Genomic DNA, 57671 nt, shown 5'->3' on the forward strand with positions numbered 1-57671 from the left:
AGCTACAGCAAAGCTTACTACCAAAGAGAAGGTTTGTATAGAAACGGTTACTATCCTACCAATTCATTCGGTAAAAGCGAGAAAATTTCATTTGACAACTTTGGTTTCAAAGGTGGTATGACTTATAAAATTTCAGGACGTCATTTTATCGATTTAAACGGATATTATGCTACGAAAGCTCCGAACTTGAGAAACACTTTCCCGAATGCTAGAGCGAACAACAACGTTTATGACAATTTAGAAAGCGAAGTGATTTCAAGTACCGATGCAAGCTATATCATCAAAACGCCAAAGATGAAAATGAGATTGACTGGATTCTATTCTTACATCAAAGGATCGACGGAAACTTCGTTCTTCTTTGCTGATGCTATTGATGATGGAAGTGACGATAATGGCGATAGCGCTTTCGTTGCAGAAACCATCAACGGTTTGAATAAAAAGAATGTTGGAGTCGAGTTTGGTTTGGAGTATCAACTCTCTAAAACAATCAAAATGACTCTTGCTGGAACCTATGGTGAATTTACCTATGATAGCAATCCAACCGTACAATTAAATATTGACGATCAGGCGACGGCTACTAATACCTTCCCAATCAGAGATTACGGAAAAGCCAATATGAAAAACTATAGACAACCGGGAATGCCACAAACTGCAGCTTCTTTTGGGTTGGAATATAGAGCCCCTAAATTTTGGTGGATTGGCGCCAATGCCAACTATCTAGCCAACAATTACATTGATGTGGCTCCAATTTTAAGAACTGACGCTTTTTTACAAGACCCTACATTTGGTAACAGCGGCACTCCATTCTACGAAGCTACTCAAGAAAGAGTGGATCAGTTGTTAGAACAGGAAAAGTTCAAAGATTTCACTTTAGTAAATTTAACAGGTGGTAAATCATGGAAAGTAGGTAATCAAACTTTTGGTTTCTTTGCCAGCATCAACAATGTTTTTGATATTACCTATAAAACCGGTGGCTTTGAACAAGCCAGAAACTCAAGTTTCAGACAATTGAACCAAGATGTTTCGCATCTGGACACTAATGGAGCTTATGTAGCGCATACGCCTTCTTTCGGGCCAAAGTATTTCTACGGATTTGGCAGAACTTACTTTGTGAACCTTTACATTAATTTTTAATTTAGTATCATGAAAAAAATATCTTTATATGCAATTGCTGCCATGTGTGCTTTGGCATTTACAGGTTGTACCTCAGAAAGCGATATAGAAAACAAGCAAACCAAAAGAACCTTGTTTATAGAGAACTTTTCAGATAATACGGACAATACAAATTTGGATACCCCAGGATGGATTAATTATGCCCAGATTGGCACCTACAAATTTACAGAGGAAATCTTTGAAGGCAACGGCTATGCTCAGTTCACTTCATTTCAATCTCAAGCTAGCAACAGACAGCCTTTGAATGTGGCTTGGTTGATTTCACCTGCCTTTGACATGGACCAACAAGAAGGTGAAAAATTAGTTTTTCAAGCCGCTCATGCTTTCTTGTCTTCTGCTGATAATACATTAGAATTAATGGTTTCAACTGATTTTGATGGAAATATTGCTAACTTTAATCAAGCTAGTTGGGTTAATATTCCTGTGAAAACCCCAACTGTATTTAATGATTTCTACGAATATGTAAATTCTGGAGAGGTGGATTTATCAAGGTTTCAAGGAACTTTACATTTCGCTTTTAAAGTAAAAGGATCTGGAACCAATCAGAATCTAGACGCAACATACCAAATTGATAACATTCGTTTATACTACTAAGAAATATGAAAACAAGATTGATTAAATCGCTGACCGTTTTTTCGATGCTACTTGTGCTAAGCACTAGTTGTGTGAAAGACGATTCAAACATGGACAATTCTGAAACAGGAATTGTAACATACGAACTTACCGCAAACAAAACTGTTCAGGACATCATTACGTTCAACAACACGGCGAATCCGGTACAATATACCGCTGATGATATTATTGAAGCTTATGTAACTTCTACTGACGAAACCGGCACTTTTTACAACACGATTTGTTTGCAAAACATTGCCACCAACTCCAGCCAACCGATTGGTTTAAGTGTAACAGCTAACTTTTCATCTTACGTAAAAGGATTTACTCCTGGAAGAAAAATTTACATCAAAATGCAAGGTTTGTATACCGCTGTTGTTGATGGTTCATTGAAAATCGGAGCTTTGTTCGAAGGTGAAATCGGAAGAATCTCAGAAAATGAATGGCAAAATTTCTTATTCCCATCAGCTACGATAGTTGACGAAGACAATATGGTTAGAACCATGTCATTGGCTACTGCTGCAAATAATACCAATTTGAATACTTTGATTGAAATTGATAATGTTCAGTTTGCCGATAGCTCTTTAGGAAGAACACTATTTGATATTGATTCGGGCGGAAGTGCAACTAACCATGATATTACAGATGTAAATGGTGGAACTACACGTTTTTTCAGAGTGAGTTCATTTGCGCTTTTTGCGTATCAACCTGTTCCTTCTGGGAGAGGAAAATTAAGAGGTGTGATGACAAAATACGGCTCTGATTTTCAGTTTTTGGTTCGTCATCAAAACGACATCAAACTTACCAATCCAAGAACATATACTTTCAACAGTACCTTGAATGAAAACTTTGAAAGCTATGACACCAACCTAAAAAGTTTTGTAAAGTATTTGAATTTTGACATCTCTGGAGCTAAAAATTGGATTGTTAAAAGTGTCAACAGTACTAAATGTATACAAATGAGTTCATTTGGTGGCGATTTACAGTCAAATAAAACTTATTTTGTAGTTCCTGTAGATTTCACTGCAGCCAATACTTTTACATTTTCAATTGATACTGATTTCTTCTCTACAGGTTTAGGTTTAAAAGTATATCGTTCGACTGATTATGTCCCTGGTGAGAAAATAACCAATGCCACTTTGAATGACATTACTTCTAATTTCACTTTGCCAACAGAAACCACTTCAGCTTTTGTTTCAGCTGGAATCTATAATTTCCCGACCAATTTAACCGGTAATGGCTATGTTATTTTCGAATACACCGGAAGTAATATTTCTGGACCAACTCTGCTAACCACAAACGTAAACATTGACAATATTGTAATCAATTAATTTTTTTTACAGATTCAAACATAAAAAGCGCCTCAAAATAGGCGCTTTTTTGTTTCTGTCTAAAGGCTGTATAGAAAAGTAGTCTTTAAAATCCCTCTAGCCGCTTAACTGACGCTTTTGCAGATTCATTTATGCTTTCATAATAGTACAACTTTGTTAGTGTGGTTTCTGGGTATTGATTCGAATAAATGCTGCATAAGGAAATGGTTGTATCAATCTAATCTCAAGGCAAAAGTTATGTTCACATCGCTACTCCTTGAGACTTACCAATACAAACATTAATCAAATTACTTGTATAATAAAACCCTATGAAACTTTTTAATCAAATCGGTTAACAATAGTGATAAACTAAAATTAGTCTATTGGTTTCTTGGTATTATTATTGTAGAAAAACTATTCTAGGGCATCAATCAAGGTTGCCTTTTTACTTTAAAACAAACGCAAAACAGGAACTCAACTGCCAGTAATTAAAACTTGTTGGGTTAATATTCGTCCTTGGGATTACCTAATACTGATGATACGCTGAAAATAATAGCTGGCAATTGGTATTAGTTTAAGAATCCATCGAAATATTAGTAAAAAAAACCAGACCTTTAACAGTCTGGTTATTCCTAATATAGTTGTTGCTTTTTTACTTTACAATCAAGAACTCTGAACGTCTGTTTTGAGCGTGTTGCTCTTCAGTACAGTTTTCTTTACAATCGGCTTTAGGTTCAGTTTCACCCATTCCTTTTGCAGAAATTCTAGAGGCGTCGATTCCTTTAGAAATGATATACTGTCTAGTAGATTTGGCTCTTCGATCTGACAAATTAAGGTTGTAAACGTCACTTCCCCTGTTGTCTGTATGCGATTTAGCCATAATTACTAACTTGTCATTGCTCTTCATGACTTGAACTAACTTATCGAGTTCGAAAGCACCTTCTTGTGTAATATTGCTTTTATTGTACTCAAAGAAAATCGGGTTCAGTACAATCTCGGTTTCGGTCACAATCACATCGATAGGCTGAATCGCTGCGTCTACTTTGGTTTGACCACCTTTGGTATTGCTCACGATGAAAGTGTTGCTCTCAAATCCTTCTTTAGAAGCTTGAATGCTGTAGGATTTGTTACATTCCACCTCATAAGAAACTTCTCCTTTCTCATTGGTAGTTTTGGTAGCAATGACGTTCTTTTTGTCATCAACAATAGAAACACTAGCATTGGTTAACAGTTCTCCGGTTTTCGCGTTGGTCACAATCGTGAGCACTTCGACTCCACAAACTGGTGTAGCTGAGAAAATATCATCGTTCCCGTTTCGGTTACTAGAGAAGAAACCTAAATTTTTAGCTTTGTTGAAAGTAAAAGCGAAATCATCTTTTTCCGTGTTGACGGGTTTACCAATGTTTACCGCTTCAGTTCCTTTGGCCAAATCAATCTGGAATACATCCAAACCGCCAAGCCCTGGCTTTCCGCTTGATGAATAGAACAATGTGGTGTTGTCATCGGCGATGAATGGGAAACTCTCGTTGCCTTCTGTGTTTACCTTATTTCCTAGATTCTCTGGAGTACCAAAGGTTCCGTCTTGGTTAACTGCAACTTTCCAGATATCTACACCACCAATACTCCCCGGCATATTAGAGGAAAAGTAAAGTGTTTTTCCATCACGACTCAAACAAGGGTTGCTTGTTGAGTATTCGCTGCTGTTGAATGGTAAGGAAATTACTTTACCCCACTTTCCGTTGTCTTTGGTCGATACAAATAAATTGTTCTTTCCCAATTTTAGTTTATTCTTCTTGTCTTTTTCAAATGATGCTTCGCGGAAACTGTCGCTGGCAAAATAAGCAGTTGTTCCGTCTGTGCTAATAGTGATTGGTCCATCGTGGTATTTAGAATTCAATTCACTAACCGTAGTAGCATTGGTAATGGTACCGTCAATGTTGTAATCGGCCCTGTAAATATCCAAATAAGGCTCTTCGTTCCAGCCATACTCTTTTCTAGATCCATTTCTAGCGCTAGTAAAATATAACTGATTGTCATACAATACTGCTCCGAAATCTGATTTATCACTAGAGATTTCTAATGATTTTACGTCGTATGCCTTTAATTTATCTAGCAATTTTGGAACGTAATTCGGATTGGCTTTGAAGGTTTTTGCTCTTTGATCGTTGGGTGCTAAAGAGGCAAACTTTTGCATTTGCTTGTTCGCATCTTCATACTTCCCGTTGGCCTTGAGCATTTGTGCATAACGATAATATGTTTCTGCATCTTGTTCATTCTCAGTTGCCCTAGCATACCATTTGGTTGCTTCAGTCGTATTGAACATATTGTAGTAAGTGTCGGCCAATTGCTTATAAACGTAGTTGTCTGATTTACCGTTCTCGACCAATTTTAGATATTCTGCAGCGGCATCCACATATTCGTAGCGACTGTATAATTTATCTGCTTTCTTTGTGGCTGCATTCTGTGCGCTTAGCGATCCAAAGGCTATCACAAAACTAAATGCTATATAAATTCCTTTACTCATGTTTTTATATTCTTTTCGATATTCGTGAATCTTAGATTTCATGTTAAATTGCTTTTGATTTTAGAAATATCTAGGTGATTGTGATACTTTTTTCGGGAAGTTCAGATCGAATAACAAAATAACTTCGTGTGAAGATGGTGTGGTAACTTTCAAATCCGAGATGATGTGGTCATAGGCATAACCAATTCTCAAATTCGGGCTGATGGCATAATTGACCATGGCACCAAAGCTGTCTTCCTTGCGATAAGTAGCACCGACTTCAAATTTCTGGTTGAATAAAAAATTCGTCGAAATATCATAAGAAACCGGCGCGCCAAAAGCAGATTTGACCATCGCAAAAGGCTTGAATTTGGTGTTCTCGCTCAAATCGAAAACGTAACCTCCGGTCAAGAAATAGTGTGAGGTTTCATCTCCGAATTTTCTTCCGTTATAATCCAAATGCGTCGATTTGAGAATATTTGGCACCGAGAACGCCACATAGTATTTCTGGGTGTAATAGAAAACCCCAGAGCCGATGTTCAAAAACGTATTGCTGGTGTTTTCCTGAAAAGCCGGGTCATTCAAATCGGGAACATTTCCGTCTCCGATTTCGCTGAACAAACCTACTTTATGGAAAGTCGCACCTGCCTTCAAACCGAAAGCCAAACGGTGTTCGCCGCCCAAATTCAACGTGTAAGAGAAATCGCCATACACATTATTTTCTTCCACCGGCCCAATCTTATCGGAAATCACCGAAAGACCGATTCCGACATTTTTACCCACCGGAGTCGATCCTGAAAACGAGAACGTCGCCGGAGCATCTTCGATATCTACCCATTGCTTGCGATAAAGCAATCCAAAAGAAAGATTCTCTTTAGAGCCCGCATAGGCCGGGTTAATCACGTTCATGTTGTACATATATTGCGTATAGTGTGGATCTTGCTGGGCTTGGGCGTCGAATAATGCGAGAACCAATACTATTGTCGTATAAAATATTTTCTTCATTTTTCTATGTTTTGAAATTGTTGATTGTTGTCTTTAATTGAGCCGATTCATATTACAATTCGTGGTTAATATAAATCCAGCCGGTTTTTGATTTTTCGCCATTTCTTTCAATAACATAAAAATAGGTTCCGTCCGGTAATTCATCGCCGTCATCAGATTGTCCATACCATTCTTTTGAGTAGTTGGATTTGCTATACACTTTTGAGCCGTATCTGTTGAAGATTTCAAGTTTAGTTACGTTTTGTCCTTCTAGGTCAAAATAGTCATTCAAACCATCTCCTGCTCCGGTTCCTTTAGGCGATATACCTTTTTGAATCGTACAAGAAATTGTAGTAACATTTATTGGCTGAGTTGCAGAACAACCTTGATAAGTGACCTCTACGGTATAATCTCCTGTTTGAGTAACGACCAAAGTACTGGTGTTGCCTCCAAGCACATTTCCGCTAGCGTCTTTCCAAACAAATGTGGCAGTTTCGAAATTAGAATCTGAAGTAATGGTTAGCGTATAGTTACCGTTAATACAACCCGGAACAATTACAAACTCAGGATTATCCGCGATGGTTACTTCTAAAGTATGGCTTGTATAACAACCTACATTGGGCGTTGGTGTGAAGACGTAATCAGCACCCTGTGTAACATCAATAGTACTCGGAGACCAAGTTCCGCTGATACCATTCGGTGAAGTCGTTTGTAAAGCTGGTGCTGCTGCTCCTGAACAAAGCGTTAAAGCGGCATCAAAGTCTGGAGCTAAAATAGAATTTACAGTAACGGTAATCGTCTCTGATAACGCACATTGCCCTGGGTTTGGTGTAAACACATAGTTAGCCGTTTGTGTGTTATCGATAGTAGCTGGTAACCAAGTTCCTGAAATTCCATTGTTGGAAATACCTTGTAACGAACCTACCGCATCACCTGCACATATAGCAGCTATAGCATTGAATGTTGGAACAATAGTCGGGTTGTCAATAGTAATATTATAAGTTCTAACCGAAGCACATTGATTGGCATCAGGTGTAAAAGTATACCCTTGTGTGCCTACAGCTTGATTGTCAATCGTTGCTGGAGACCAAGTTCCTTGAATACCATTAGGTGAAAAGTTGGGCAATGTTGGAACTGTTGCCCCAGGACAATACGTTGGGAACTCGGCGAAATCGGGAACACGAACTGCAGTAATTGTAATTGGGAATTCGGTGAATCCTCCAGAAATACAATTGGCCAAATCAGGCTGTACTTCATATCGAATAGTAAAATCTCCGGCTGGTGAACCCGCTACATTGATTTCCCCTGTATTTGGATCAATAACCAAAGTATTCGGGTTAGAAGTATATGCTCCTCCTGTTACAAAACCAGCTGCACTTGTATCTGGATTGATGTTCGCATCTGAATTACAAACCGGTGTCGTGTAAGTAAATGCAGTAACTGGTGTTTGTGCGAATTGAGGAACAATATTCACCTGTACTGAATTGGTACAACCTGTAGCAATTTCTCTAACGGTAATGGTATGTGTTCCAAGGGCAACATTCGAGAATGTTGTAGTAAACTGCCAAGCACCACCGTCAATATTGTAATCATACAAATTAGAAGATGTTAATGGGTGTAAACCAACACTGTCATATATATCGTCATCATTGATGGTCCAATCAACTGGATTCCAAGTCATGCTTGGTGCTGTGGCACTAGTATTTCTTCTGTAATCATAGCCTGTTTCTCCATTAGGAGTAAAAGCAGATCCATCAGTAGCGCCCCAAAGATCGATTTCAACATCAGAAAGCGAGGTCAAACGAATGTTGTCATTCTCGTTAATTCCTGCGGCGCAAGTAGTTTGCTGATAAGTTGAAACACCTCCTTCATCAGGGCTGTTGCTTACTTTGAATACTTGAGTTGTATTGTTGGCAATGGTTCCTGACAAAGTATATTCACAAGAAGTAAAACTATTACCGTTGTTGTATATTTTCAACTTGTAGTTGCTTAGATCTTTTGTGACTCCAGTTCCGTTGAACAGTTCTACATAAGTTAATGAGGAACCGCTGGTATCAGAATCCGTTACTTCAGAAATAAACAAATCAGAAGCATTGGCTCCGGCCGGAGAAACCGGTGAAGTTACGACCACCGTTCCGGTAGTATTCTGACAATCTGGTTGTGTAATATTAACTGTCGGTGGATCAATTCCGAAAATATTCACAGTAAAGTTACCTTCTCTGATACACTCGCCCGATTGAGCGTAAATATAAATGGTTTGAGTTTCGGTAATATTAAAATCGGTTACTACTGTTCCGGTTCCTGTAGGTCCACCTGGAGCGGTATAATAAGTATTATTTACAGGTAAACCAGGAAGCGTAACATTGTTACAATCTGAAAGACTCGGTTGCACAAACAAATCAACAGTATCAATGGTAATATCAAACGTACTTTCATCACTACATAAGCCTGAAACTCCGTAAACATACAATGTTTGAGAAGAGGAAATAGTATCTCCTCCTGCTCCTGAATACATCGTTCCAGTTCCTGCTGGGCCTGTATAATAATTAAATGGTGAAGGCAAGCTTTCCAAAACAAGATTACTACATGCTCTGGCAGGTGCTAAATCTGGTGCATCTAAATCTTCTACAATATTAACTGTAAAGCTAATTTCAGCCGTACATGGAGGTGTTGAAGTAGTTGAAGCATATACATAAATCGTATTGGCTCCTGGAGTTGTGATTGGTAATGAAGCATCTATCGGCCCTACTCCACCTGGTTGAGAGAAATAATTACCTACAGTTAATGTGGGTAATTGATAACTTTGACAAGCTTGGGCGTCAGCAATTGGAGGAATCACCAACTCTTGGATATTAAGCAATACGTCTTCAGTTTTAGTGGTAACTTGACCACCACAACCCGTGTAAACTGCTTTCGCGGTCATATTAGTTGTTTCGGTAACACATACATTGATAGTTGGGTTGCTGCTGTAGAATTCGCCATCTTTCAACCAAGAAAATTCAACGTTTGAGTTTCCGTTAGGGGTAAATCTCCATGCTTCGTTATGTGCTTCCCACGCCCCTAAGTTCCTGTTTGGCGGGAAGTGTGCTAAAGTACCTGAATCATTCTGAATACCAATAACACCAAGACCTTCGTTCCAATCTTCGCAAACGGTTCTGTCTTGCACATATACTTCAATGATGTTTGAAGTTTCGTAAAGCACAATTTGACTGGTTTGTAAACCTACAGAAGTACCGCAATCGAATTGTCCTACATTATAGTAGTTAACTACAAACGCTCTACAAGGAGCAGCTCCTAAAACTTGATAGTTGATACTCCGTTGTATTGGAGAAGTATCTACCGCAGGGTTGATATCCTGATAAACACCATAAATAGCATTGAGAATCGGGAAAGTCGGATCAGGTATCAATTGATCGGCATCGGTATTCCAAGCACAGTTAGCGCCTTGAGCATATTCATCGAAAGTGATCACACCATTCGAACCTACATTAACTTTAGGGTAATTTACCCCAAAGAAACAGAAGTTAAACGGAAGCGTAAACGGAGCAGACCAAACGTCGTCGGTGGTTACTGGCAATTGCGTTCCGCCGGTAAATGGGAAAGGCGGAGCAAAATTCAATGGTAAAACCGTATAAGTTGTTGTATCTTTTGAATCAGTATAGGCTGCAGATAAGTCTACACAGTTTTCGCCAGGGCATAGATCAATTACACCTGGACTTGTAGTTTCTACTGAAATATCTACACTCGCACAAATAGCAGGCGGTACAGAAATAAAGAACGTAATTGGCCCAGTCCAACGACTCTTGTCAGTGTCAGAACAATGGCTTCTCACGAAAAACTCATAAAACCCAGGCTCTAATTCTGGCGTAGTAAACGTCGTTACTGTAAGTGGGATTCCAACAGTACTTCCATTCGGAACACTTGCTCCCGGAGTTTGATAAACTAAATCCCAATTGGTAGCAGTTCCAACTTCTGTCCATGACAAAGTAGCCGTTTGGTCTGAATTGTTAGCCGATAAAGGATTTATAGGCTGCGGACAGGTAGGAATCGTACAGAAGTTAAACGGTCCGGCCCAAGTACTGTTGCCGTTCACGCCGCCGCAAACACTTCTAACATAATACTCATAACAAGTATCCGGTGTCAAACCTGGTGCGGTGTATGGGTTACTTGTTACTGTGGTGCCCTGTTGGCTCGTTGGCGGTGCCGGAGAACCTGGTGGTACAATAACAATTTGCCATTCTGTTACCGGGCTATTCACGTTATTGGTCCAGCCTAATTTAGCTGTAAACGCAGTAATCTCTGTAGCGGTAAGTGCCGATGGTTTATAACATGATGGTGGTGTAGTTACGTTTCTCGGCACACTCCAAGTACTCACATCGCCAGGGCCACAATTTCCTCTGATATAAAAAGTATAAGCGGTCTCAGGAGTCAATCCTGTGTATACATAAGTATAATTGTTGGCTGGTGTTGGTAATGCGGTAACATCTGCCATAGTAATAGCTACCCATCCTGTTGTACTAATGTTTGGTGCTGGCGAACCTTGTGGCAAGGCCAAAACATGCCATGCCGTAGTACTCGGAACATTCGTAAATTGAAGCGTCACAGAAAATGCTGTTAAACCAGCAGCCACTGAAGTTAGGGTTGTTGGCTTGAAACAAGTAGGCGTCGTCGTAAACGCGCGTGGGCCAGCCCATGTACTTACTCCGTTAGCGCCACCACAATTCGTGCGCACATAATAAACATAATTGGTTTCTGGAGTTAATGGTGTACCATTATATACCCATGACCAAGTTGGGCCAGGTCCGGCTTCTCCAGGATTTACACTTATCCAACCTGTTGAATCTGCCGTTGGTGCTGGTGAACCGGCAGGCAATACTAAAACTTGCCAAGCAGTTTGCCCTGGGTTGGTCCAAGTGAAAGTACCTCCGAAAGGAGTTGGTGTAGAACCTAAAGCAGTTGGCTTAGGACAAGCAATTCCGGTGGTGAAAGCTCTCGGCCCAGCCGGAAGGCTAATAATTCCAGTCCCGCAATCAGTTCTGATGTAAAATTCATATTGGGTTTCAGGAATTAAACCTGTTGCTACATAAGAAAAAGTTGGTCCTGCGCCACCGCCGCCATTGGTGGTTACCCAGTTTGGATTATCCGGCAATGGATCTGGCAAACTTGCCAATTGCACAAGAATCTGCCAGTTAGTCTGTCCGGCATTGGTCCATTGTAATGTCGCTCCAAAAGGAGTAATCGTAGCTGCCGGTACTGTCAAAGCAGTTGGTTTCGGGCATTGCTCTTTGGTTCTGAAGTTGGTTCCACCTTTCCAATCACTAGGGCCATTAACCGAGCAGATGGCACGGATATAAACGGTGTAATTGGTATCAGGTAGTAAATCACCTACTGGGATTGTAAAAGTAGTAGCGGGTGCTGGCACAGTATAACAAAGACCTCCGGTACAAGCAGCTCCGTTAACTGGCACAGGAGAACCTTGAGTGACTACCAACAATTCGAAGGCGGTTGTCGTGGGTGCGGTTCCAGTTGCGTTCCAATTTACAACGGCATTGTTGAAAGTGATTGTAGCTGCCGGAACGGTTGGGTTTGCTGTAGGCGGTAAACACAATGGATCGGTGCAATCTACTGTTCCTGTATATAAATCAGTTCCAATCGATGCCTGACTGTTGGTAGTCATGGCATAAATCGTCTGGTTGAAACTGTTTTTGATATTGATTCTGATTTCATCCGGTGCATCACCTCCAACGCTCCAGAATAAAGTAAAGGGTTGGTCATCACACAAAGGCACTGTAACAACAGTTGGTCCTCCGTTAGTGATTGTAGCTCCGAGAGTAGCCACTACCAAACCGCCTTGTTTTACTTGCATTCTTCCGTTGTTCCAACCATCGCCTCCGGTATCGGTTAAGGTGAAGGTATGGGTACATTGGTTAGCCACTTCACAACCCGAAGTGTTGAATAAAAATGGGCCTGACCATGGACTGTAAACTCCAGCGCCACAATTTGCTCTTACCCAATATTGGTAGGCTGTTGAAGGAGTTAGTGCCGCTCCAGCTAATGTTGTTGTAAAAGTTAGGGTCGGATCTGGTGTTGGTACTCCTGCTGTAGTAGGAATCGATGATCCAGCAGTTTGAACGGCCACTTCCCAATCGGTCTCAGTTCCTGCCGCCCAAGTTGCTTCGGCGCTAGTTGGTCCAATTGGAGTGGTCACTGTAAGTCCTGTTGGTTGCGGACATTCTGTAGCCAACTGAATGTTCAAATTGTATTGATAGCTGGTTACCGCAGATGTACCTGACAATACAATATATATAGTCTGCCCGGCGGTTAAAGTCAAAGACGGGATAACCCTAACGTTAGAGTTTGTATTTCCCACACCCGCAATACAGTTGTTTCCGACAGTAACGCAACTGGCATATACAAACATACCTGTATTGTTGGTTCCGTTCGGGTTCATGCTGATGTAGATATTTTGTGCTTCGGGAGCAGTATAAGAATAGATGACATCATTGCTGGCCATAAAACCGTTGGCTGAAGCACCACAAGAAGCTGCTCCTGTAGTTCCGGTGATATTGTTTCCGTAAATAGAGGTGTTGCTAGTATCTGAATAAGGTAATGGTGTTACCACAAGTGGTTCGGCGCAGGTTCTTCCTAAAGGTTTAGTATTCCAGTTGAAAGGCCCCACCCATTCGCTGTTCGAAGTAGGGCAAATTCCCCTTACATAATATTGGTACGCAGTATTCGGTATCAATCCTGTTGCGGTGTAGCCTCGCTGTGGAGTAGTTGTTGAGGTAAATATTGGTGTTGTCACAACGTCAGGAGCAGGCACATCAACTGTAAAACCCGCAGGCCCATATTGTACCTGGAACTGTGTCGTGTTTGGTGCAGTCCATCTTAATTCGGTAGTTGTGGCTTGAATTGTTGCCGTAACTACAGCAAGGACTGACGGATTCAAACACTTCTCCACCACTTTTACATCATCGACTAACCAACGGTCGCCGCTGATTTGAAGACCTGGTTGCGTCACCGTTCTAACAAAAGCAATATAGCGAAGTCCGGTAAAGTTTAAGTCTAGTGTTTTTTCTTCATAATCCAACTGATCTGCTGTGATGGTGCTGAGTTCGGTTTCGGTATATTCTGCAAAAACAGTATAAGCAGCCAAATCCGAAGGGTCAGCAGAAGCGGACACCCGAATTTGGTATCGGGCACTATTGTCATCCCCGGTTAAAGTCTGTCTGGTAAAAAACCGCAACTGGCTATTGGCTGTAATGTTCAGTTGTGGCGTGATCAGCCATTCTTCCGCATTTTCTACACCAGGTAAATTCTGGCGATCAATATAAGCGGCTTTAGCACCACTATTGGCTGGGAACGGATTGACTCTGTTACGCCAGTTGGGCGCGGTAAAAGTTCGGTTGTCTTTCACTAACCAGTTTCCAGAATTCATCGCCCACACGCCTGCCCCATCTGGAGTATCCGGTGCGCTTTCAAAGTCTTCGTTGAGTATTTGGGAATATCCAAGCACCGATGAAAACGATAGTAAAAGGATGAAAATAATTTTTTTCATAATGAAAGTTTAGTTGGTTTATTATAGCGTTCTAATTTTAGAAGCTCCAAATTTAACAAAATTTATGAAAGCATTAATATAAATTTACTTTTTAACGATTTTCTGCAAAGAATGCCCGATTTAATGCACCAAATGCGCAATTGAATTGAAGCTTTTTAATTAGCTTTGCCACACATTTTTTACCATGCTCGAGAAAGAAAACATCAATTTTGAAAAAACTGTCATCGTCGGGATTGTCACCCAAAACCAATCGGAAGACAAACTCACCGAATACCTTGACGAACTTGAATTTTTGACCTTTACTGCCGGCGGTGAAGTCGTCAAGCGCTTCTTCCAAAAAATGGATCGCCCGAACCCGAAAACCTTTTTAGGCACCGGTAAAATGGACGAAATTCACCACTATGTAAAAGAGCATCAAATCTCGACTGTGATTTTCGACGACGAGCTATCACCTTCGCAACAAAAAAATATCACACGCCTGCTGAACTGCAAAGTTCTAGATCGCACCAACCTCATCTTGGATATTTTCGCGCAAAGGGCAGAAACTTCTTACGCCCGTACGCAAGTAGAATTGGCGCAATGTCAATATTTGTTGCCAAGATTATCCGGAATGTGGACACACCTCGAACGCCAAAAAGGAGGAATCGGACTGCGTGGACCGGGTGAAACCGAAATCGAAACCGACCGCCGTATAGTACGTGATCGCATTTCGTTACTGAAAGAAAAAATCAAAACTATCGACAAACAAATGTCGGTGCAGCGAAGTAACCGCGGGGCAATGGTAAGAGTGGCTTTGGTGGGTTATACCAATGTAGGGAAATCGACCTTAATGAATGTGATTAGTAAAAGTGAAGTCTTTGTCGAGAATAAACTCTTTGCCACCTTAGATACTACTGTTCGCAAAGTAGTCATAAAAAACCTGCCGTTCCTACTTTCTGATACGGTAGGGTTTATCCGAAAATTGCCGACACAACTCGTTGAATCCTTCAAAAGTACACTCGATGAAGTACGCGAAGCCGATTTGCTCTTGCACGTGGTCGATATTTCGCATCCAGATTTTGAAGATCATATCAGCTCAGTCAACCAAATTTTGCTCGACATTAAAAGCAACAACAAACCCACATTGATGGTTTTCAACAAGATAGATGCCTACCAACATTTAACTATTGAGGAAGACGACCTGATTACCGAGAAAACCAAAAGGCACTACACTTTACAAGAATGGAAACAGACTTGGATGAACGATGTGGGCGAGAAAAACGCGTTGTTCATTTCGGCTGTGAATAAAGAAAATCTCGAAGAATTCCGCAAAAGGGTTTATGAAGCGGTTCGGGAAATCCACATTACTCGTTTTCCTTACAATAAATTTCTCTATCCGGATTATGAGGATGCCGTCGAGAAAGAAGAATAAAAAAAAGACCTTTAAGAGCAATTCCTAAAGGTCTTTATTGTTTTTGGTTTCAGTTAGAATCCGTAATTCAAGCCAAGTCCGAAAATCTGTCTGGTCTGAAATCCGCGGAAAGCATTGTCGTCATAAATCGCTTGGAATACCAAGTTGGTCGTTAAATAACGATTGATGCGCATCACCATATTCATGGTATAATCCATGTCTACGTTTTGCGGATCTTCTAGATAGTTGGTGTATAAGTTCAACGTGTTTTCCATAGATACGTTGGTCATCAAATCGAGCTTGTAATAACCTGAAGCGTAGAAACCGAGTTCGTAACGGGTGCTTTTTCCTTCTTCGACACCGAAATATGCTTTTTCAGGCAGTGTAAAATCAGCATCTACAAAAGTAACTTTGGAGGTTAGTGGAGCCAAATTCACTTTGAGATTATCACTCTTCTTCCAGAACATACCCGGACCGAAAGTGAGATAAGCTGGCGAGAAGAGGTTGGTGTTTTCAGTTCGAATCTCTTTTCCGTTGGCATCTTTACCATAGATATATCCTTTGGTGAATTGGGTGCGGAAATTCAAAAAGAACGAGTAGTACCAATAGCCTACCGCTTTTTTTCCGAATACTGAATTGTATTCAAAACGGTCGTCGGTTTTCTTTTCAAAATCGGAATTCTTGGTCTGGATCAAACCGTATGAGGCAATGATTTTATTGTCCCAAGTGATGTCGTTTCTTTTGTAATTGAAATCGTAGTTGATGCCCAAATTCCCGGAAAGGTTATTCTCGCCTCCGGCCAACCAGTTATTGAAGTTGGATTGGTTGAAAAGAAAAATCAGGTTTCCTTTTTTGGTCCAGCCGGCTCCGGTAGTATCAACGATTTTTTTTACTGCTTTCTCAGTATTGGTGATGATTTCTTTCTCAGCGTCCTGGGCATTCATGATTCCCACGCCGCAGAAAAGCACTGTTAAGAATAGGATTTTTTTCATTTCTAAGGGTTTTTGTTTTTCGCGGTAAAGATACTAAAACCATCAGAATGACTAGAAAACTAACGCTGATTTATAGCCGTTTTAAATAAAGGAACCGCCGAACAGGCCTCGCCATACATGATGCTTTTGGCATAGGGCTGGAGCATTTGCACCGCCAGAATGTAAGCACTCATCGGCACAGGCTTTTTGGAACACCCTTTTAAAATGATTGGTTTGTCTTTGTATATGGTATAATCGAGCGAAGGAAGTTTTTCTTGATACAACACTGTTTCCAAATCCTCTAACGAACCCGCGACAATTTTTGCCGCATAAGGCTTTAAATGAATCGCAACCAAAATCATCGCCCAAGCCGGAACAATTGCGTCGGTACTGCAATGTACTGCTACGAATTGATTTTGATATATCGCCCAATCGTGATTTTTCAAAGCCTCACGAAAGTCTTTTTCGCGCAAGACCAAGCCTTCGAGCAACCATTGTGAAATATCAAGTAGGCAACGTTGGCCCGCAGCATAATAATCTTCGAGATCAAAAACTTCCAGTGCGCTGTTGGCGACTCTATTGATGATTTCTTCTTCCATGGTTACAACATGCCGAGTTCCAACTTGGCTTCTTCGCTCATAAGGTCTTTGCTCCACGGCGGATCAAAAGTGATTTCGACTTCGGTACCTTTGACATTTTCAATCGCGGAAACTTTCTCTTCGACTTCTTTGGGCAACGTTTCGGCCACCGGACAGTTCGGTGAGGTCAGCGTCATCAGGATTTTAACTTGGTAATCTTCGTTGACCATGACATCGTAAATTAACCCAAGTTCGTAAATATCAACAGGGATTTCCGGGTCGTAAATGGTCTTGAGTTTTTTGACAATTTGTTCGCCGAGTAATTGGGTGTCTATTTCTTGTTCCATAGCTTATTTTTTTGAATCGTACGCGAGCGCATACATTTTAATTTGTTTGATCATCGACACGAGACCGTTGGCGCGTGTGGGTGATAACTGTTCTTTAAGGCCGATTTCGTCGATAAAAGCGGTGTCAGCAGCTAAAATTTCTTGAGGCGTTCTATTGGAAAACACCCTAATCAGAATCGCAATAATACCTTTAGTTATAATCGCATCACTATCGGCGGTGAAAACGATTTTCTCGTCAACTTCTTCGGCGTGCAACCATACTTTTGACTGACAACCTTTGATGGTATTCTCGTCAGTTTTATATTGCGCGTCAATCAGCGGCAAGGTTTTCCCCAAATCAATCACGTATTGAAAACGTTCTTCCCAATCTTCGAACATCGAAAATTCATCGACAATTTCGTGTTGTATTTCTTTTATAGTCATTATTGCGGTAAAGCTAAAAGCGTGATTCGATTGATTAGTTTCTCAATTTCCACCGGCGGATTGTTGTGGTCAAAAGCCTGCGAATTATAGGTTTTTCCTTGATAAGTAATTTTTACGTTGGCAATGGCTGCCCCGTCGTAAAACCGTTTTTCAGTCGGACCTTTGTAAGTAGGCAATCCTTCAAGGTCTACTTCTTGAAAGGCTTCGATGATTTTCTTCCAGTCTGCAGTGGAGATTTTCTGGTCTACTGTAGGATTTTCGTTACTGCGGTCTTTGGAAATCCCGAATTTTTGGTTCTGCACCACAATTTTCTGGAAAAAACCGCGCGTGTTGGCCGTGTACTCAATTACTGCAGTTTCAATGTCTTGCTTTTGTTCGGAATTACAGCTTTTGGCTAGAAAAAACGTCAAAAAGAATAGCGAAAATAGTTTCATGTTTGTGGGTTTTAAAGCAACATGGCTTTGGCTTTTTTGACAGCCTCGACCAAAATGTCTATTTCTTCTTTGGTATTGTAAAAGGCAAACGAGGCGCGAATGGTTCCCGGAATACAAAAGAAATCCATGATCGGTTGGGCGCAATGATGGCCCGTTCTTACTGCAATTCCTTTTTTGTCGATAATGGTTCCGATGTCGTACGGATGAATGCCCTGAATGTTAAACGAAATTACGGAAGTTTTTTCTTTCGCTGTACCTACAATGTTCAATCCTTCTATTTCGGATAACTTTTCGGTCGCATAGTCGAGCAGTTCGTGTTCGTAAGCCGCAATGTGCTCAAAACCGATGCTGTTGAGATAATCTACCGCAGTTCCTAGTACAATTCCTCCTTCGATATTCGGCGTTCCGGCCTCGAACTTATGGGGCAAATCGGCGTAAGTGGTTTTCTCGAAACTCACTGTAGCGATCATTTCCCCGCCGCCTTGGTAAGGTGGTAATTGATTGAGCCATGCTTCCTTTCCATACAAAATTCCGATTCCTGTCGGGCCGCACATCTTGTGGCCGGAGAAAACATAAAAATCACAATCAAGTGCTTGCACATCGGGTTTGAGGTGCGGTACGGCCTGCGCGCCATCGATTAGAACAGCAGCTCCGACGGTGTGTGCTTTGCGAATCATTTCGGCAATCGGGTTGATGGTGCCCAATGCATTCGAGATGTGGTTGACCGCAACGATTTTGGTGTTAGCCGAGAGTAATTTATCGTATTCGGTTTGGATTAATTCACCGTTCTGGTTGATCGGAATGACTTTTAAAACCGCTCCGGTTCTCTCGCAGAGCATTTGCCAAGGAACGATATTGCTGTGGTGTTCGAGCGCGGAAACCAGAACTTCATCGCCTTTTTGGAGTAATGAAGCAAAACCGTTAGCAATGGCGTTGATGCCGTGCGTCGTTCCCGAAGTAAAAATGACTTCATGACTGTGTTGGGCGTTGATGTGCTGCTGGATTTTCTTTCTCGAAAGTTCGTAGGCATCGGTGGCTTTCTGGCTCAAACTGTGTACGCCGCGGTGGATGTTGGCGTTGGTTTGGCTGTAATATTCCGAAATCGCATCGAGCACGACTTGCGGTTTTTGAGAAGTCGCGCCATTATCGAAATAGACCAGCGGATGACCGTTGACCTTTTGGGAAAGAATCGGAAAATCGGCGCGTATTTTTTGGATGTCTAACATGCTTGTTTAAATGCTACACAAAAGTAGTGTAAAACGTTAAAAATAGTACCCTAAAGGTTTTTATGTCGGGTTCGCGCAAAGGCGAAAAGACGCTAAGATTTTGACTCAACTTCAAACCTGCTGAAACCCTAGCCCCGATAGCAGCGGCATCTTTTTGTGCCTTTATGGATTTTGATTTTTCCGCTATGGTTGATGGCACAAAAAATACAGCGGATAGCGGGAAACAGCTCCTGAAAAACCTACAAATCAAAACCGAGCTTTACACCTAATTTGTTGGCAATAATTTTAGTGATGCGTTGCTTCAATTCAGGAATTTTGATGTTTTCTATGACCGCGTTGGAGAAAGCATACATGAGCAATGCCTTGGCTTCTTTCTTCGGAATCCCGCGAGATTGCAGATAGAACATCGCTGTTTCGTCGAGCTGTCCGATGGTGCAACCATGCGAGCATTTCACGTCGTCGGCAAAAATTTCGAGTTGCGGTTTGGCGTTGATTGTCGCCTTGTCGCTCAAAAGAATATTGTTGCTGCTCTGGAAGGCGTTGGTTTTCTGCGCTTCTTTTTCGACAAAAATTTTCCCGTTGAAAACACCAGTGGAATTATCGGAAAAAATGCCTTTGTAATCCTGAAAGCTTTCGCAATTTGGGTGCGCGTGATGCACCAAAGTGTAATGGTCTACATGCTGTTTTTCGCCGATGATGGTGATGCCGTTCAAGTGGCTTTCAATGTGCTGTCCGTTGTGGTAAAAGTTCAGGTTGTTGCGCGTGAGATTACCGCCGAAACTGAAGGTGTTCACATGTACATGACTGTCTTGTTGTTGCGACACATAAGTATTATCGATAAGTGAAGCCGAGTGGAAATCGTTCTGGATTTTGTAGTAATCGACAATCGCTCTTTTTTGCGCGAAGATTTCCGTCACCGAATTGGTGAGTACCGCATTCTCGTTGAGGCTTTGGTGGCGTTCGATGATCTGCACGTGTGAGTTTTCACCCACGATAATCAGGTTTCTAGGCTGCACCATCAGCGCGCTTTCTTTGCCGGTGGAGAAATACATGATTTCGATGGGCTTGTCGGCGACTTTGCTTTTCGGGATATTGATGTAAGCGCCTTCGTTGGCGAAAGCCGTATTGAGCGACGTTAGTGTTTCGTCTTTGCTGGCCACTTTGTTGAAATACGTGTCGATGACCATTTTGTACTTGGGCTTGTTCAGCGCCGAAGACATCAAACAAACGTCGATTCCGTCGTGCGTGGTCGAGGACAAGAACGAACTGAAAACGCCATCGATAAAGACCACTTTATAAGTATCGATCTCGTGCAGGAAATATTTCTTGACTTCGGCAAATTCCACCGCATTTTCATGCTTTGGGAAAACCGTAAAATCATGTTTAAGCAAGCTATTGAGTGAAGTATATTTCCAGGCTTCTTCTTTTTTGGTAGGAAAGCCTTTTTCTTCAAAAGTACGAATGGCAGCGGTGCGGATGTCGTGCAAATCGGCATTGACATCGACCTGCTCTTCGAAGGCCATGAATGAGGCGATAAGTTTGTCTTTGAGTTCCATATCTGTATTGCTGATTGCTAAAAGCTGCCAGCTTCTATGCTTCTTGTTCTTGCTTGATCCAGTCGTAGCCTTTTTCTTCGAGTTCGTATGCGAGTTCTTTTCCGCCCGATTTCACGATTTTGCCTTTGTACAAAACATGCACAAAATCCGGAACGATATAATCCAAAAGCCTTTGGTAGTGTGTGATGACTACCACAGCGTTCTTTTCGCTTTTGAGTTTGTTGACGCCATTGGCCACGATTCGCAGCGCGTCGATATCGAGCCCTGAATCGGTTTCGTCGAGAATCGCGAGTTTGGGTTCGAGCATCGCCATCTGAAAAATCTCGTTGCGTTTTTTCTCACCGCCGGAAAATCCTTCGTTGAGCGAGCGTGACAAAAACTTGCGGTCGATTTCGAGTAGTTCGGATTTCTCGCGGATCAGCTTGAGCATTTCGTTGGCCGGCATTTCTTCTTTGCCATTGGCTTTGCGCGTTTCATTGATCGCGGTTTTCATGAAGTTGGTCACCGAAACACCCGGGATTTCTACCGGATATTGAAACGAAAGGAAAATGCCTTTGTGGGCGCGTTCTTCAGGTGAAAGATCTGATAAATCTTCGCCGTCTAGAAATACTTTTCCGTCGGTAACTTCGTAATTTTCGTTTCCTGCGATTACGGCAGAAAGCGTACTTTTTCCCGAACCATTCGGGCCCATAATCGCGTGGACTTCGCCGGCTTTTACCTCGAGGTTGATGCCTCGCAATATTTCTTTGTCTTCTACTGAAGCGTGTAAATTCTTGATTTGTAACATGTTTGTTTTATTGAGAACCGTTTGGGTGTTGTATTAAATTATCCGACGCTGCCTTCGAGCGAAATTTCTAGCAGTTTTTGAGCTTCTACAGCAAATTCCATCGGAAGTTTATTGAGTACATCTTTACTGAAACCGTTGACAATGAGTGCAATTGCCTTTTCTGTTGGAATACCGCGCTGGTTGCAATAGAAAACTTGGTCTTCGCCAATTTTGGAAGTCGTGGCTTCATGCTCGATTTTGGCGCTTGGGTTTTTGCTTTCGATGTACGGGAAAGTGTGCGCGCCGCAATTGTTGCCCATTAAAAGTGAATCGCATTGGGAAAAGTTCCGAGCGTTTTCAGCACGCGATCCAATTTGTACCAAACCACGGTAACTGTTTTGTGATTTCCCGGCCGATATTCCTTTAGAGATAATCGTTGACTTGGTGTTTTTTCCTAAATGGATCATTTTGGTTCCGGTGTCGGCTTGTTGGAAGTTGTTGGTCACGGCAATCGAGTAGAATTCGCCCACGGAATTATCGCCTTTCAAAACGCAGGATGGATATTTCCAGGTAACGGCTGAACCGGTCTCGACTTGCGTCCATGAAATTTTGGCGTTTTTCTCGCACAAACCTCTTTTGGTCACGAAATTAAAAACGCCGCCATGACCTTCTTTGTTTCCGGGATACCAGTTTTGAACTGTTGAGTATTTGATTTCGGCATCATCCAGAGCAATCAATTCTACAACCGCCGCGTGCAGTTGGTTTTCGTCACGACTCGGTGCGGTACATCCTTCAAGATAAGAAACGTAACTGCCTTGGTCGGCAATGACTAAAGTTCTTTCGAATTGTCCGGTGCCGGCTTGGTTGATTCTGAAATAGGTGGAAAGTTCCATCGGGCAGCGAACGCCTTTCGGGATGTAGCAAAACGAGCCATCTGAAAATACAGCCGAATTCAAAGCTGCATAGAAGTTGTCTTTTTGGGGTACTACTGTTCCCAAGTATTGCTTGACCAAATCGGGATATTCGCGAATCGCTTCAGAAATGGAACAGAAAATAATGCCCTTTTCCGATAGCGTTTTCTTGAAAGTAGTTGCCACCGAAACTGAATCGACTACAATATCCATCGCGACGCCAGCTAGTGCTTTTTGCTCATCGATTGAAATTCCTAACTTCTTGAAAGTCTCGAGTAATTCCGGATCGACTTCATCTAAGGACGCGTATTTGCTTTTGCTTTTTGGCGCTGAGTAGTAGGAAATCGCTTGAAAATCTGGCTTTTCGTAATGCACATTGGCCCATTCGGGTTCGGTCATTTCTTTCCAAGCACGGAACGATTCGATGCGCCAATCGGTCATCCACTGGGGTTCTTCTTTGCGTTTGGAAATAGCGCGCACGATGTCTTCATTCAAACCGACGGGAAACGTGTCTGATTCAATGTCGGTGTAAAAACCGTATTCGTACTCTTTGTTTTCGAGTTCGATTTTTAAATCGTCTTCGGTGTATTTTGACATAATGTTATTTTATAAAGAGAATGATTCACCGCAACCGCAAGTCCTGCTGGCATTGGGATTGTTGAACACAAAACCTTTTCCGTTAAGCCCACCCGAAAATTCTAAAACGGTGCCAGCCAAATAAAGAAAAGACTTCTTTTCAACGGCGATTCTCACGTGGTTGTCTTCAAAAACCTTATCATTCTCACCGGTTTCTTTATCAAATTTGAGCTCATACGACAACCCCGAACATCCGCCGCTTTTCACGCCCACGCGAACGTAATCTTTGGCAGCATCAAAACCGTCGTCTTTCATCATCTCAATTATTTTCTTGCTGGCTGTATCAGATACTTGAATCATAGCTTGTGTTGATTTTGTCTAAATTAACGATGCAAATATACTGCTTTTGAGTGTTTGGCATTTATTCGTTAACATTTTTATAGCGGATGTTCAGAAAAGAAAAAACTCGATTTGTTAAAAAATTGAAAAAACTCGATATCTTGCAGTCATAAAAACATCTAAACCAAACCCAATTATGGAAGTTATTTCACCAAAAGTCAGGAATTACCAATTGCGTTTCCATGGTACCGGAAGCGCTTTTTTTAGTGTTATTATTGTTAATTGGCTACTCACTGTTATTACGCTCGGTTTGTATTATCCGTGGGCCAAGGCCAACAAATTGAAATACCTTTATGGCGAAACTTCCTTGAATGATGACCGTTTTGCGTTCCATGGCACCGGAAAAGAAATGTTCAAAGGGTTTATCAAAGTCTTAATTTTATTCGCTTTGATTTATGGTTTGCTCTTCCTTTTTATCTATTTGCAAATGCCTATCATCGGCATCTTGGTATTTTATTGCGCATTTCTGGCGATTCTGCCTTTAGCGATTCACGGCGCGTATCGTTACAGAATGTCCAGAACGTCTTGGCGAGGCATTCGTTTTGGCTATCGAGGCCAACGAAATGAACTGTTTGCGAGTTTTTTCAAATGGTTGTTACTCACGATTATCACCTTCGGGATTTACGGCTCTTGGATGCACGTCAACCTGCGAAGATATGTTTTGGGCAATGTTCGTTTCGGCGATATTGAATTTGAATACCGTGGTGACGGCGGTGACTATTTCTTGTTGAATCTAAAAGGTTACTTCCTGACAATAATTACCTTCGGGATTTACATATTTTGGTGGCAGAAAGAACTTTTTGATTTTTATGTGAACAATCTTTGGCTAGAGAAAGACGGCGAATCGATTCAATTGAATTCGACCGTTACCGGCGGAGGCTTTTTTCAACTGGCAATTGTCAACCTGCTGATTATCGTTTTTACTTTAGGTTTGGGTTATGCTTGGGCCGCTACCAGAACGCTCGAATATTTGTTTGATAACATCATCCTTGAAGGCAATATTGATTTGGATTCTATCAACCAAACCGAAGACAACTTCAACGATGCTACCGGCGAGGATGTGAGTGATATGCTTGATCTTGATTTTGTAATGTAAAATGGCTGAACAACTTACCGCTATTTTCTACGACGGAAAGTCTTCAGTGCCAAGAACCGTCCACTTGTATTTTGACAAGCAAAAAGGCATTTTGAGTTTTCAAACCGAAAATCAAGAGCAGTTATGGGAAATTAAATCGGTGACCTTGACATCAAATAAAAACAGCATAACACTGCAACACGGCAAAGCGCTTTTTCAGCAATTGGTGATTGACGACCCTGAGTTAATCGTCGCTATTGAGTCTAGTAAAAGAGCTGCCACGACGAATTTATACCAACGGTTGATTAATTACGGTTTCCCACTTCACGCATTGGTCGCGTTGCTGATTCTGGGGCTAATCGTTTTGTCGTACTTGTATGTCGTGCCTTGGATTGGAGAAAAATCTGTCGCGCTGATTCCAGAGGAATATGACAACAAGCTGGGTGATGCTTTTTTCGATCAAAATATGATGTTCACCTCTGTTGATACGGCTCGCAGCAAAGCACTGAATCAGTTTGCCCAAGAATTGAAACTCAACAATACCAAGAAGCTGCATTTCACCGTTGTAACATCGGAAACCGTGAATGCATTTGCACTTCCCAACGGAAATATTGTGGTTTACACCGGTATCTTGAAAGAAATGAAATCCTATGATGAACTCGTTGCGCTTTTAGGACATGAAGTTTCGCATGTTAATGAAAGACACGCGATGAAAATGATGTGCCGGAATTTGTCGGGTTACCTATTAATTTCGACGATTTTAGGCGATGTCAACGGAGTGATGGCAACTATTGGCGACAACATCAACAGTTTACAATCGCTTTCTTTCTCCAGAGCATTCGAACAACAAGCCGATAGAGAAGGTTTCAAAATCGTTGTGGCAAATAAAGTGAATCCGAGAGGTGTATCCAATTTATTTAAAAGGCTCGAAGACGCTGATTTTGCGGTTCCAGAATTTTTGAGTTCACATCCGATGACCAAAGAACGTATACGATATATCGATAAAATGATTAAAACCGAATCGTATCAGATTCTAGAAAACCCTAAATTAAAATCCTTGTTTAAAGTAATAAAATAATGAAACTATATCCTGTTGAATCCGGCAATTTTAAATTAGACGGCGGTGCCATGTTTGGCGTAGTGCCGAAAACCATTTGGAACAAAACCAATCCGGCCGATGCCAATAATTTGATTGATATTGCCGCGCGATGTTTACTAATTGAAGATGGCAATCGCTTGATTTTGATTGATACCGGTTTGGGCAACAAACAATCGGAGAAATTTTTTGGTTATTACTCGCTATGGGGCACACACAGCTTAGATAAATCACTGGCCAATTACGGCTTTCACCGAGATGATGTGACCGACGTTTTTATGACGCACCTGCATTTCGATCACTGTGGCGGTAGCATCCAATGGAACAAAGACCGAACCGGCTACGAACCTGCTTTCAAAAACGCTAAATTCTGGACCAATGAAAACCACTGGCAATGGGCCACAGAACCAAATGCGCGAGAAAAAGCGTCATTTTTGAAAGAGAATATTTTACCGATGCAGCAAAGCGGCCAATTGAACTTCATCACCAAACCAGAATCTGACTTTACCGAAGCATCAGAATTGGGTTTCGGCATTTTCTTCGTAGACGGTCATACCGAGAAAATGATGATTCCGCACATCAAGTATCAGGACAAAACTATTTGTTTCATGGCAGATTTATTGCCTACCGCCGGACATATTCCGCTACCTTACGTCATGGGTTATGACACTCGACCGTTACTTACCTTACCCGAAAAGGAAAAATTTATGAATGCTGCGGCCGACAACAATTATTACTTGTTCTTAGAGCACGACGCACACAACGAACTCATTACAGTCGAGCATACCGAAAAAGGCGTTCGGTTGAAAGAAGTATTCGGTAGTCTGGATATATTTTAAGCCTTAATGATTGATTTTCAATTATAAATATATGTTAATTATTTTATTGATATGTCAATTTTTGATTTATCATTTTTAAGTTTGTCGTTCTAAAACCACAATGGTGTGTTTGATTGTTTATAAATCTATTTTCAATCTTATCATTGCTTTTTAAACATTTCTATTTTTACACAATGGAACGACTCGAAACCATCAATTTCTACTTGCTCGACAAAGCCATTCGAACTTATCGTGTGTATTCTCAGAAAAAACTACGCGAAAATGGATTCAAAATCACCGTCGACCAGTGGTTGGTGATTAAAGTACTGATGGAAAACCCCGGGATTTCACAACTAAGCCTTGCGGAAAAAGCCTTTAAAGACAATGCTTCCATAACACGAATTATTGAACTGTTGGTTAAATCAAAATATTTGGATCGAAAAGTCAACCCGAAAGACCGCCGCACTTCAATTTTAAAAGTAACACCCGATGGTGAGGAAATCATCAACAAAGTTCAAGGCTTGGTGTTGCAAAACAGAAAAGTCGCCCAAACCGGAATCACTATAGAGGAACTAGAAAACCTCAATATCACTTTAAAAAAAATCATTAAAAACTGTCAACCATAATCTTGTTTATGCTCAAATTAGTCAACATTTTTGTACTGCTTTTCATAACCGCTATCCAGTTGGTTCTTTCGATTTTTCTCTGAACTAACTCGTTAAACCAACAAAATAGGTTACTCCTGAAGTGATTCAGTTGCTTTTGTACGCATACTAAATTAATGTTAATCCTGCCGAGTTTTCGCCTCAAAGCTGATTATTTTTGGCCCAATAAAACTATTTACTATGAATTTGATTAAAACAATTTCCTTTTCGATACTCCTAAGTGCCACAGTGTCGTTTTCAATGCAAGCGCAGGGCACTAGCTTTGCTGCAAAAAAAGGACAACTCACCGATGAGCAACTAAAAAGATGGAGCCATCTCGATTTAGGTAAAGACAGCGTTCCGGGTATGAGTGTTGACCGAGTTTATTCAGAACTAATCAAAAACAGAAAAGGCAAAAAAGTAATTGTTGGTGTAATCGATTCAGGTGTCGATATCGAACACGAAGATTTGAAAAATGTGCTTTGGACCAACAAAAAAGAAATAGCAGGCAATGGAGTTGACGATGATAAAAACGGTTTTGTCGATGACATTCACGGCTGGAATTTCTTGGGTGATTCTGGAAACGAGAACCTTGAAATGACTCGAATACTGAAAAAGACTGACGATGGTTCACCAGAATACAAAGCCGCTAAAACTGAACATGAGAAAATGTATCAGGAAAACCTTCAAGGCAAGCAACAAGTTGACTTTCTTTTCAAAGCCAACCAAGACATCAAAGATTATCTGAAAAAAGACAATTATACCCTCGAAGAAGTCAAAGCGATTGAAACGACCGACCCTTCGCTAAACCGCAGCAAGCAAGTCATGATTAGCGTTATCGGGCAAGCCGGACCGGATTTCAACGACGGTTTAAACGACTATAAAAATCAGGTGTACGACATGCTCAATTACAACCTCAACAAAGACTTTGACGGCAGAAAAATCTTGGGCGACAACCCAGACGACATGACCAACACGCATTACGGCAACAACATCGTTTATGGCCCTGATAAGAAAAATGCTTTGCACGGAACGCATGTTGCGGGAATCATTGCCCAAAGCCGCAACAACAATTTAGGCGGCGACGGAATCGCTGACAACGCTGAAATCATGGCCATCCGCGCCGTGCCTAATGGTGATGAGTACGACAAAGATATCGCTCTAAGTATCCGTTACGCAGTAGATAATGGCGCCAAAGTAATCAACGGGAGTTTCGGAAAGAGTTTTTCACCGCACAAACAATGGGTTTACGACGCGATTAAATACGCTGAAAAGAAAGACGTTCTTATTGTTCACGCCGCCGGAAATGATGCCAAGGATATCGATGTGGAAAGCAATTTTCCAAATGATTCCGACGACAAGAAAACAGAATTTGCTGACAACATGATTACCGTAGGCGCTTTGAGCTACAACTATGGCGAGAAAATCATCGCACCGTTTTCTAACTACGGAAAACTCAATGTAGATGTTTATGCGCCTGGAATGGAAATTTATGCTACTACGCCAAACAATACCTACAAATACGAGCAAGGTACTTCAATGGCTTCTCCAAATGTAGCCGGTGTGGCTGCGATGATTCGTTCTTATTTCCCGAACCTGACTGCCAAACAAGTGAAGTATATTTTGATGAATTCAGGAACTGCCGTTACCGACAAAGTAATTGTAGGCGGAAACCCTGATGACAAAAAAGCCATGACCGACATTTGCAAATCAGGTAAAATCGTCAACGCCTACAACGCCTTTAAAATGGCCGAGAAAATGTCTGTCAAAAGCAAGAGCAAAAAAGTAAGGGGTTAATCCTCTCTGAAAATAAAAGAATAAGCCTGCAAGGAAATTGAAACTTCAGGCTTATTTTTGTTTTTAATCAATCCGTTATTTATGAAATCAATCTTTTCTTTTGTGCTGTTTTCAATCGGGAGTTTTCTTTGGTCACAGCAAACCGGTTACTGGCAACAGCATGCTGATTATAAAATGAACGTTGTGGTCGACGCACCAAAATATCAATACAAAGGCACTCAAGAGTTGGTTTACACTAACAATTCGCCCGATACGTTGAAACGAGTGTTTTATCATTTGTACAACAATGCGTTCCAACCCGGCAGTGAGATGGATATGCGCCTACAATCCATTGCCGATCCAGACCGCAGAATGGTGACCAAAGTGAAAGTAGACGGAAAGGAAGTTAAAGAAAGCCGCATTGCCAAACTCAAACCAAACGAAATCGGTTATTTAAAGATTTCCAACTTCAAGCAAGACGGAATTTCTGCCAATATCAAAGAAGTCGGAACGATTCTCGAAGTGACCTTGCCCAAGCCAATTCTGCCAAATTCTAAAACAGTTTTCAGCCTAGATTTCGACGGACAAGTTCCGGTACAAATCAGACGTTCGGGCAGAAATAATGCTGAGGGCGTTGAATTCTCAATGAGCCAATGGTATCCGAAAATCGCCGAATTTGACTTCGAAGGTTGGCATGCCGATCCGTACATTGCGCGTGAGTTCCATGGTGTTTGGGGCAATTTCGATGTCAAAATCACTATCGACAAAGACTATGTTCTGGGCGGCAGCGGTTATCTTCAAAACAAAAACGAAATCGGAAAAGGTTACCAAGACACCGGCGTAACGGTGAATTATCCTAAAAAAACCAAAACCCTGACTTGGCATTTCCTCGCTCCGAACGTACACGATTTTACTTGGGCAGCCGACAAAAATTACCAGCACGATGTCTATCAGATTCCCGGCGGTGCGACCTTGCATTTTCTGTACAAAAACAATCCGAAAATCATCGACAATTGGAAAAAAGCACAGCCCGAAACCGCGCGTCTGATGCAGTTCTATAACCAGACCGTGGGCAAATATCCTTATGATCAGTACTCAGTAATTCAAGGTGGCGATGGCGGTATGGAATACGCGATGTGCACTTTGATTCTTGGTGAAGGTGAATACGACGGCCTTATCGGGGTGATTGCTCACGAAATGGCACATTCTTGGTTTCAGCATGTTTTGGCCTCTAACGAAAGCAAACACGGATGGATGGACGAGGGTTTTACCTCGTTCTTGGAAGATTTAGGAATGAACGAAATTGCCGTCAAAAAAGTGGATAATCCGCACAAAGGCTCTTACGATGGTTATTATTATATGGTGAATTCAGGCAAGGAACAACCGCAAAGCACGCATTCAGACCGCTATGATTTTAATCAGGTTTACAGCATCACATCGTATAGCAAAGGTGACGTTTTTCTGGCGCAATTGGGCTATTTGATCGGGCGCGAAAATTTAATGAAAACCCTCAAGAGATATTACCGCGATTTCCAATTCAAACATCCTACACCAAATGATATCAAACGAACGGCGGAAAGGGTTTCTGGAGCCAACCTCGATTGGTATCTTACAGACTGGACGCAAACCACCAATACGATCGACTACGCCATTCAAAATGTAGAAAGCGCTACCGATGGCGTGCCTCGAACCGGTATTACATTGGAGAGAATCGGAAGGATGCCGATGCCGCTCGACATTTTAGTGGAATACACCGACGGCACTAAAGAATCTTTTTACATTCCGCTACGGATGATGAATTTCGAGAAAGACAACCCGAACCCAGAAATCAAAAGAACCGTTTTGTCGGATTGGGCTTGGGCCAGCCCGCGTTATTTCTTTGAGTTGAGCAAAGCGAAAACTTCTATTAAAAAAATCACCATTGACCCGAGCGGCTTAATGGCCGATGTGAAGCAAGAGAACAATGTTTTCCCGGCAGCGCCCAAAATCGAAAACAAAAAATAATAGAAAAGCCCTCAACTAAAATACTTGAGGGCTTTTCGTTTTATCTGCTTTACTTGTAGCAGTTGCTTCTTCAACTCACGGATATTGCTCAGTATCTTGAAATGTTTTTTTCGGGTTACTCTAATAAAATTAATTCCTGTTAAAACAAAATTCCTAACACAATTCGGAGGTAGATTTTCAAAATTGCAATTGGTTTGATTTTACCTTTGGCTTTGTACCTTTGCCCCGAAACCAGAAAGATGAAATTTACCTATCCTAAATCTCAGAAACTCAAAAGCAGCAAAACAATCGACTTGCTTTTTGCTCAAGGAAAGTCAGTATCGAAGTTTCCCTTGCGACTGGTTTACATTGCCCTTGAGCAAGACGATGCGAAAACAACCGTCGGGGTTTCGGTTTCTAAAAAATACTTCAAGCGCGCCACCGATCGCAATTATTTCAAACGTGTTTTGCGAGAAACTTACCGGCTCAACCAACACTTGCTTCACGGCTGTATCGATAAGCCACATGGATTTATGCTTTTTTACCAAACTTCAGAACGCTTGCCCTATACTAAAATCCAAGAGAAAACCGTTCAATTGTTTGAGAAATTTTCGGCTCAAATTCAAGCGAAAACGAAATCTTAATTTCTATTGTTTTTCATCGGTAAACCGCTATATTTGACTCCGCTCCAAAGGATTTTAAACCCAATTTCAAAAACCTATTACCATGCCAGCAGCATTTAAAAAAAGATATATCATTCCTGCAGTGGCCGGTGCTTTTCTGTTTGTGGGAGTGAGCTTCAAGGAAGACTTTTTTGAAGTGGCCAAGCAAATCGAAATTTTCACGACCTTGTTCAAATCGCTCAACGCCAATTATGTAGATGAAACCAATCCTGCACAGCTCATGGACAAGGCTATTAAAAGCATGCTCGCCGACTTGGATCCATATACCAATTACTTCAACGAACAAGACGTAGTTAAATACAAAATCAACAATACCGGCGAATACACTGAAATTGGCGCGCTGATGATGCGCAAAGAAGACAAGCTGATTATCAAAGAACCTTACAAAGATTTTCCGGCCGATAAAGCTGGTTTGAAAGCCGGCGACGAGATCATACAAATTGGCGACGTGGATTTGAAAGATTTCAACGAAGATGCTTCACAACTGCTCAAAGGCGGAAAAAATACCAAAATCAACGTAAAATATATCCGTCAAGGCAAAACCGCAACCGCTACCATTACTTTGGGCGAAGTGGAAGTTAAGGCGGTACCGTTCTTCGGCAAAATAGACGACAAAACTGGCTATATTGTGCTTTCGCAATTTACAGCCAAAGCAGCCCTAGAAACCAAAGAGGCATTGGAAAAGCTCAAAGACCAGGGCGCCGAAAGAATCGTTTTGGATTTGCGCGGAAACCCCGGCGGTTTGCTCAATGAAGCCGTTACAATCTGCAGTTTCTTTGTGCCCAAAAACGAAGTAATCGTGACGACCAAATCGAAAGTTGAGAAACACAACAACACTTATAAAACCAACCGCGACCCTATCGATACTGAAATTCCGTTGGCGATTATTGTAGATGGGAAAAGTGCTTCAGCCTCAGAGATTGTTTCAGGCGCTTTACAAGATTTAGACCGCGCCGTGATTTTAGGATCACGCAGTTTCGGCAAAGGATTGGTACAACGCCCAGTAGATTTAACTTACGGCACCCAACTCAAAGTAACCATTTCCCGGTATTACACACCTTCAGGTCGCTGTATCCAAGCACTCGATTATTGGAACAAAGACAAAGACGGCCATGCAGTGCGAACCACTTCGGATAATTACAATGCTTTTAAAACAAAAAAAGGCAGAACGGTTTATGATGGCGGTGGGATTTTACCTGACATCGTGATGGACGAAACCAAACTGAGTCCAATTGTAGAAAAACTTGTGAAGAACGACGGAATTTTCAATTACGTAACGGATTATTATTATAAACATCCGAATTTAGGAACCACGATTCCGGTCATAACCGATGACGATTTTTCTGATTTCAAAGCCTTTTTGAAAAAACAAAATTTCAACTTCGACACCGAGTCTGAATTGGCACTCAAGAATACTCTTGCTGCAGCAAAAACAGAAAAAATTGACGGTGCCATTGCTGCCGAGTACCAGCAACTCATGGCTGCCATTCAGCGTAGTGAAGAAAATGAGCTCAACCGCAACCAGAAGGAAATCAAGAACTTAATTCTCGACGAAATCATTAAAAGATACCAATATAAAGAAGGGCTTTATCAATATTACATCAGAAATAATGCAGAAGTGAAAAAGGCCGTTTCAATTCTAGCCAATCCGTCTGAATACAATAAAATTTTAAAGAAATAATGAGGCAATTTTTCCCTGTTTTATTGTTGCTTAGCTATAGCTGGCTCTACGCTCAAGAAGAAGTAGTACAATCGGTTTACTTTGAAACCAACAAATTCAATCTCGACGAAAAACAAGGAACCGCAGTGGTAGATTTCATCAAAAACACCGATTCCACCCGAATTGAATCTATCGAGATTTTTGGCTACACCGACGACGTGGGTAAAGATGCCTATAATTTCAAATTGTCTACCAATCGGGCCAACACCATCAAAGAAAAACTGATGCAAAGCGGCATCAAAAATAAAATCATCGTGACCATCGAAGGCAAAGGCCGGATTTTGATTGATGACGATATCGTGGAGAACTTACCCGAGCGCCGATCCAAAAACCGCCGCGTGGATTTGGTGCTGAACCTCAAGCCCCTACCAAAAATTGAATTGCCTGGTTTTTATACTAGTATTCAAAACAAACACATGATTGGCGATCATATTTACTTGGAGAATTTGCTTTTTGAACGCGGCAGTAGCAAGCTGACTTTTCAGGCCAAAACCCAACTAGATAAAATCGCGAAATTGTTGCTAAAATACCGCAAATTAGAATTTGAGATCCAAGGCCATGTTTGCTGCACGCCACCATACCAAAAAGAAGCCATCGATCGGGAAACCCGGAAAAGAAATTTGTCGTCGAACCGCGCCGAATCAGTTTTCAAGTACCTGGTCTTCAAAAAAATTGATAAAAAGCGGATGACCTACAAAGGCTACGGAAACTCAGTTCCGCTCGGGAAAGGCTCTGAATACGATCGTCGGGTAGAACTCGTGATCACTAAAATTTGATTATTTTTTCTTCATTCGGATGTGTTCGATATCATCCTCAAGATAGACTTCACCAAGCGCTATAAAACCGTGGCTTTCGTAGAATTTTTTCAGATATAATTGCGCTGAAATAGTAATCTGATTGGTGTGGAAACGGGCTGCAATTGCTTGAATTGCTTCTTGCATCAATTCATGCCCTATTTTTTTATGGCGATATTCAGGCTTCACCACCACACGGCCGATGGAACTTTCTTGGAAATAATCACCCGCATCAAACAGCCGCGCATAAGCCACGATTTCAGCGTTTTCTTCGCCGATTAGGTGCAATGCTTTCCTGTCTTTGGAATCAATGTCGTGGTAAATGCAATTTTGCTCCACGATAAAGACCGTTTCGCGCAATTGCAACAAATCGTATAACTCATCGGCTGAAAGTGCCGCAAATGGCTTTATTTTCCAGTTTAAACTCATGACTTCTTTTTGTTTTCTTTGACCGAAAAGACCACTGATTTAATAATGGCTTCGAGTTCAAACATCAAATCTCGCTTTTCTTTTGAAGGATCATAGCAAAAACCTTCGAGTACCAAAATCCGTCTTTTGGTCCGATCAATGATGCTGTAGTTGATAAACGGCCCAGACATATAGTCATTGCTGAGTTCCCATGTGCCTTTGGCTTCGTAGGCTTCCTTTCCGTTGATGTTGGTGTGAAACAAATAGGGCGAATAAGAATCCTCGGTCACCATTTGTGTGCGGCGCGCGGTTCCGTGAATGTACAATCTTCCTATAGAATCACGGCTTCGGATAATATGCTGCAATACCTCGCGATCGTCGGCAAAACTATTGAGCGGTAACTGATAAATCAAAATGCTGGTATTGCCGCTAGTAATTTCTTTCTTGAGCCAGATGAACTTGCGGCGCTGCAAAACATAGTTGTAACCTTTTGGAATGTGTAAATCTATTTTAAATTTCCTCCTAATCTTTTGGGTATTGATTCTCGCCGTATCAATGATGCGCTGATTCTCGGCGATTTCCGTTTGACGCATTCTCTGAATAATTTCTGGCGAATGGGTTTCAATCAATCCTAAAATAACCGCCGCGTTCTTTCCTGAAATATGAAATACATTTTGTGGGCTGGCGTACTCGTTACGAACAATTTCAAACTTGTTTTCAGGTTGCTTTTTTACCACAATAATGTTTCGCGAATTGGTCATAAAACCTTCTAAAAGTTTCACCGGATATTGATTGATGGTGAATAGTGGTTCTTCTTGCGGTAAACCAATCACCGGCGAGGCGAATTTGTTGCGAATGCTGTCGCCCACTTCGCCATTCCAAAGTTGATCGTCAATGATAACCGAAATCGTATTGATTTTGCCCGAAGTTTTTTCCGTCTCGTTATTTCTTTTCTGGAAGCACGAGCAGAAAATTCCCGATAGGATAAGCACAAAAAAAAGGGCTTTTTTCATGGTTTGAAATAAGCCCTAAATTTAAATCAATTTTTTAGATTAACCGTTTATTTTGAGTTTCATTCCCGGTTTTAAGGAGTTGCCGTTGATGCCGTTCCATTTCTTGATATCTGAAACCGTTACGCCAGGATATTTTTTAGCGATACTGAATAGTGAATCGCCTTTCTGAACATAATAGTGGTTTTCTTTAGCTTTCTTTGCGGCTTTATCTTTTTTAGTTGAGTTCTCTGCAATTGTTTGATTGTTATCAGCGATGAGTTTTTTGCCTACAATAAGTTTGTCTCCCAATTGGATGTTGTCGTCTTGCAAATCATTCCACATTTTCAAATCTGAAACCGCTACGTTATTCTTTCTGGCGATCACGCCTAAGTTATCACCACGTTGCACCACATATTCCACGTTCCTGATCTCAGTTTTCACAACAGGTTCGTTTTCTTGTTGGTCTTCGTGGTTGATTTTAATATCAGCAATTTTTAACTTGCTTTCTAATTGAATGTTATTGTCTTCAAGGTTGTTCCATTTTTTGAGGTCATCCACAGTCACATTATATTTTTTTGCGATGCTGCTCAAATTGTCGCCTTTTTCAACAATGTAGAAATCTTCATTAGTATCGGTATCTTTCTTGGTTTTATCCACCGCCGCCAAAGCCTCATTTTTATCAGTTTTAACTAACTTTCTGACGGTAGTAACCACTCTTTCATTGGTGATGATTTTGAGTTTTTTGCCCAGCGGAACATTGTTGTTTTTGAGTTTGTTCCACTTTTTGATGTCGCTCATCGCCACGCCGTATTTGTCAGCAATTTCACCTAAACTATCCCCTTTTCTGACTTTGTGTGTTTTGGTAACATCTTTAAAAGAAACCACTTTTTCCTCTTTGTAAACTTTCTGCTCTTTTGGGGTAGCCTCAACTACGGCCGTAGCGGTTGTCTTGCTTATCGGAACAATAGCAATAGTATCGTTCTTGACTTTCTTGGCTTTTGCTGCAATTCGCTCGGCAGTAATAATTTTCAGATTTCTGCCCAAAGGCGCTTTATTGCTCTTGAGTTTGTTCCATTTTTTGATATCAGAAATCGAAACATCGTAACGATCGGCTATCTCACTCAAGTTGTCGCCGCGTCTGACTTTGTGAAATTTGGTTCTTGAAACCAAATAACTCTCTTGCGTTGAAGAAGAATCCCGCGAAGCCAAAGCTTGTTGCATTCTAGAAAACGGCTTTTCACGTTGGTCGGCTTCATGTTGCACGTAAGCATATATTTTGTCTTCATTCGAGGTAAAAACAGCAATTTTCTCAGACGGCAATCTCAAGTAATGTTTGGTGTCGAAATAAGCCGGAACCACATTGAGCTTGAATTGCGGATTGAGCATTTGTAACTGTGCCACAGGAATATCTAACAAATCTGAAATCTGCTTGAAAGAGATCTGTTTTTTGATCATAATGGTATCTGTAGCAAAGTGCTTTACCAGCGCGCGGTTAGGTTTAATACCGTGTTCTTTATGGTATTCGTAGATATACATCGTAGCCAAAAATGCTGGTACATAACCCTGGGTTTCTTGCGGAAGATACTTTCTGATGTTCCAGAAATTTTGCTGTCCGCCCGAACGTCTGATGGCTTTGGCCACATTACCCGGACCTGAATTGTATGATGCCAATACCAAATCCCAATCGCCAAAAATTTTGTACATATTGGTCATGTATTGCGCTGCGGCTTCACTAGCTTTTAACGGATCGCTGCGTTCGTCAACATACGAATCAATATTCAAATTGTATTGTTTTCCGGTTTGGTACATGAACTGCCAAAGTCCGGTGGCGCCAACTCTTGAAACCGCTTTCGGGTTCAATGCCGATTCTACTACCGCCAAATACTTGATTTCAAGTGGTACGTTTTGTTTGGCTAAAGCATCTTCGAAAAGCGGAAAATAATATTCTGAAATCGCCATTAACCTTTCGTATGCTTTCTTGCGATTTCTCAAAAACGACTTGATGATGTTCTCTAAACCTTGGTTGTACTCGATGTTGAACGGAGACTTCGAATCCATTTCCTTCAAACGCGCTTTGAGCAATTCGGTGGGCAATTCGTAATCTACTTTTTGGTCGAGATTGATGGTTTTAATGTCGGCTTCTAAATCATTGTACAAGTCTAGGCTTGTTAGTTCTTTAAGCCACAAGCTATCCACGCATGAAGCAATATTGTCTTTGATGAAAGTTTTTTTAATGGAATCGAGATAGGAAATATTGCTTTGGGGCTTGGTGGAAAAATCCTGAGCAAACGCTTGTAATGTAAGGAACAAGCTCGCCGCTAAAGTGATTTTCTTTAAATTCATAGTGTTTATTTTTGGCTCTCTTATAGAAAGAAAACTGGGGATAACATTTACAAATGGTTATTTATCAAACCTTTGCGCTGCGGCAAAAATAACAATCTAATAACAAAGTTCGCAAATTTGATAACTTAAAGTTGTGCTAAATATTGTATTTTTAAAAAATTCGACGTGTTAATTGTGAATTTAATCAAGAATGGCTGCAATTCCGGGTAAGGTTTTTCCTTCGAGCATTTCAAGCATTGCGCCGCCTCCGGTAGATACGTAACTCATTTTGGGTTCCAAGCCGAATTGCTTCACGGCAGCTACCGAATCTCCGCCTCCAACTAGTGAAAAAGCGCCTTTACTTGTGGCTTCTGCAATGTCATTTCCAAGAGCAATAGTTCCTTTTGCAAACGATGGCATTTCAAAAACACCCAAAGGGCCGTTCCATAAAATGGTTTTTGAAGACAAAATCACTTCGCGGAATTGTTCCAATGATTTTGGTCCGGCGTCCAAACCTTGCCATCCGTCAGGAATCGTATTAACGTCAGAGATTTGGGTTGCTGCATCATTTGAAAAAGCGTTCGCCGCCACTACATCAACCGGCAAATGAATTTGAACGCCTTTTTCTTTAGCGGCTTTCAAAATCTCTAAGGCAAGTTCTTGTTTGTCATCTTCACAAATAGAATCACCTATTTTTCCTCCCAAAGCTTTGATGAAAGTGAAAGTCATTCCGCCGCCAATAATCATGTGGTCTACTTTGTCTAATATATTCTCAATTACTGTTATTTTGGAAGAAACTTTAGAACCGCCCAAAACAGCCGTAACAGGTTTTTCGCTATTTTTCAACACTTTATTGAGACTTTCAATTTCTTTAGCGAGTAAAGTGCCGAAACATTTCTTGTCAGGAAAAAACTGAGCAATAATGGTAGTGGATGCGTGGGCTCGGTGGGCCGTTCCAAAAGCATCGTTTACGTAGATGTCGCCCAAAGACGCTAACTCTTTTGAAAAAGCTACATCGCCAGCTTCTTCTTCTGTGTGGAATCTTAAGTTTTCAAGTAATAAAACGTCTCCAGGTTTTAAACTTGTGGCTGCTTCATGAGCAGAATCACCAATACAATTATTTGCGAACTTTACAGAAACTCCGAGAATTTCTGAGGTTTTCTTCACGATATGCTCTAAGGAATATTTTGCCTCTACTCCTTTTGGTCGTCCTAAATGCGACATTAGAATTGCACTTCCTCCGTCTGCTAAAATCTTATCAATGGTTGGTTTGGCGGCTTCGATTCGGGTGGCATCGGTCACGTTGAAATTTTCATCGAGCGGCACGTTAAAATCTACGCGGATGATTGCTTTTTTGTTTTTAAAATCGAAATCGGCCAAAGTTTTCATCGGATTTATTTTTTAGGAATTTGGCGCAAATATACGATTTAAATTTTTTGGCTGAAATAGCAGTCTATTCGCTTTATCAATTGGTTTGGGCGCTTGCCAAGTTTCAGTTATATTTGCTGATGCTATTTTCAGAAATTTTAGGCCAGGATTACCTTAAAAACCATCTTAGAAAGAGCGCCCTTTCGGGCCGCGTTCCGCACGCACAGTTATTCGTTGGTCCAGAGGGCAGTGGTACTTTGCCAATGGCAATTGCTTATTCGCAATACATTTTGTGTCAGAATTCGGGCGATGAAAACCTAGGTGGTAATGAAGCTTGTAATTTGAAATTCCAGCATTTCTCGCACCCGGATTTGCATTTTATCTACCCGACAGTCACTACTGAAGACGTTAAGACCAAACCCAAAAGCTTAGATTTTGTAGCGGATTGGCGAAATTTCTTAGCTGATAACCCTTATGGAAGTTTGTTTGATTGGTACCAATTGCTTGGTGTTCAAAACAAACAAGGCGAAATTCGGGTGGGAGATGCACAAGAAATCTTGAAATCCTTATCGCTCAAAGCATACGAAGGCGGATACAAAATCACTATTATTTGGTACGCTGAAAAAATGAACATCGAAGCTTCGAACAAACTGCTTAAACTTCTCGAAGAACCTGCAGACAAAACGGTTTTCATTTTAATTGCCGAGAACGAAGAAGACATCATTAAAACCATTCGCTCACGCTGCCAAGTGCTTCAATTCAGTGCGTTACCCGAAAAAGTCATTGCCGAAACTCTTATCGAGCGCAAAGAAATCGATCCGAGAACTGCTAAAAAACTAGCGCACCAATCACAAGGAAATTTTAATAAAGCCCTACAACTTTTAAATGAAACTGGCGAAGATATTTTGTTTGAAAAGTGGTTTGTAGACTGGGTTCGGGCCGCTTTTCGAGCCAAGGGAAATGCTGCAGCGATTCAAGACTTGATTCAGTGGAGCGAACAGATTGCGGCTTTGGGTCGTGAAACGCAAAAAAAGTTTCTGGGTTACTGTATTGATTTGTTTCGTCAGGCTTTGCTGTTGAATTATCAAGCCACTAGCTTGGTGTATATGGAGCCCAAAATCGAGAAATTCAAACTCGAGAATTTCGCGCCTTTTGTCAACGGCAATAATATCCACGAGATTTTTAAAGAGCTTTCCGACGCGATGTATCATATTGAGCGCAACGGAAATGCCAAAATTATTCTGACCGATTTGTCGATCAAACTCACGCGTTTAATCCATAAAAAATAACCCATGCCGAATGCTGCCTCGATGCTGATTTTGATTTTTTTGGCCATTACCTTTATCCAATCTGGTTACGACAAAGTCATGGACTGGAGGGGCAATGTGGCTTGGCTTAAAGAACATTTTGCCAAAACCAGCCTAAGCAACCACATTCCGCTGGCATTGCTGCATCTTTTGGTTCTGGAACTGATTTCCGGCGTTCTTTGTGTTGTCGGCGCAATCCAACTTTGGCTGCAAAACGAAAGGCTTTTCGGATTCTATGGCGCTGTTTTTTCGTGCGTTACCTTAATCATGCTTTTGTTCGGACAAAGGCTGGCAAAAGATTACGACGGAGCCAGAACCATTGTGATTTACTTTATTCCGGCGGTGATAGCCGTTTATTGGCTCGGCTGATTGCTAACGGCTTTGCCTAAACTGGCGCGGAACATTTTGAGTTCGTCCCAAGTGAAAGCCTCGCCATATTTTTCTTTGAGCGGGCTCAGCGAAACCTCCTGGTAGCCTTCAAAAGCTTGCTGTAATGCACTTATTTTATCTTCCGTTAAGATATCATTTATATTGATTGCCTTTATTTCGATGAGCTTTGCCAAATGGTTGAAAATAGTTTGTCTGCTGAGTTTTCGCAACTCTGCAATATCGGCTACTGTGTGCTGTTGCTGCCACAACTCGTAGGTGACCAAGTAGGTCGATTTTTTAGGCTCTTTTGATTTCTTGGTTTTCTTATCGGTATAGCGTTCTGTCTGCTGCTCATTCTCAATCAGGGTAAGATTAGCTTCTAGGAATTGGCTTCGAACTGATTCAATCAAATTGAACTTATAGTTTTTAATCGATGTGGATTGCAGTTTTTCTTTTGACAATGCCGCTCCGGATTGAATCGTCTCCACTAATGCTTTTGCCTTGAGCAGTTGCAAAACAGTCTCGGTTTGTGCCTCGTCTAGGTCGAGCAATTCTTCGAAAAACGCTTTGGCTTTCTTCACGCGCCCCACTTCCTCTTTTTTCCAAAGAATGTCACGCAAGAGTTGGTCTAAAGGCTTGAAAAAATAGTCATGCGCGGCTTGGACTCTTTCTGAAATGTAGTCCATATCTGGTTCTGCGGCGGTAAAGAGTTGATCGAGTTGAGCGCTGAATTTTCTTGCTGGCACCAACAATTCTGATATTGTATCGGCATTTTGCTTGGCCCAATGGGCGTGCTTGGCTTTCTCCGATGAGGTGCCTTTTTCGCGATAACTAAATTGATGCTGTCGCCAAAGCTGCACTAATGCTGACCAATCGAAAGCCTGTTTGAGATAATCGCGAAGGAATATTTTACTTTCTTGTTGTAGGGCTACTTCAAGGTCGTCCTGCGTCATTTTGCTGTTGGCGTAATCCATGACTTGTTGGTCATTGGTGATACCGTTCATTTTTAGAGGCGAAAGTAATACCAAACCTTCTGGGCTGCGCAATCGTGAAAGCGCGACGTAGGCTTGCCCAGGCAAGAAAACCTCAGATACATCAAGCGCCGCCCGCTCGAAAGTAAGGCCTTGGCTTTTATGAACCGTAATGGCCCAAGCTAGTTTTATCGGATAATGCACAAAAGTGCCCAATACTTCTTCTTCGATTTCGTTGGTGAGTTCGCTAACTCGGTATCGGATATTTTGCCATTCGTATTTCTCCACTGTGATGTAACGCTGCTCTTCGGGAAAATGCACTAAGATTTCGGCCTCAGACAAGGCTTCAATGACGCCCATTTTTCCGTTGAAATATTGCTTATTATACGATAAATCGTTTTTGACAAACATGATTTGCGCGCCGACTTTGAGTTTTAGTTCTGCTTCTACGGGAAAAATCTTATCGGGAAAATCACCTACGATTTCAGGGAAATAAATTTGTTCTTGCGCGTTCAAATCTGCTAGAGATTGCTGATTCACGGCGTCTGCTTTGGCATTGTGCGTCGTGAGCAGGATATAACCTGGATGGGATTTCAAATCAAAATCAGGTTGTACGAAAGTATTGAGATATTGCATGTCACTCACGCTAATTTGGTTGTGGCGCAAATGGTTCAACAGGGAAATAAAATGCTCGTCAGATTGTCGGAAAATCTTCGAAAGTTCAATGTATAGTGGCGGATTTTCGGTTACGACTTTCGAATGAAAAAAGAAATTTCCGCGGTAATAATTTCGGAGTACTTGCCATTCAGAGGGTTTAATCACCGGAGGCAACTGCAGCAAATCGCCAATAAACAAAACTTGCACGCCTCCAAATGGCAGTTTGCTTTTGCGAATGGTTTGCAGCATAAAATCTATGGCATCAAGCAAATCAGCACGCAACATACTGACTTCGTCTATGATGAGCAGTTCCATTTTGCTTAATACCGATTTCTTGGCTCCGCTAATTTTGAAGGGGCGCAACAAGGTACTTTTGGATTCGAATTTCACGGTCTCAGAAAACACAGGCGTGATGTATTCTGGGATAAAGGCCGCAAAGGGCAACTGAAACTGCGAATGAATCGTGACTCCGTTGGCGTTGAGTGCGGCAATTCCTGTGGGAGCGACCACCACCGTATTCTTGTGCGTCGTGTTGATGATTTCGCGCAACAGGGTTGTTTTTCCTGTGCCTGCTTTTCCGGTTAGAAATACAGATCGTTTGGTTTGGTTAATGAACTGAAGAGTCAGTTGGGCTTCGGCGGTAAAATGTTCCATATGGCTGATATTAAAATCATAAAAGTAACACTTTTATTGTAGAGTTTTTTCCATGGCGGACAAATTCTCGTTTACGATTCTAGAGCATTTTGTCGCCCCGACATCGTTTAAATGGTCAGCATCATAAAAATCATCATCGGAAAAGCGAGCGTCGTTAAAAAGATTCAAATAGTAGGCTGTTCCCAGATTTTTCTGTTGAAATTCGAAGCAGGCTTTCTGAATCGCCAGCAATTTCTTGGGGTTTAAATAACGCCCATAAACTTGGGTCTGAGGCATCGAAACAATCAAAATTTGGAGCTTTTCTTCCTTGCATCGGTTGATGATGGCCTGAATCCGGTTTTTATTGAGGGTAAAATCCATCAAACCGTCTTCTTGAACCAGCGCCCTTTCTTGGGCCACTTTGTTCGGATCGGTACGGTTCTGCTTTTTGTAATTAGTGCCCCAACCGGAGGCGTCGCAGTCTACGATTGTACCCTCTTGAAGATACCGGTATAGAATTTTCTTGAATCTTACAAAATTCTGCACCAAAGCTAAAGAGTATTGTCGAGGGTCAAAAACTGAAATTGTCGGAACTTGAAGTCCCATAAATCGTTGGTAATAAAATTTGCGCCAAGGGTCATCACCAGTATCGTCAACCTGACTTAAATTGGTGTACTCGATACAAAAAACCACCTGTTTCAGTCGGGGCAATTGGGGAATATTCTTCTCAAATAGTAATTGATCAAAAAAAATCGTCTGACTCACATTTGAAAGGTTAAAAGTCGGTTTCGAAAAATACTTCGGATTCAACCCATAAAGACAATGAGAATCGCCAAAGAGCAATACTTCAATTCTATTTTTATTTCTATTAAGCTGCTGATTTTTAACGACATAGTTATTTGGAACCAGTCGATAAAAAACCTCAATCGCCGCGAAAGTCAAGAAAATTGGAAGCAGGAACAAAAACAACCTCAGGAGGAACTTCTTCATCAGTGTTACAACAGTAATTTAGAATACGTTATAAAAAAAGGCGCCTAACAAGGACACCTTTATTGAATCAAAAAACTTACTTTTTAATTGGCTCTTTGTTGCCCTCAGACTGGTATTTCTCGTTAAGGACTTTTACAATCTCGGCTGTAATATCGTATTGGTCTTTTGCATACAGTATCGAGACGGCTTCACCCGTTGCGTAGATATAATCATAGCCTTTTTCCTTGCCATATTGCTTGATAAAACTCTTAACGTTTTTAACCAGCGAATCCATTTCTGCGCCGCTTTCTTGTTGCAACTGCTGAAGCATACTGTCTTGGGCGTAACGCAACTCTTGTTCCTTCTTCTGTAATCTCTCACCATTTTCCTGGGCCCATGCCTGTCCTTTGGCTTGCGCATTCTTTTGGAAGCTAGAAGCTTCCGCCTTAAAACGCGCTACTTCGGTCTGAAGTTCTTTGCCCATAACATCCGATTTGGTTTTGTACTTAGCTTCAATGTCTTTGGCTTTAGTATACTCTTCGAGCAGTTTTGAAGTGTCAACGTAGGCTGTTTTGAACTCCTTTGCAGCGGCTGGGCTGTTATTGTTATTACAAGAGATTAGGGAAACTGAAATTGCTAAAAATAAAAGTATTCTTTTCATGTGATGGGATTAATTGAACTCAAAAAAGAGCTCAAATTTAGATTAATTTATTGATTTTTAAAGATATAGATTAGAGACGAATATTCGCCGGTACGACGTCCTTTTAAGTTCGATTTTAACCCGATTAGGAAAGCTTTAATAAAATTCATCTTTCCGGTCTTGTATTTCTCGGATAAAAGAGAGACATAATATGCATCAAAAAGCATCGGCAAAGTCTGGACTAATTGAAAGTTTTCCCTTTCAAAAATGGTTCGCATAGCAGTCTTGGAAAAATGCCACAAGTGTCTTGGAACATCATAAGCCGCCCAATAATTTTGGTAATATTCGGCATCGAAGGATTTATAATTGGGTACTGCAATTACGATTGTTCCTTCTGGTTTTAAAAGGCGTTTGAGTTCGCTGAGTTGCAATTGTAGGTCTGGCACATGTTCCAGTACGTGCCACATGGTAATTACATCGGCACAATGGCTTTCAAGTGTGGCTGTATCATTTTGCAAAATAATACCTTTTTGGTTAGCAAAACTTCTTGCTTTTGTATTCGGTTCCACCCCGATTATTTCCCATTCGTTGTCTTTGGCTACTTTGAGAAAATCTCCGGTTCCAGCACCAATATCGAGTAACACGCCTTTTGAAGAGTGTAACTTTGTAATCAGTCTGAGCTTGTTCTGAAGTGCGATTTTCTTTACAGATTGATAAATCCTTTCAAATAGCGAACGTTTGCCATCGGTATGGGAAATATAATCGTCACTCTCGTAATATGCCGCCAATTCTTGGCCTTGTGGTTGCGGATTAGTGACAAGCAAGCCGTCGTCAGTTTGATATAATCGAAAATCTCTTTTAGAGACCGAATGATCTTTAACTGTTATGAATAATTTGTGGTTAGAATCCATTATTGGTTGTAATATTCCTCTTTTAGTTTTTTTAGGTAATTTACTGCTACGTTTTGAAATAAAGAATCTTCACGCAAGCAATCTTCATTATTGCTATTGATTAAAGACCAGGCAATAAACTTTCGTTGTTGGTCTGTTTGATCGTCTTGCGGCTGCAAATGTATAACAGAATAATTGGCACTATTGAAGTATTTTTCAAAATCTGCATTATCGTATAAAATCAATTGGTACTTATTGTTATCAATGTTTACCGGATAAGTTGAGTTTAAGTAATTCTCCGTTCGGAATTTTATTGCGAGGAATCTTTCTATAGGTAAATTTCGGGTGTTGTTTTCGAAGATAAATGCTGTAAGGCTTTCATTATTTCCGAGGATTTTTTGCCCGTTTGGCACCAAAATATAGTCGGAGATTTGTGTAGTCTGTCTCGAACCCGTGCAACTAGAAAGTAAAAAAAAGACAACGCTAATCAATGCAATCCATTTGCTGGCATGGAATGAACAAATCGGTTTCACGTGGAACATCATCTTCCCATATAGATTAATAAAACAGATATGTCGCTCGGCGAAACCCCACTGATTCTTGAAGCCTGAGATATGGTAACCGGACGTATTTTACTTAGTTTTTGTTTGGCTTCAATAGACATTGATTTCACTTTCTGGTAATCGAAATTTTCAGGTATTTGCACTACTTCTAATCTGGTTAACTTATCAGCATTGTTGCGTTCCTTCTCTATATATCCTGAATATTTGACTTGAATTTCCGCTTGTTCCAGAATCTCTTTATCCAATTGATTTGATTGGGCATAATCTCGAACTGGTTCTAATTGCAACATATCTGTCATATCGATCTGCGGGCGGGAAAATATCTTGAACATTTTATCTGATTGACTGATTAAGGCCGTATCCTTGGCTTGAAGAATGGGATTGATATCCGAAACACTAACGCTAGTTTCTTTGAAAAACTGAACCATTTTCTCAGATTCGTTGAACTTGTACTCCATTCTTTTCATTCTGCCATCGGAAGCCAATCCTAATTTATAGGACAACGGAGTTAATCTGAAATCGGCGTTATCTTGTCTGAGCAACGTTCGGAATTCTGCTCTCGAGGTAAACATTCTATAGGGCTCTTCTGTTCCTTTAGTAATTAAATCGTCAATTAAAACACCTATATAGGCTTCGTCTCTTTTTAATACAAACGGATTTTGTTCTTTAACTTTCAAAGCAGCATTAATACCTGCCATCAAGCCTTGTGATGCTGCTTCTTCGTATCCGGTGGTGCCATTAATTTGACCTGCAAAATACAAGCCTTCCACCAGCTTGGTTTCTAAAGTGTGCTTGAGTTGTGTCGGCGGAAAATAATCATATTCAATAGCGTATCCCGGTCTGAAAAACTTAACGTTTTCAAAACCAACCACAGACCTTAGAGCTTTAAACTGAATCTCTTCCGGCAACGACGTAGAAAAGCCGTTGACATAAACTTCTACAGTATTCCAGCCTTCAGGTTCTACAAACAACTGGTGCCTTTCTTTGTCGGCAAAACGATTGATTTTGTCTTCTATTGAAGGACAATAACGCGGGCCAAGGCTTTTAATCCTACCGTTAAACATTGGTGACCTATCGAAACCCTCCCTCAAGATGTTGTGCACTTCATTAGAAGTATAAGTCATGTAGCAAGAGCGTTGTTGAGTCAAGGGTTTGGTAATGTCCGAATAAGAAAATTTAGCAGGTTGATCATCGCCTTTTTCTTCGTTCATTTTTGAATAATCCAGTGAGCGTCCGTCTACTCTTGGGGGCGTGCCGGTCTTCATTCTGCCGGATTCAAAACCAGCCTTAACCAAATCTTCCGTGATTCCGTGGGCCGCACTTTCTCCTGCCCTACCTCCACCAAATTGTTTGTCTCCAATATGAATAAGACCATTCAGAAAAGTTCCATTAGTTAATACTACTGTTTTGCTTTTTATTTCAATTCCTAAAGATGTTACTATCCCTTTGACTTGGGCATTTTCTATTATTAGCCCTCTCACCATTTCTTGATAAAAATCAAGGTTGGGTGTTTGTTCGAGCATCAAACGCCATACTTCTGAAAATCGCATTCTGTCACTTTGAACTCGTGGGGACCACATCGCCGGCCCTTTAGATTTATTCAGCATTTTAAACTGAATAGCAGTATTATCTGATACAATTCCCGAATAACCACCTAAAGCATCTATCTCACGAACGATCTGTCCTTTTGCAATTCCACCCATAGCCGGATTACAAGACATTTGAGCAATATTCTGCAAATTCATGGTGACCAACAAGGTCTTACAACCTAAGTTTGCAGCTGCTGCTGCAGCTTCACAACCAGCATGACCAGCTCCAACTACAATAACATCATATCGATCTTGAAACATGCTACTTTTTATTTTGTTTCACGTGGAACATTTTCATTTTCTCTTCTTCTTTTTGTCGCATCACTCGCTCTTCAGATTTCGACTTGTCTTTGTATCCGCAATAATGTAAAACACCATGAACCAATACACGCCTTAATTCTTCATCGAACGACACCATGAACTCTTTTGCATTTTCACGAACTCTTTCAATAGAGATATAAACATCTCCTTGTAATTCATTTCCTACAGAATAGTCGAAACTAATGATATCCGTCAATGTGTCGTGATTCAAGTAATGTTGGTTGATTTCCAACAAATAAGCATCATCACAAAAGATATAATTGATTTCTCCTTCTCGTTTGTTCTCCGAAACTATTACATCCGAAAGCCATTTGGAGTGAACTCTTGGCTTTGAAATCTTAAAGTCGGTTTCGTAATTAAAACTAATCATTTGCTTTGAAATATTCTTGAACCTTTTGGTTAAAATTGGAGCGCAAAGGTAAGCTTTGTCTATTCAAAATTTCTACCGAGTTCAAATATTGCTGAAGACTTTGCGGCAGTGCATTGGCCTTATTGGCAAACTCTTTACTGTTAGTTTCCGATTGTCGCTTTTTATCTTCGCCTTGTTGTTGAATCGCCTTTTGTAGTTTTAGTAGTTCGTACTTCAAATTAAGCGCTTTCTGAAGCGTCTCATTGTTGAACCCTTTGTTGAGCAATTGCTTTTCAATTTGCTTCATCTGATCGAGCGCATTCTGCCCATTACCACCCATGCCCTGCTTTTCTAATTCGTTTTGGAGCGCGTCTCGTAATTGTCTTTGCTCTTTGTAGATTTCCATAATCATTTGAGCGTCGCCTTCGCCATCTTCTCCGTTTTGGCCTGTTTTGCCTTGACCTTCTCCACCGCCGCTTTTACCTTCTTTCCCGGTTTTACCTTTTTCGCCTTCGCCAGGTTTATTTCCTTCTGACTTCTTATTTCCGTCGCCAGATTTCTTTCCGTCACCAGATTTTTCTCCTTCGCCGGGTTTCATCGCATTCTTCATCTTGTCGCCTAGGCCTTCTTGCTTTTTGATAATGTCTGGCAATTGCATTCCCATGCCTTGTCCTTGACCTGGTTTGGGCTTACCGGCACCCATTCCGGAAAGTGTCATTTGCATGTTATTCAAAAGTTCGCTCAGGAAATCTGCCAATTTGTTGGCCGAAGAAATTGTATACTGCTGATGCGACAACCCTTTAGCAACCTGAGCTTCTGCCAAACTTTCCAAAGCTTTGTCGATGTTATAATGAACATTACCAATCTCTTGGGTAATATTCTCTGCAATTTTTGGATTTCGCAGTGACATCGCAAATAAACTGTCGTCAACGTGCTTGAATTGCTGCTTTAAATTCTGTTGAATTTTAAGATTCTTGTTGAATGAGGGTGATCCGCGTTTTAATCCTTTGAACTCGTCCATAACGTCTTCTTGTGAAAAAGAAAAAGCTAATAAATTATCGAGAATTTGACGCAGCATTTTTACATCTTCTTCCATTTGCTCCATTTCTGCGCCTTCCATGCCTTGCTTCATTTTCATTGACATTTCCTTCATCTTTTTGGATGCGCTCTTTTGCTTGGGTTTGGCTTTGTCCTTCTTTTCTTTTTGGAGCTCTTCGGACGCTTTCTTCAAATCTTCATCAATACTTTTTTCCTTCTCCGGGTCATTGGGAATCTCCATCGGCGATTTGAGTTCTTTGTTCTCTTTCTGCAAATCCTTTAACTCTTCCTGAATCTTGTCGAACTCTTTATTGATATCATTCTGCTTCTCGCTTGTATTTTCTTTCTCGCTTTCGGAGAGTTTATCCTGTTTCTCCGAGAGTTTGTCAAGCTTATCCGCTATTTGCTCGGCTTTCTTTTCGACATAATATTTTTTAGTTAACTCGACAAGTTGCTCTAAATTCTTAGTTTGGTTCTTGCTGTTTTGCTTGAATTTATCAAGCTTATCCATAAGCTCTTCGTTCTTGATTTTATCATTGAGTTCCTTTAACTCATCAAGCAACTTCTTGTTCTTTTCTAAATCTTTGTCTGCCTTTTCCAACCGCTTTTGCAATTCCTGTTTGAACTCGTCTTTTTTATCGGTTTTGAATTGGTCTAAATTTTCCTTCATCTTCTCAGCAAACTCTTTCATCATCGCGTCTTGCTTCTTTTGGCGATTAATAAATTCATTGACTTTTTGCTGGTCTTTATATTCTAAATTGTCTTTCTCTTTGCCGGATTTCTGTAACTTCTCAATTTCAGAAATTTGTTTGTCTTGGTTCTTGAGTGATTTCTCTAAACCATTGATATTGTTGTTCTGCTGTTGTAAAACCTGGTCTTCTTTCTCAGAATCTGTAATAATCCGATTGCTGAAAACAGACGACTTGGTGCTCTTGAAATGGTGTATTGCATCGTTATCAAAAACTTCGAAGTAGTATTCATAAGTAACACCTTGTTCAACCGGTAATAAACTAGGGAACGAAAACACGAATTGGTCGTAGGTATCTTTCTTTACTGCAATAATACCTCTTTTAGCGGTTTGAGGTTTGTCTTTCTCGTAGTAAACCACCTGAAGCTTTGAAAGTCCGTAATCGTCTGAAACTTGCCCAATAACATATGCTTTTTCGGTTTTTAGGCTATCCGGCGCCGAATTGACATTGATCGTCGGAAACTGATCTTTAATCACGGAAATCTGATAATTCAACTTCTCATAATGCTTAACTTTGGCATTCGAAGTTAGAATCTGGTAATCTGTGTTCTGAAAAATCGACTTAGAAAGAGAAAACCTGTTCTCATTTCTTGAGAAAACGCTCGTTGCTTTTAAATCAGACCATTCAATATTTTGCGTAGCTTGGGCATTAATGTTCCATAAAACAGTAGTGCCTTCAGGAACGATTGCATTGCCGGTACCTTTAATGTTCTCCGGTTTCTTGTTGAGATAAGACGGAAAATTCAAACGCATTTCAAAATTAGCAATAGCCGGAACCGTAACTACTTTTAATTCATAATCGGCCGAAATCACGGCATTGGCTTGCAAATGGAAATCAATATCAGAAACCGGCTTAGAAAACTTATACTGGAACAATCCGTTGGAGTTTGTTTCTAAAAAATAGCTTTCCTCACCAATCACAATCAACACATTTTCAGGAACTACTTTTCCTTTAGTACGCACTAATAAAGTAAAATCTTTGTTTTGCTGGGTTTGCAACTGCTGATTTTCGATTACAAATTCAAATGGTGCCGGCGGTGTAAAGCGTTCTTTAAAATTCACCACACGATTAAAACTTTGCGATATCACGCTACTATTGCCTGAAATATAAAAAAATAAAATCAAGAAAACCGGCAACAAAGCCAGTGGTAAGTACTTTTTATTGGCTCTATAATTCACCGCACTTGTGAACGGAATTGGCTGTAAGGCAGCTGCTTTCTGGTCAATAGATGCCAAAAGTAATTCAGAAGATTGGTCGTTAGCGGCTAATTGCAAAAAGTTGGTGAGTTTGTCACTAACCTCAGAAAAGTGATTTCCAATAATTACAGAAGCTTCATTGTACCCTATACCTTGTTGAATTTTGAACAGTTTGAACAACGGGAAGAAAATGTATCGGGCCAACAAAAACAATTCAACTCCCACAAACAACCAAAATAGCAAAGTTCTTCCGGCAGGCTGCAACCACAGAAAATATTCCACAAAAAGCGTAAAAAGCAAATACAGCAAGCCCAAACCGACAAAAAACAACACTCCGCGAATAAGTTCATTGGTGTAGTATTTACGGATAAAAGCCTCTAGTTTTTGGTAAATCAGTTGTGAAGATTTCAATCTTGTGGGATTTTTTGTTCTAACCGCTAAAAGTACAATTTTAAATGAATTGCAAAACGTTAAAAAATTTCGAATGTTTTCGGCGAAATTTCTAAGTATAAAATCGCGGCAAACAACCTATGAACTTGCTATCTTTGCGCTCTGAAAAGCCCAAAATACAATGGGCCGATAAACCTAAATTACTGAACATGAATCAACCAGTTCGCGTGCGTTTTGCGCCGAGTCCGACCGGTCCGTTACATATTGGCGGGGTTCGAACGGCTTTATTTAATTACTTGTTTGCTAAAAAACACCAAGGCGTATTTTATCTGCGCATTGAAGATACCGACCAAAACCGTTTTGTGCCCGGTGCCGAACAATATATCTTTGAAGCGCTTGATTGGCTCGGAATCGCACCGAGTGAAACTGTCGGAAAAAACGAGCAATTTGGCCCATACCGACAGTCGGAAAGAAAGCCGCTTTACAAGCAATACGCCGATCAGTTGATTGCTTCCGGAAATGCCTATTACGCTTTTGATACAGCCGAAGCTTTAGATTTGCATCGAAAACAGCACGAAGAGCAAGGAAAAACTTTCATCTACAATTGGCACAACCGCGAAAAATTGGATACTTCGTTGGTACTTTCTCAAGAAAAAACCCAAAAAAGAATCGACAGCGGCGAGGATTATGTGATTCGTTTTAAAACTCCGGTTAATGAAACCTTGCATTTACATGATATTATTCGCGGCGATATCCAGTTCGAGACCAATTTACTTGACGATAAAGTATTATTCAAAAGCGACGGAATGCCGACCTATCATTTGGCCAATATCGTCGATGATCATTTGATGCAAACCTCGCACGTGATTCGTGGCGAAGAATGGCTGCCTTCAATGCCACTACATGTTTTACTTTATCGTTCTCTTGGCTGGCAAGCGCCTGAATTTGCTCATTTGCCATTGATTTTAAAACCTGTTGGCAACGGAAAGTTATCTAAACGAGATGGCGATAAATTGGGTTTTCCGGTGTTTCCTTTAGAGTGGAAATCTGAAGATGGCGTTTCTGCCGGTTACCGCGAAAAAGGGTTTTTCCCTGAAGCTGTCATCAATTTCCTGGCTTTATTAGGCTGGAATGACGGCACCGACAAAGAACTTTTTTCGTTAATCGAATTGGTCGAGGCATTCGATTTGAACCGCGTACACAAATCTGGGGCAAAGTTCGACCCGGAGAAAAACAAATGGTTCAACCACCAATACCTTCAAAAACAAAACAATACTGAGTTAGCCAAAGCTTATGACGCCATTCTGAAAGAAAAAGGAATTGCGGTTGCTCAAGATAAACTCCAAAGTCTTGTGGCCATGATTAAGGAACGGGCGCATTTTGTATCAGAATTCTGGGAACTGAGCGAATTTTTCTTTCACGCACCTATTTCATACGATGAAAAAGCCGCCAAAAACTGGAATGCTGACACACAAAAATTGATGCAGGAATTGATTACTGTGCTCGAAAACATTCCTGATTTCCGCTCAGAAAATGTAGAAACGATTGTCAAAGATTGGATGACAAAAAACGAAATCGGCATGGGAAAAGTGATGCAGCCTTTCCGACTGAGTTTAGTTGGAGCGCTTAAAGGACCGCATTTGTTCGACATCGCTGATTGGATTGGAAAACAAGAAACGATTCAACGAATTCAAAAAGCAATAGATACGATTTAAAAAAAGCTCCCGAATTTGGGAGCTTTTTTTATAAACTTACTAGCAACTGTCCGCCGATGAGGCCAATATTTCCCTTGAACTGATCGCCGTTGTTGAGCGTTTTCAATTCATCGTCTTTATTGAGTTTGTTCATGAAATTGTTCACACCGTACTGGTAGAAAATAATCGCTTTAACTGTTTTGCTTCCGGTGGTAATTCCGAAGTAGAGGTTTCCGTTGACCGTGGTCACATCTACGATATCTTCGGCCTTCAACAAAGTTCCTGAAATCGTGTTATCGCCTTTATCCACCTTGAGTTTTCCATTGACTTGTAATACCGGGCCAAAATCTACCGCGAAATAATCTTCAACAATGTTATAGCTCAAAAGCAATCTAATCTGAACACCTGAAACCGTATATTTTACATCTTCTTTTTTAAATGAGGTCGCGTTAGTAGACTCTAGTGAAAAACTGTTGTTAATGAACTGCATACCATAAGTCATACTAAAATCATTGTAGAAATTCCCACGAACCGACAATCCGCCGGCAAAACCCATTTCCGGTTTCACTTTGAAGTTGCTCGAGAGTAAGGTCATTTGGGTAATTCCAGCAGAAATCCCAATCCGGTTCCCGTCGCGGTATTGGTATTGTGCATGAAGTTGAACACCTACTAAAAGCAATCCTAAGGCTAGTATTTTTTTCATATATCAGAATTAGATGTGCTAAAGTAGTTTCTTTTTCGTAATTTGACTTCTATTTCAATCCAAATTCCTTTTAAGATGAACATTTCCTTTATTATTCTGCTGCTGCTGGCACTTTTTATTTTTCTGTCTTCTTTTTTTACGGTTAAACAGCAAACCTCGGTTATCATTGAGCGTTTCGGAAAATTCCTGAGTGTACGCAATTCCGGATTACAGCTCAAAATTCCTCTGATAGATCGCATTGCCGGAAGGGTAAATCTGCGCATCCAACAACTCGATGTGATTATTGAAACCAAAACCAAAGACAACGTATTTGTCAAGATGAAAGTCTCGGTGCAGTTCAAAGTCATTCAAGACAAAGTGTACGATGCCTTCTACAAACTCGAATATCCGCACGACCAAATCACGGCTTACGTATTTGATGTGGTTCGCGCCGAAGTTCCGAAACTCAAGCTCGACGACGTTTTCGAACGAAAAGACGATATCGCCATTGCTGTCAAACGCGAACTCAATGAAGCCATGATGACCTACGGCTACGACATCATCAACACGCTAGTGACCGACATCGATCCGGATATGCAAGTGAAAAACGCGATGAACCGAATCAATGCTGCCGACAGAGAAAAAACCGCTGCAGAGTTCGAAGCAGAAAGTTCCAGAATACGTATTGTCGCCAAAGCCAAAGCCGAAGCGGAAAGTAAACGATTGCAAGGTCAAGGAATTGCCGATCAACGCCGGGAAATTGCGCGCGGTTTGGTAGAAAGTGTGGAGGTTTTGAACAGCGTGGGCATCAATTCTCAGGAAGCTTCTGCACTGATTGTCGTTACCCAGCACTATGATACTTTGCAATCTATTGGTGCCGATGCGAACTCCAATTTGATACTTCTGCCCAATTCGCCTCAAGCGGGCAGCGATATGCTTAACAATATGGTGGCTTCGTTCAGCGCTTCGAATCAGGTTGGGGAAATGATGAAAAGAACCAATAAAAAGGTGAAATCTAGAGCAGAAAATCCGCCGACTTCGTTGCCCGCTCCAGAAAATCCGCAAACCGATGCAAACGAATCTTAATCAAAAAAAAAAAGACCTTAATCGGTCTTTTTTCTTTTTAATAGCCAACCGATAAGATGCGGGATGGCCATTGTAATTATACTAGTAAACGACTCAGACAAAATCGATTGGTAAGAACCTAGAAATTGTTTAACAATACCTCGTGGAGTGAATTGTTCCTTTGTCTCTTTGAGTTCCAAAACCAATTTCTGGTAACTGATTTCCTTCTCCAGCTTAAGGATTTCCAAGTCTTTATCAATCTCGGCGTAGGAAGTATATTTTTTAGCAGCCATGATCAATCATTGAAAAAAATTTCAGAAAAACGCTCCATGATGCGGCCTTCGACGATTTTGTCTTTAATTAAAAACAACAAGCCTATGAACAACGCATAAATGCCCGCCACAATGAGAAAACCCAATGCATAATTTCCTAAAGATTGGCCAATGGCAAAAGCTGCGGCGAACGATCCGAAAAGTAAAACCATACTCAAACCCAACAAAATCAGGATAAATTTAAGCACCAACGTAGACGATTTCATAGCGACTTTAAAGCCCCACAATTTGTAATAAGCGACGCTGCTGTCAATGAAAGCTTGTGCACGCTGTTGCAAGTCTTCGGTATTTTCTTTGAGTTCTTCGAAGGCCATTTTATTTTTGATATTTGGCGTTCTGTTGCTTTAACTCGGCCAGTTTAGTTTCTAGAAAACTAATCAATTCTTCGGATTTATGGCTCATATTAGAGGCCAAGTTTTCGAACGTTTCCTCGAGGTTGTCTTTCGCATCGGCTGCTTTTTCTTTCAAATCTGTTGAAGCATTCTCGAATTGGTCTTTGATTTTGTCTTTGGCTTCATCAAAACCTTCTTTGATTTTGGCTCTGGTTTTCGAACCTTTGTCGGGAGCGAACAAAATTCCGGCAACGGCTCCGACGGCAGCTCCGATTAAAAGTGCTGCAAGTGTGTTTTCGGTTTTATTGGCCATGGTAATTGAAATTAAAAATTCTTGTTGGCTAAAGTTACTATTTTATTAGGCAATTTTCAGGTTGAAAAAGCTAAAATTTAAAATAAAGCGAGAGAATCGACTTTTTTACACCTAAATAACTCGTAAGTTTTCTTTTTAAAAAAATTCGCTTAGAACGCATTTAAAAGATTGGTTTTCGATAGCTGTTTCTTATGTTTTTTTAAAAAATTATAGAATATTATAATTATAAGAAAAGCGCCCGATTAAAGACGCTTGCTATAATTTTTGACAATAATTATTCTTGAAATCAAATCGAGGCTAAAGCTGACAAAACTTTTTCATCCTTTTCTGAATTTTTGAGTTCGGTCAAGTTGGATTGCAAAGCTTCGAGATTCGGACGGTCATTTTTCAAATTTTCAATCGCTTGCCAACGAACAATGGCTGATTCGCTTTTGAGTGACATCGCGTAAAGCTTTTGCATTGTTTCAGCATCGGTATTGTCTGGCTTAATCGTATCAGAATATTTCATGAGCCAGTTTGCAAACAAAAGCGAACTCTTATTGTTGTTAATGTTTTTGCGTAAAGCGTTTTGCAACAAACTGAAATTCTCAACCGAGTTCAAGCTCTCGCCAATCATTTTCTCGATGTTGGCTCTTTCTTGTTCATTCTCTGCCTTGAAATACCTATTGATTTCCTTGAGCGAATTGTTGATGCTGTTCTCGTCTTTCTTACCTTTTTCTTCCCAAGTATCTTTAAGACCGACAGTTTTATTGAAAACCAATTTCCCGTCTTTAGAATCGGAATCAACGGTGAAATAACCCAATCGTTGGAATTGAAACTTATCTTCAACTTTGGCAGTTTCCATACTTGGCTCGAGATAACCCGTAACCACTTTCAAGGAATTCGGATTCACAAACTCTAAGAAATCTTTCTCCTTATGAGAATCCGGAGCTTCATCGGTAAACAAACGGTCATACAAACGCACTTCCGCTGCAATGGCATGCTTTACAGAAACCCAATGCAAAGTTCCGGAAACCTTTCGCATACTGGCCTCGGTACCACTTCCACTTAAAGAATCCGTATCATACGTCGCATGGATTTCAGTGATGTTTCCCACTGCATCTTTGACAACATTTTCGCCTTTGATGATGTAAGCATTCTTCAAACGGACCTCTTTTCCAATACTCAAACGGAAAAACTTAGCTGGCGCATCTTCCAAAAAATCTTCTCTTTCAATATACAACTCG

At 40.9% G+C, this 57671-nt stretch carries 48 protein-coding genes (2 of these 48 only partly in view); 18 read left to right on the forward strand and 30 right to left on the reverse strand.

Going from position 1 to position 57671, the window contains the following annotated elements:
• The 3 genes in view from G4D82_RS02505 to G4D82_RS02515 are tightly spaced (at most 9 nt apart) and all read left to right on the forward strand, a layout consistent with a single transcriptional unit that may run on beyond the window.
• A protein-coding gene (locus tag G4D82_RS02505; RefSeq protein ID WP_166334115.1) for a carboxypeptidase-like regulatory domain-containing protein crosses the window boundary here: on the forward strand, positions 1–1134 show its final stretch. It extends 1695 nt beyond the left edge of the window; 1134 of the gene's 2829 nt are visible here — the last part of the coding sequence; the start codon falls outside the window, past its left edge; its stop codon occupies positions 1132–1134.
• A gap of 9 nt (positions 1135–1143) precedes the next feature.
• Positions 1144–1767: a choice-of-anchor J domain-containing protein gene (locus G4D82_RS02510; protein ID WP_166334117.1), complete on the forward strand. Its 624-nt coding sequence runs from the start codon at positions 1144–1146 to the stop codon at positions 1765–1767.
• Positions 1768–1772: 5 nt separating this feature from the next.
• Positions 1773–3116, forward strand: coding sequence for a DUF5689 domain-containing protein (locus tag G4D82_RS02515; RefSeq protein WP_166334119.1), 1344 nt, complete (start codon positions 1773–1775; stop codon positions 3114–3116).
• A gap of 631 nt (positions 3117–3747) precedes the next feature.
• Here the strand turns inward: G4D82_RS02515 and G4D82_RS02520 are convergent.
• Genes G4D82_RS02520 through G4D82_RS02530 form a run of 3 tightly spaced genes read right to left on the reverse strand, consistent with a single transcriptional unit; the run spans position 3748 to position 14140 of the window.
• A complete protein-coding gene (locus tag G4D82_RS02520; protein ID WP_235924286.1) occupies positions 3748–5661 on the reverse strand; it encodes an OmpA family protein in 1914 nt (637 codons plus the stop codon).
• Between the two features lie 18 nt (positions 5662–5679).
• Positions 5680–6603 carry a PorP/SprF family type IX secretion system membrane protein gene (locus tag G4D82_RS02525; RefSeq protein WP_166334122.1) on the reverse strand — a complete coding sequence of 308 codons (924 nt, stop codon included), beginning with the start codon at positions 6601–6603 and terminating at the stop codon, positions 5680–5682.
• Positions 6604–6655: 52 nt separating this feature from the next.
• Complete coding sequence (locus tag G4D82_RS02530; protein ID WP_166334124.1) at positions 6656–14140, reverse strand: fibronectin type III domain-containing protein; 7485 nt, start codon at positions 14138–14140, stop codon at positions 6656–6658.
• A gap of 184 nt (positions 14141–14324) precedes the next feature.
• Between G4D82_RS02530 and hflX the strand changes: the two genes are divergently transcribed.
• Positions 14325–15551 (forward strand): GTPase HflX, encoded by a 1227-nt coding sequence (gene hflX, locus G4D82_RS02535; protein WP_166334126.1) that lies wholly within the window; start codon positions 14325–14327, stop codon positions 15549–15551.
• Between the two features lie 53 nt (positions 15552–15604).
• On the opposite strand, the gene G4D82_RS02540 is transcribed toward hflX, so the two are convergent.
• The 10 genes from G4D82_RS02540 to G4D82_RS02585 all read right to left on the reverse strand — a co-directional run bounded on the left by G4D82_RS02540 (position 15605) and on the right by G4D82_RS02585 (position 23678).
• A complete protein-coding gene (locus G4D82_RS02540) occupies positions 15605–16522 on the reverse strand; it encodes a DUF3078 domain-containing protein (protein WP_166334128.1) in 918 nt (305 codons plus the stop codon).
• A 59-nt stretch (positions 16523–16581) separates the two neighbouring features.
• Positions 16582–17100, reverse strand: a complete 519-nt coding sequence (locus tag G4D82_RS02545; RefSeq protein WP_166334130.1) for a DUF2480 family protein — start codon at positions 17098–17100, stop codon at positions 16582–16584.
• Between the two features lie 2 nt (positions 17101–17102).
• On the reverse strand, positions 17103–17426 hold the full coding sequence (locus tag G4D82_RS02550) for an SUF system Fe-S cluster assembly protein (RefSeq protein ID WP_166334132.1): 324 nt from the start codon (positions 17424–17426) through the stop codon (positions 17103–17105).
• A gap of 3 nt (positions 17427–17429) precedes the next feature.
• Positions 17430–17849: a SufE family protein gene (locus G4D82_RS02555; protein WP_166334134.1), complete on the reverse strand. Its 420-nt coding sequence runs from the start codon at positions 17847–17849 to the stop codon at positions 17430–17432.
• Positions 17849–18283 carry a hypothetical protein gene (locus tag G4D82_RS02560; RefSeq protein ID WP_166334136.1) on the reverse strand — a complete coding sequence of 145 codons (435 nt, stop codon included), beginning with the start codon at positions 18281–18283 and terminating at the stop codon, positions 17849–17851. The genes G4D82_RS02555 and G4D82_RS02560 overlap by 1 nt, the downstream gene beginning before the upstream one ends.
• A gap of 11 nt (positions 18284–18294) precedes the next feature.
• Complete coding sequence (locus G4D82_RS02565) at positions 18295–19509, reverse strand: aminotransferase class V-fold PLP-dependent enzyme (protein ID WP_166334138.1); 1215 nt, start codon at positions 19507–19509, stop codon at positions 18295–18297.
• 239 nt (positions 19510–19748) lie between these two features.
• Positions 19749–21065, reverse strand: a complete 1317-nt coding sequence (gene sufD, locus G4D82_RS02570; protein WP_166334140.1) for a Fe-S cluster assembly protein SufD — start codon at positions 21063–21065, stop codon at positions 19749–19751.
• Between the two features lie 34 nt (positions 21066–21099).
• Entirely contained in the window at positions 21100–21852 is a 753-nt protein-coding gene (gene sufC, locus G4D82_RS02575) for a Fe-S cluster assembly ATPase SufC (protein WP_166334145.1), read from the reverse strand.
• Between the two features lie 38 nt (positions 21853–21890).
• A complete protein-coding gene (gene sufB, locus G4D82_RS02580) occupies positions 21891–23339 on the reverse strand; it encodes a Fe-S cluster assembly protein SufB (protein WP_166334148.1) in 1449 nt (482 codons plus the stop codon).
• Between the two features lie 9 nt (positions 23340–23348).
• Positions 23349–23678, reverse strand: a complete 330-nt coding sequence (locus tag G4D82_RS02585) for a HesB/IscA family protein (protein WP_166334150.1) — start codon at positions 23676–23678, stop codon at positions 23349–23351.
• Between the two features lie 175 nt (positions 23679–23853).
• On the opposite strand from G4D82_RS02585, the gene G4D82_RS02590 reads away from it, so the two are divergent.
• From G4D82_RS02590 to G4D82_RS02630, 9 genes are all read left to right on the forward strand, one after another.
• Complete coding sequence (locus tag G4D82_RS02590; RefSeq protein ID WP_166334152.1) at positions 23854–24813, forward strand: YjgN family protein; 960 nt, start codon at positions 23854–23856, stop codon at positions 24811–24813.
• Position 24814: 1 nt separating this feature from the next.
• A complete protein-coding gene (locus tag G4D82_RS02595; protein WP_166334154.1) occupies positions 24815–25870 on the forward strand; it encodes a M48 family metallopeptidase in 1056 nt (351 codons plus the stop codon).
• Positions 25870–26727: an MBL fold metallo-hydrolase gene (locus G4D82_RS02600; protein WP_166334156.1), complete on the forward strand. Its 858-nt coding sequence runs from the start codon at positions 25870–25872 to the stop codon at positions 26725–26727. Before G4D82_RS02595 ends, G4D82_RS02600 begins: the two co-directional genes overlap by 1 nt.
• Positions 26728–26900: 173 nt before the next feature.
• The gene (locus G4D82_RS02605) at positions 26901–27332 is read left to right on the forward strand and encodes a MarR family winged helix-turn-helix transcriptional regulator (protein ID WP_166334158.1); all 432 of its coding nucleotides are present in this window, start codon (positions 26901–26903) and stop codon (positions 27330–27332) included.
• 219 nt (positions 27333–27551) lie between these two features.
• On the forward strand, positions 27552–29147 hold the full coding sequence (locus G4D82_RS02610) for a S8 family peptidase (RefSeq protein ID WP_166334160.1): 1596 nt from the start codon (positions 27552–27554) through the stop codon (positions 29145–29147).
• Between the two features lie 81 nt (positions 29148–29228).
• On the forward strand, positions 29229–31130 hold the full coding sequence (locus tag G4D82_RS02615; protein ID WP_166334163.1) for a M1 family metallopeptidase: 1902 nt from the start codon (positions 29229–29231) through the stop codon (positions 31128–31130).
• Between the two features lie 239 nt (positions 31131–31369).
• On the forward strand, positions 31370–31753 hold the full coding sequence (gene rnpA / locus G4D82_RS02620) for a ribonuclease P protein component (protein ID WP_166334165.1): 384 nt from the start codon (positions 31370–31372) through the stop codon (positions 31751–31753).
• Positions 31754–31835: 82 nt separating this feature from the next.
• Positions 31836–33473 (forward strand): S41 family peptidase, encoded by a 1638-nt coding sequence (locus tag G4D82_RS02625; protein ID WP_166334167.1) that lies wholly within the window; start codon positions 31836–31838, stop codon positions 33471–33473.
• Complete coding sequence (locus G4D82_RS02630; RefSeq protein ID WP_166334169.1) at positions 33473–34288, forward strand: OmpA family protein; 816 nt, start codon at positions 33473–33475, stop codon at positions 34286–34288. Before G4D82_RS02625 ends, G4D82_RS02630 begins: the two co-directional genes overlap by 1 nt.
• Here the strand turns inward: G4D82_RS02630 and G4D82_RS02635 are convergent, their stop codons facing one another.
• The 4 genes from G4D82_RS02635 to G4D82_RS02650 form a co-directional block, all read right to left on the reverse strand.
• Positions 34289–34735 (reverse strand): GNAT family N-acetyltransferase, encoded by a 447-nt coding sequence (locus G4D82_RS02635; protein ID WP_166334171.1) that lies wholly within the window; start codon positions 34733–34735, stop codon positions 34289–34291. It abuts the gene before it with no gap.
• Positions 34732–35727 carry a DUF4837 family protein gene (locus G4D82_RS02640; protein ID WP_166334173.1) on the reverse strand — a complete coding sequence of 332 codons (996 nt, stop codon included), beginning with the start codon at positions 35725–35727 and terminating at the stop codon, positions 34732–34734. The genes G4D82_RS02635 and G4D82_RS02640 overlap by 4 nt, the downstream gene beginning before the upstream one ends.
• A 39-nt stretch (positions 35728–35766) precedes the next feature.
• Positions 35767–38049 (reverse strand): LysM peptidoglycan-binding domain-containing protein, encoded by a 2283-nt coding sequence (locus tag G4D82_RS02645; RefSeq protein WP_166334176.1) that lies wholly within the window; start codon positions 38047–38049, stop codon positions 35767–35769.
• Positions 38050–38229: 180 nt separating this feature from the next.
• Positions 38230–39417, reverse strand: coding sequence for a phosphoglycerate kinase (locus G4D82_RS02650; RefSeq protein ID WP_166334178.1), 1188 nt, complete (start codon positions 39415–39417; stop codon positions 38230–38232).
• 119 nt (positions 39418–39536) lie between these two features.
• On the opposite strand from G4D82_RS02650, the gene G4D82_RS02655 reads away from it, so the two are divergent.
• Both G4D82_RS02655 and G4D82_RS02660 read left to right on the forward strand, forming a co-directional pair.
• A complete protein-coding gene (locus G4D82_RS02655; protein ID WP_166334289.1) occupies positions 39537–40685 on the forward strand; it encodes a DNA polymerase III subunit in 1149 nt (382 codons plus the stop codon).
• 3 nt (positions 40686–40688) lie between these two features.
• Entirely contained in the window at positions 40689–41072 is a 384-nt protein-coding gene (locus tag G4D82_RS02660) for a DoxX family membrane protein (RefSeq protein WP_166334180.1), read from the forward strand.
• On the opposite strand, the gene G4D82_RS02665 is transcribed toward G4D82_RS02660, so the two are convergent.
• Complete coding sequence (locus G4D82_RS02665; protein WP_166334182.1) at positions 41057–43354, reverse strand: helix-turn-helix domain-containing protein; 2298 nt, start codon at positions 43352–43354, stop codon at positions 41057–41059. The two genes, G4D82_RS02660 and G4D82_RS02665, sit on opposite strands and share 16 nt — an antisense overlap.
• Before the next feature lie 33 nt (positions 43355–43387).
• The gene (locus G4D82_RS02670) at positions 43388–44098 is read right to left on the reverse strand and encodes a hypothetical protein (RefSeq protein ID WP_166334184.1); all 711 of its coding nucleotides are present in this window, start codon (positions 44096–44098) and stop codon (positions 43388–43390) included.
• Between the two features lie 57 nt (positions 44099–44155).
• On the opposite strand from G4D82_RS02670, the gene G4D82_RS02675 reads away from it, so the two are divergent.
• On the forward strand, positions 44156–44371 hold the full coding sequence (locus G4D82_RS02675) for a hypothetical protein (RefSeq protein WP_166334186.1): 216 nt from the start codon (positions 44156–44158) through the stop codon (positions 44369–44371).
• Between the two features lie 28 nt (positions 44372–44399).
• Here G4D82_RS02675 and G4D82_RS02680 read toward each other — a convergent pair whose 3' ends face one another.
• The 6 genes from G4D82_RS02680 to G4D82_RS02705 are packed head-to-tail and all read right to left on the reverse strand — an operon-like array spanning position 44400 to position 52048.
• Positions 44400–44963, reverse strand: a complete 564-nt coding sequence (locus G4D82_RS02680; RefSeq protein WP_166334188.1) for an OmpH family outer membrane protein — start codon at positions 44961–44963, stop codon at positions 44400–44402.
• Between the two features lie 47 nt (positions 44964–45010).
• Positions 45011–45853, reverse strand: a complete 843-nt coding sequence (locus G4D82_RS02685; protein WP_166334190.1) for a class I SAM-dependent methyltransferase — start codon at positions 45851–45853, stop codon at positions 45011–45013.
• Positions 45853–46377, reverse strand: coding sequence for a hypothetical protein (locus tag G4D82_RS02690; RefSeq protein ID WP_166334193.1), 525 nt, complete (start codon positions 46375–46377; stop codon positions 45853–45855). The genes G4D82_RS02685 and G4D82_RS02690 overlap by 1 nt, the downstream gene beginning before the upstream one ends.
• A complete protein-coding gene (mnmG, locus tag G4D82_RS02695; protein WP_166334195.1) occupies positions 46374–48245 on the reverse strand; it encodes a tRNA uridine-5-carboxymethylaminomethyl(34) synthesis enzyme MnmG in 1872 nt (623 codons plus the stop codon). The genes G4D82_RS02690 and mnmG overlap by 4 nt, the downstream gene beginning before the upstream one ends.
• A gap of 1 nt (position 48246) precedes the next feature.
• On the reverse strand, positions 48247–48675 hold the full coding sequence (ybeY, locus tag G4D82_RS02700) for an rRNA maturation RNase YbeY (protein ID WP_166334197.1): 429 nt from the start codon (positions 48673–48675) through the stop codon (positions 48247–48249).
• On the reverse strand, positions 48668–52048 hold the full coding sequence (locus G4D82_RS02705; RefSeq protein ID WP_166334199.1) for a DUF4175 family protein: 3381 nt from the start codon (positions 52046–52048) through the stop codon (positions 48668–48670). The genes ybeY and G4D82_RS02705 overlap by 8 nt, the downstream gene beginning before the upstream one ends.
• Before the next feature lie 188 nt (positions 52049–52236).
• Between G4D82_RS02705 and gltX the strand changes: the two genes are divergently transcribed.
• Complete coding sequence (gltX, locus tag G4D82_RS02710) at positions 52237–53742, forward strand: glutamate--tRNA ligase (protein ID WP_166334201.1); 1506 nt, start codon at positions 52237–52239, stop codon at positions 53740–53742.
• A 28-nt stretch (positions 53743–53770) separates the two neighbouring features.
• On the opposite strand, the gene G4D82_RS02715 is transcribed toward gltX, so the two are convergent.
• Positions 53771–54424, reverse strand: a complete 654-nt coding sequence (locus tag G4D82_RS02715; RefSeq protein WP_166334203.1) for an outer membrane beta-barrel protein — start codon at positions 54422–54424, stop codon at positions 53771–53773.
• Between the two features lie 75 nt (positions 54425–54499).
• Between G4D82_RS02715 and G4D82_RS02720 the strand changes: the two genes are divergently transcribed.
• Positions 54500–55489: an SPFH domain-containing protein gene (locus tag G4D82_RS02720; protein ID WP_235924287.1), complete on the forward strand. Its 990-nt coding sequence runs from the start codon at positions 54500–54502 to the stop codon at positions 55487–55489.
• Positions 55490–55506: 17 nt separating this feature from the next.
• On the opposite strand, the gene G4D82_RS02725 is transcribed toward G4D82_RS02720, so the two are convergent.
• The 4 genes from G4D82_RS02725 to G4D82_RS02740 form a co-directional block, all read right to left on the reverse strand.
• On the reverse strand, positions 55507–55761 hold the full coding sequence (locus G4D82_RS02725) for a DUF6327 family protein (protein ID WP_166334205.1): 255 nt from the start codon (positions 55759–55761) through the stop codon (positions 55507–55509).
• Between the two features lie 2 nt (positions 55762–55763).
• Positions 55764–56114: a competence protein gene (locus G4D82_RS02730; protein WP_166334207.1), complete on the reverse strand. Its 351-nt coding sequence runs from the start codon at positions 56112–56114 to the stop codon at positions 55764–55766.
• 1 nt (position 56115) lies between these two features.
• The gene (locus G4D82_RS02735) at positions 56116–56445 is read right to left on the reverse strand and encodes a YtxH domain-containing protein (RefSeq protein ID WP_166334210.1); all 330 of its coding nucleotides are present in this window, start codon (positions 56443–56445) and stop codon (positions 56116–56118) included.
• A gap of 286 nt (positions 56446–56731) precedes the next feature.
• A protein-coding gene (locus G4D82_RS02740; protein ID WP_166334212.1) for a glutamine--tRNA ligase/YqeY domain fusion protein crosses the window boundary here: on the reverse strand, positions 56732–57671 show its end. The gene runs 1157 nt beyond the window's last position; the window shows 940 of its 2097 coding nt (coding positions 1158–2097); its start codon lies off the right edge, out of view — the gene reads right to left on this strand; its stop codon occupies positions 56732–56734.

Source organism: Flavobacterium lotistagni (assembly GCF_011392125.1).
Taxonomy (GTDB): domain Bacteria; phylum Bacteroidota; class Bacteroidia; order Flavobacteriales; family Flavobacteriaceae; genus Flavobacterium; species Flavobacterium lotistagni.

Coding starts and splice junctions, on each gene's coding strand:
- G4D82_RS02665 (WP_166334182.1), bottom strand. CDS start 43,354: ATGGAACATTTTACCGCCGAAGCCCAACTGACTCTTCAGTTCATTAAC.
- sufD (WP_166334140.1), bottom strand. CDS start 21,065: ATGGAACTCAAAGACAAACTTATCGCCTCATTCATGGCCTTCGAAGAG.
- G4D82_RS02585 (WP_166334150.1), bottom strand. CDS start 23,678: ATGATTCAAGTATCTGATACAGCCAGCAAGAAAATAATTGAGATGATG.
- G4D82_RS02725 (WP_166334205.1), bottom strand. CDS start 55,761: ATGGCTGCTAAAAAATATACTTCCTACGCCGAGATTGATAAAGACTTG.
- G4D82_RS02690 (WP_166334193.1), bottom strand. CDS start 46,377: ATGATGTTCCACGTGAAACCGATTTGTTCATTCCATGCCAGCAAATGG.
- G4D82_RS02510 (WP_166334117.1), top strand. CDS start 1,144: ATGAAAAAAATATCTTTATATGCAATTGCTGCCATGTGTGCTTTGGCA.
- G4D82_RS02720 (WP_235924287.1), top strand. CDS start 54,500: ATGAACATTTCCTTTATTATTCTGCTGCTGCTGGCACTTTTTATTTTT.
- G4D82_RS02680 (WP_166334188.1), bottom strand. CDS start 44,963: ATGAAAAGAATACTTTTATTTTTAGCAATTTCAGTTTCCCTAATCTCT.
- G4D82_RS02590 (WP_166334152.1), top strand. CDS start 23,854: ATGGAAGTTATTTCACCAAAAGTCAGGAATTACCAATTGCGTTTCCAT.
- G4D82_RS02655 (WP_166334289.1), top strand. CDS start 39,537: ATGCTATTTTCAGAAATTTTAGGCCAGGATTACCTTAAAAACCATCTT.
- gltX (WP_166334201.1), top strand. CDS start 52,237: ATGAATCAACCAGTTCGCGTGCGTTTTGCGCCGAGTCCGACCGGTCCG.
- ybeY (WP_166334197.1), bottom strand. CDS start 48,675: ATGATTAGTTTTAATTACGAAACCGACTTTAAGATTTCAAAGCCAAGA.
- G4D82_RS02715 (WP_166334203.1), bottom strand. CDS start 54,424: ATGAAAAAAATACTAGCCTTAGGATTGCTTTTAGTAGGTGTTCAACTT.
- G4D82_RS02530 (WP_166334124.1), bottom strand. CDS start 14,140: ATGAAAAAAATTATTTTCATCCTTTTACTATCGTTTTCATCGGTGCTT.
- G4D82_RS02605 (WP_166334158.1), top strand. CDS start 26,901: ATGGAACGACTCGAAACCATCAATTTCTACTTGCTCGACAAAGCCATT.
- G4D82_RS02625 (WP_166334167.1), top strand. CDS start 31,836: ATGCCAGCAGCATTTAAAAAAAGATATATCATTCCTGCAGTGGCCGGT.
- G4D82_RS02545 (WP_166334130.1), bottom strand. CDS start 17,100: ATGGAAGAAGAAATCATCAATAGAGTCGCCAACAGCGCACTGGAAGTT.
- G4D82_RS02600 (WP_166334156.1), top strand. CDS start 25,870: ATGAAACTATATCCTGTTGAATCCGGCAATTTTAAATTAGACGGCGGT.
- hflX (WP_166334126.1), top strand. CDS start 14,325: ATGCTCGAGAAAGAAAACATCAATTTTGAAAAAACTGTCATCGTCGGG.
- G4D82_RS02540 (WP_166334128.1), bottom strand. CDS start 16,522: ATGAAAAAAATCCTATTCTTAACAGTGCTTTTCTGCGGCGTGGGAATC.
- mnmG (WP_166334195.1), bottom strand. CDS start 48,245: ATGTTTCAAGATCGATATGATGTTATTGTAGTTGGAGCTGGTCATGCT.
- G4D82_RS02555 (WP_166334134.1), bottom strand. CDS start 17,849: ATGACTATAAAAGAAATACAACACGAAATTGTCGATGAATTTTCGATG.
- G4D82_RS02565 (WP_166334138.1), bottom strand. CDS start 19,509: ATGTTAGACATCCAAAAAATACGCGCCGATTTTCCGATTCTTTCCCAA.
- G4D82_RS02560 (WP_166334136.1), bottom strand. CDS start 18,283: ATGAAACTATTTTCGCTATTCTTTTTGACGTTTTTTCTAGCCAAAAGC.
- G4D82_RS02525 (WP_166334122.1), bottom strand. CDS start 6,603: ATGAAGAAAATATTTTATACGACAATAGTATTGGTTCTCGCATTATTC.
- G4D82_RS02645 (WP_166334176.1), bottom strand. CDS start 38,049: ATGAATTTAAAGAAAATCACTTTAGCGGCGAGCTTGTTCCTTACATTA.
- rnpA (WP_166334165.1), top strand. CDS start 31,370: ATGAAATTTACCTATCCTAAATCTCAGAAACTCAAAAGCAGCAAAACA.
- G4D82_RS02520 (WP_235924286.1), bottom strand. CDS start 5,661: ATGAAATCTAAGATTCACGAATATCGAAAAGAATATAAAAACATGAGT.
- G4D82_RS02660 (WP_166334180.1), top strand. CDS start 40,689: ATGCCGAATGCTGCCTCGATGCTGATTTTGATTTTTTTGGCCATTACC.
- G4D82_RS02730 (WP_166334207.1), bottom strand. CDS start 56,114: ATGGCCTTCGAAGAACTCAAAGAAAATACCGAAGACTTGCAACAGCGT.
- sufB (WP_166334148.1), bottom strand. CDS start 23,339: ATGTCAAAATACACCGAAGACGATTTAAAAATCGAACTCGAAAACAAA.
- G4D82_RS02675 (WP_166334186.1), top strand. CDS start 44,156: ATGAGAATCGCCAAAGAGCAATACTTCAATTCTATTTTTATTTCTATT.
- G4D82_RS02640 (WP_166334173.1), bottom strand. CDS start 35,727: ATGAAAAAAGCCCTTTTTTTTGTGCTTATCCTATCGGGAATTTTCTGC.
- G4D82_RS02735 (WP_166334210.1), bottom strand. CDS start 56,445: ATGGCCAATAAAACCGAAAACACACTTGCAGCACTTTTAATCGGAGCT.
- sufC (WP_166334145.1), bottom strand. CDS start 21,852: ATGTTACAAATCAAGAATTTACACGCTTCAGTAGAAGACAAAGAAATA.
- G4D82_RS02635 (WP_166334171.1), bottom strand. CDS start 34,735: ATGAGTTTAAACTGGAAAATAAAGCCATTTGCGGCACTTTCAGCCGAT.
- G4D82_RS02685 (WP_166334190.1), bottom strand. CDS start 45,853: ATGGATTCTAACCACAAATTATTCATAACAGTTAAAGATCATTCGGTC.
- G4D82_RS02650 (WP_166334178.1), bottom strand. CDS start 39,417: ATGAAAACTTTGGCCGATTTCGATTTTAAAAACAAAAAAGCAATCATC.
- G4D82_RS02550 (WP_166334132.1), bottom strand. CDS start 17,426: ATGGAACAAGAAATAGACACCCAATTACTCGGCGAACAAATTGTCAAA.
- G4D82_RS02630 (WP_166334169.1), top strand. CDS start 33,473: ATGAGGCAATTTTTCCCTGTTTTATTGTTGCTTAGCTATAGCTGGCTC.
- G4D82_RS02515 (WP_166334119.1), top strand. CDS start 1,773: ATGAAAACAAGATTGATTAAATCGCTGACCGTTTTTTCGATGCTACTT.
- G4D82_RS02615 (WP_166334163.1), top strand. CDS start 29,229: ATGAAATCAATCTTTTCTTTTGTGCTGTTTTCAATCGGGAGTTTTCTT.
- G4D82_RS02610 (WP_166334160.1), top strand. CDS start 27,552: ATGAATTTGATTAAAACAATTTCCTTTTCGATACTCCTAAGTGCCACA.
- G4D82_RS02595 (WP_166334154.1), top strand. CDS start 24,815: ATGGCTGAACAACTTACCGCTATTTTCTACGACGGAAAGTCTTCAGTG.